Here is a 57,671-nt window from a genome sequence, read left to right on the forward strand (position 1 = left end):
ATCAGTCCTTGATCTTCTAAATCTTGAAAATCTCTTCGCACGGTCATGTCAGTTATGTTAAGTTCACGGACGATGTCTTTTACTTTTAGAAATTTATGTTGCTTCAATAAATCCAGCAAATATTTTTGACGTTCGTCTTTTATCATCTTTCTTGCTCCTCGTCCAAACAGTTCTTTTTTGTCCGAATTAAACATAGTATATTTTTTTATAAAAGTCAATTTTAAAGAGAATATTAGCTGTTGACAGGGCATGCTTCTTCTTTTATAGTATGTTTGAATCACACATAAATAAACAAAAACAAACAATGATGGTAGGAGGAAGAAAATGACCAAAGAAGAAGCAGCAATGATCGGTTTTGAAGTGGTGGCATTTGCAGGTGAAGCAAGATCTAAATTGATGGAGGCACTCAACGAAGCAGAACATGGAAGGTTTGAACGAACGGATCTGTTAGTGGAAGAAGCACATTCGAGTTTAATGAAAGCGCATAAATCCCAAACAGATATGTTGGCGGCAGAAGCAAGAGGAGAAAATATAGAGTTGGGATTTATCATGGTCCATGCGCAGGATCATTTAATGACTACTATGCTGTTGAAGGATACAATCAGGCATTTGATCAATATTTATAAAAAAGCGTAGAGGGGTACCCGTATGAAAACATTAATCCACCGAATCGAAAAAATGAAACCTTTCTTTGAAAAAATATCTAATAATCCTTACTTGAGAGCGATCAGAGATGGCTTCATCAGTCTTATCCCTGTGATTCTTTTTTCGAGTTTCTTCCTATTAGCAGCCTATGTGCCAAATGCTTTTGGTATTCATTGGAATCCGTCAGTTGAACTCATCTTGATGAAGGCATACGATAGCTCGATGGGGATCTTGGGGTTACTGATGGCAGCGACAGTGACTAAGAGTTTGACAGAAAACTTTAACAACAAATTGCCTAAAACAAATCAACAGCACTTCAACGATGATCGCCGCGTTTATCGGTTTTATGATCGTTGGCGTAGATGGGATCGAAGGCGGTTTTTCTTCCGGTTATATGGGAACGAAAGGATTATTGACTGCTTTTATCATTGGATTCATTGTCCCAACTATTTACCGGTTTTGCGTAAAGAAGAATCTCACCATAAAAATGCCTGAGGAAGTCCCGGGAAATATTTCACAGACATTTAAAGATCTTATCCCGATTACCTTAACCACCATCTTTTTCTGGCTATTCGATCTGGGGTTCAGATATCTGGCAGGAGGCGTGTTCTCAGAAAAAATCATTGAATGGTTCCAACCGATTTTCAGTGCGGCAGATGGATATTTAGGATTGGCATTGATTTTTGGTGCCATGGCATTTTTCTGGTTTGTCGGTATCCACGGCCCTTCCATTGTAGAGCCTGCAGTTGCAGCCATCTACATCACAAATGTTGAAATGAATTTTCAACTATATCAAAATGGGGAGCATGCACCAAGGATCCTCTCACAAGGGATACAATATTTTGTCGCAACATTAGGTGGTACTGGCGCCACCTTGATCCTCACTATGATGTTTGCCTTCTTAGCGAAATCGAAGCAGATGAAAACGATTGGCCGAGCTTCTGCTATCCCAGTTTTATTTGGTGTAAATGAGCCGATTTTATTCGGTGCTCCGGTTGTGTTGAACCCGATTTTCTTTATCCCGTTCGTCTTAGCACCGATCCTGAATGTTTGGATTTTTAAATTTTTCGTCGATGTCTTAGAAATGAATGGATTCATCTATAACCTACCTTGGACAACGCCGGGACCGATCGGCTTGATCTTAGGTACTGGATTTGCGGGTTTGTCTGTTTTGCTGGTACTCCTTTTGCTGCTTGTCGATTTCCTGGTTTATTTTCCATTTTTCAAGGCATATGACAATGAACTGGTGGCAAAAGAAAAGATGGGTGAGTCAGCCCCCGAAACAACCTTTGTGAACAGAAACCGTACAACTGACAAGGCAGTAGATGCAGCAAAGAAAGAAGGAGGTCAAAAGAGTGTTTTAGTCCTTTGTGCAAACGGAGCCACAAGCTCTATGCTGGCAAATGCAATAAAAAAGGGAGCGAAAGCTAGAGATATCGATATTGAATCCACAGCAATGGCTTACGGACAGCACAAAGACCTGATCGATGAATTTGATTTGATCGTTTTGGCTCCGCAAATGGCTTCCATGCTAAAAGAGCTGGAAGAAGATGTGAAAAATTATAAAACAAAAGCTGTTTCTACTAGTGGCGTAGAGTACGTGACTTTAGCAAAAGCGCCGGATCAAGCAGTAGATTTTGTTTTTGATAGTCTAAGGAGGTAGAGAATGAACAAATTTCCAGAACATTTTATTTTTGGTGCTGCGACAGCTGCTTTCCAAGCAGAAGGCGCATTATTGGAGGGGGATCGAGGAAAGAATTATTGGGATGATTATTTGCAAGAGCAAGGGATGTTCGATCCAAGTATGGCAAGCGATTTTTATCATAAATACCCAGAAGACCTAGAGTTGTGCCGAGAATTCGGTATCAATGGTCTTCGGATCTCCATTGCTTGGTCAAGGATCTTTCCTACTGGGAGCGGGGTTATCGATTCTGAAGGTGTCAAGTTTTATCACAAATTGATTGACGCGTGCATAGCGAATGGCGTGGAACCCTTTGTTACATTACACCACTTTGATACGCCGTTGTCCTTATTTGACAAAGGGGATTGGCTCTCTCAGGAAATGATCACTGCTTATGTGGCGTTTGCGGAGTTTTGTTTCAACGAGTATGGAGATAAGGTGAATTATTGGATCACGATCAACGAGCCATGGTCTGTGGTCGCGGGTCAGTACATCATTGGTCATTTTCCGCCGAACGAAAAATACGATCTCTTCAAAGCGATTCAATCCATGCATAATATGATGGTCGCACATGCACGAGTGGTCAAAAAGTATAAAGAGACAGATCAAACTGGGGAAATCGGGATCGTGCACATTTTGGAATCCAAGTATGCAATGACAAAAAGTCATGAAGATGAACAAGCTGCATTGAAAGAACATGTTCTAGCAAATCAGTTTTTATTAGACGCCACTTATAAAGGACACTATTCTGATGATACCTTAAACATTCTAACAGATATTCTTGTTGAGAATGAGGGAGAGCTGAATGCCACGCGTGAAGACTTTGAAGAATTAGCTTATGCGGCACAACAGATTGATTTTATCGGTGTCAACTATTACGCGAGTCATTTCATCCAAGCATATTCTGGCGAATCCACTATCTGCCACAATGGTACGGGAGAAAAAGGAAGCAGTGTTTTTGCCTTGAAAGGAGTCGGAGAGCGTGTGAACAACCCAGAGATCCCAACAACAGACTGGGACTGGCCGATTTATCCTCGGGGACTTGAGGACATGCTAGTTTTCATCAAGCAACGCTATCCGAATTATAAGAAACTCTATGTGACAGAAAATGGTTTGGGAGACAAAGATGTTTTATGTAATGGTCAAGTCGAGGATGATTCACGGATTGCGTATATTTTCGTTCATTTGAAAGCGATCCTGAATGCGATTGAACAAGGTGTGAATGTGGAGGGCTATTTTCTGTGGTCATTGATGGACGTGTTTTCATGGACGAATGGTTATACAAAACGCTACGGGTTATTCTATGTCGATTTCAATAATCAAAACAGATACGCGAAAAAAAGTGCTTTTTGGTACAAAAAAATCAGTGATAGGAAGTCGCTTGGAGGGTGAACAAAGACAAGATGAAAAAAATGCGTGTAGTGATTGGTTCAGATACTGAGGGCATGAGATTGAAGGAAGTGATCAAAAGAGAATTGCTTGAAAAAGGATTCGCAATAGTAGATAAAAGTGAAACGCCTTCGGAAGATTTTGTGGATGCGACTCTTTCAGTCGTCAATGATTTAAATGAAAACGAAGGAAGTTTGGGGATCGTAGTAGATGGTTACGGCGTGGGAAGTTTTATCACGGCTACAAAGGTCAAAGGGATGATCGCAGCTGCGGTTTCAGAGGAACGCAGTGCTTATATGACTAGAGAACATAACGATGCCCGTATGATCATTCTTGGCTCAAAAATCGTAGGAGAAGAGTTGGCCTTAAATATCGTGCGAGAATTTTTACAAGCGGACTATGAGGGCGGACGTCATCAAATCCGTGTCGATATGTTGAAAAAAATGGGGTAAGAAAGGGTGAGGAAATGAAAATCGCTATTGGCAGTGATCACATCGTCACAGATACCAAAATAATTATATCAGATTTTTTGAAATCCAAGGGGCATGAAGTGATAGATATGGGGACCTATGATTTTACACGGACACACTATCCGATTTATGGGAAAAAAGTGGGTGAGGCTGTAGTAAACGGCGAAGCGGATTTAGGCGTTTGTTTGTGTGGAACGGGTGTGGGCATCAGCAATGCTGTCAATAAAGTACCTGGTATACGCAGTGCATTGGTGCGTGATATGACAACGGCTATCTATGCGAAAGAACAATTGGATGCGAACGTGATCAGCTTTGGTGCACGAATCAATGGAGAGTTTTTGATCCGTGATATGCTAACTGCTTTCATACATGCAAAGTATCAGGAAACAGGAGAGAACAAGAAACTGCTCGCTAAAATCAAGAATATAGAAAAAGCAGCTGACGATCAATCAGACCCGCATTTTTTTGACGAATTTCTCATAAGATGGAACCGCGGCGAATACCAAGATGGCGAGGTTGACCAATGATTTTGACGATTACAATGAATCCTTCTATCGATATCTCTTATCAGGCGGCAGAATTCCACTTAAATACAGTCAATCGGGTGAGTAGTGTTCGAAAAACTGCAGGCGGGAAAGGATTGAACGTGACACGTGTATTGAAACAATTGGGTGTAGAAGCGATAGCTAGTGGAATCACTGGTGGAGTTTTAGGGACAGAAATCAAGAACATATTAGAACAAAATGGTATTATCCATGACTTCTTATCCATCAAAGGCGAAACAAGAAACTGCATCGCGATTTTACACGATGGTCAGCAGACAGAGATTTTAGAAAGCGGGCCAGTCATATCAGAAAAAGAAGCGGCAGATTTCAAGAAGCATCTTGAAAAATTAGTGCCAAAAGAAGATATGATCATTTTTTCGGGTAGCTTACCTGAAGGATTGCCAATTGATTTTTATAGCCAAATGCTACAGATATGCCAAAAAAAGCCAGTTGTTTTAGATTGCTCCGGTGAAGCGCTAGTAGAGGTACTTAAAGGAGAGACAAAACCATTTTTGATCAAACCTAATATGGAAGAATTCGCTGAGTTATCAGAACAGCCTGTCACTATGGATGTGAAGAAACTGAAAGCAGCTTTGTCAGACCAATTGTTTGCCGGTATTGACTGGATCGTGGTCTCAATGGGCAGTGAAGGGGCATTCGCTAAACATTTGGACCGGTTCTATCATGTGACGATCCCTGAGATCACTATCGCTAATCCCGTGGGTTCCGGTGATGCGATGTTAGCCGGTTTAGTGGCTGCAATCGAAAAGCAGATTCCAGACGATGAAGTGTTAGAACAAGGAAGTACTTTAGGAATGCTGAATGCAAAAGAAGAAACAACGGGCTATGTTGATCTAGCTGATTATCATACACTAGCTGAGCAGATCCAAATAGAAGAAGTTTAGGAGGATTATTGATTTGAACGAAGAAAAACGACGGTGCATCAAGCAATTATGCAATAGAGAAGGGATAATTGGCGCTTTAGCGATCGACCAACGTGGCGCATTGAAAAAAATGATCACCAGATTCAAAGGTAGTGAAGCAGAAGAATCAGAGATTGTAGAATTCAAGAAAATCGTTTCCTCTGAATTAACGGAGTATGCGTCATCCATTCTGCTAGATCCGGACTATGGACTACCCGCAGCTGATGTCAGAGCTGTGAACTCAGGGTTATTGTTAGCTTATGAGAAGACCGGCTATGATGTATCTGCTCCTGGACGTCTTCCAGATTTGTTATCTACTTGGTCAGTCAAGCGATTGAAGGAAGCTGGGGCGGATGCGTGTAAAACGCTGCTTTATTATGATATCGATGAATCTGATGAAATCAATCATCAAAAGCAAGCCTTTATCGAACGGATCGGTCTGGAGTGCCAAGCAGAGAATCTGCCGTTTTTTCTAGAATTACTTGCGTATGATGCAGCTATTTCTGAGCCGTCATCGCAAGAATATGCGCGCAAAAAACCACATAAAGTCATCGGAATGATGAAAGAATTTTCTAAATCGCGTTACGGGGTAGATGTATTAAAAGTGGAAGTTCCAGTCAACATGAAGCATGTCGAAGGCTATGCTATCGGTGAAGCTGTTTATACAAAAACAGAAGCAGCAGCTTTTTTCAAAGAACAAGCGGAAGCTACCCATCTACCTTACGTCTTTTTGAGCGCTGGTGTTTCTCCTGAATTGTTCCAAGATACCTTATATTTTGCAAAACATGCTGGTTCTACGTTCAATGGTGTTCTTTGCGGTCGCGCCACTTGGGGTGAGGGCATAAAAAGCTATATTTTAGGAGGAAAAACGGCGACGATCGAATGGATGAACACGAAAGGGCGTAAAAATATCGAAAATTTGAATGCGGTGCTAGCTGAAACCGCTACACCTATTGATTTTAACAGAAGCTGATTCATTTTATCGGCATCCCTCTAGTAGTAATGTAGCATTATCAAAACCAAAGAAACCACCTATTATATAAAAGGTTTCAACAAAAGCAGCAGAGCCATTTATCATGGATATGCTGCTTTTTTGCTGTGTAGCAAGGCATTGAATGTTTATTTGACCGATCGTTTCACGTCACATGGAGTACTAAATGCAAGCGTTTATACTTTTTTTATCCGATACGCACAAAAAATAATATAATATGCATTTTTTATTTACTTATAATAGCTATTGATTGCAGTTTAGGCAGTCAAGCCACATTTTGATAGATAGGAGTGAAGCTTACAACTTATGTTAGAGGCTATGGCAGTTGTATTTCTAGTTTGATCTACACCAAGCTGCAATAAAAAAGGAATCGAATCGATTATATGATTATTGAAAAAAGAAAGAGGAGTATCGATGATGAAAAAAGAAATCGCATTAATAACAACGATGTTATTCAGTATGGCAGCAAGTACGACTTTTGTATCTGCAGCTGACATATACCCAAAGGAATATAACACTGATGGAACGATTACATTTGAAGCAGGAGATGATGGAGTAACCCCTCCAGTTGATCCGGAGAATCCTGATCCCAACAATCCTGTCGATCCAGTAGATCCACCAGAACCTAGAACAGGAGGGGAATTATCGATCGATTATGGATCAAAATTCAAATTCGGGACTCAAAAAATTTCTACTGCGGATAAAACGTATTATGCAGCTGCTGATGAAATGAAAGATGGGTCTAAAAAACCGACATATGTCCAAGTGACAGACAAAAGAGGGACATTGTCTGGATGGAAATTAAGTGTTTCTCAGCCAGAGCAGTTCAAAACGGCCGGTGGAGACGAACTAATCGGCGCACAGCTGAAATTCACGAAAGGGCAGGCTGTTTCTCTGGTCGATCCTAAATATACGCCTGGAACGGTCAACTCTGAATTAACACTGACACCAGGAGGGAATAATACATTAGCGATCAATGCTAAATCGGGAACTGGTGTGGGGACTTGGGTCTATCGATTTGGCGCGATTGAAAATGAAAACCAAGATGCGGTACAGCTTTCAGTACCCGGTAAATCTGTCAAATTAGCACAGCAATACTCTACTAAATTAGTTTGGACATTAGAAGATACACCCAATAATTAGATTGTTTGAAAGTACTCAAAATATACATGAACTGACTCGGAAGTCTGGACAACGAATGTTAAAGGTCAGACTGAATTCATGTGGGATAGGAAGAGTTTATTTAGGAATTTAATGATCAGGAGGAAAAGATCTATTGAAAAAGAGAATGATCGCGCTCGTTTTAAGCAGTCTGTTAGCGGCTAATATCTTTCCGATTATAGGATATTCTGTAGAATCGAATCAGGTGGGAAATGAAAATAGAATCGTCGAAGAAAGCGAACCTGCTTCGACATCCGAGAGTTTGGCAGAATCCAGCCAGACACAAGGAATCAGTGAGGATCCAAGTGTTTCTAATAGCGAAGAGACCACTGGAAAAATAGAATCCGAGAGGTTAGTCAAGCAGACAGTGGGAGATGTACCGATCTATGCAGTGGGGTTGCCTGATGATCCTAATATTATTTCTATTGATAAAATTTTCCAGCAGCCTATAGGCACTAGCACGTCCATATTAGAAAACGGAAAGCTATTGCAGTTGAATCCAGCAGAGAGATCGCAAAGAGGCGCTATCTGGTCAAACAGGAAAATCAATTTACTCTCGGACTTTACATTCAAATGTTATCTATACTTGGGGGACCAGAAAGACAAAGCGGGAGATGGGATGACTTTTACATTGACCGGTGATTCTAGAATGGCTAGTCAACCTAGTCAAGTCATTGGATCACCAGGGATGGGGATCGGCTCGTATTCCACCCGATCCGGACAGCCTTACATCGCAAATGCGTTATCTATTGAGTTCGATACGTATAAAAATAGCGGTTCTTCTGATCGAATGGATCGAGAAATAAGTGCCGATAATAAAGGCTATGGGCATGTCGCCTTCGTCACGCCTAAACCAAATAACAATAATTATTCTGGAGAACACACTGGTGTAACAGTAGCACCTACATTTCTCTCTGACGGCACATGGCGAACGCTGATGATCCAATGGGATGCAGACCAAAAAAGTCTCACCTATGATTTGGAAGGTGTCGGCAGCTCTTCTCATACCGTGCCTGATCTTATCGGACAGTTCGGTTCGACAGAAGTAAATTGGGGGTTTACTTCTTCAACGGGTACTTTTTTTCAGGAGAATGCTATAGCTATGACGCAACTTCCATCGAATGTGACATCAATAGCTGATGTAAAAGTCAACGATAGTGATTATGGGGCCATCGCTGAAGTTGAAAGAAACGATAAGATAACAATCAGAAATACATTGAAGATCGCTGGGAATTTTATTGAAGATAAAAAACCGCAAACTAGTATAGAGCTTCCGAAAGAATTAACGATTCCTGAGCATATCTGGATCAACGGGAAGCAAGTCGACGCCAAAGATATCCTGATAACCGGAAATCGAGTCATGCTCAATCTGGCAGATTATTTTACTGCTGGAGATACGTTAGTGATCGAATTAGAAACCACTCTGCAGGAAGTGATTCCCGAAAAGGTACTCAAGATGCACTTTGAATATCTTGAGAAGGCAGAATTGGTCGATCAGTCGAACGAAATAAGTCTAACGATTGCAAAGCTGAAGGAAATCGATATCCACGTTTATTATAAAGAGAAAGACAGCCAAAAGGATCTTGCTGAAATGAAAACAGTTACTGGGAAAATAGGAGAGAATTACAAAGAAATCCCTATTGCTATCGAAGGATATGTTTTTGATTCGGATTCAGCGAACACAGAAGGCGTCTTTTCCGAGAACACAGAGGATATCTATTTTTATTACAGAAAGGGCAGGCTTTATCTCTCAACCGCTCCTCAGCATGTCGATTTTGGGAAACATAAAATATCCAGCAAACCATTAAGTGGATTCGGGCAGTTCTCAGGTGGATTGAAAGTGATGGACGAACGAGCTTCAGGAAGCTGGAAATTACAATTGAAGCAAGAGAAAGTTCTGACAAACGGAAGTTTTGAACTTCCGGAAGCTCTTTCGTTTGTTACTTCTGAAAATACAACGGTTATAGGGACATCCGCTGTTACGGTTTTCGAAAGTGATCAAAAGGGTGAAAGCGATCTGTCTGCTCTTTTAGATTCGACAGCCCAACATGGAATCAGGATCGATATCCCTGTAGAAGACCAAAGGATCGGGACTTTCGAGGGGAAACTATCCTGGATTCTTGCAGATGTCCCATAAAATAAATAGAAAGAGAAGATGATGGCAAAAGTATGGAGCAACAAGAAGACAACAAGCATGTTTTATCCATAGGCACATGCTTTTTGGCAGTCTTCTCTTACATAGGATGAAAGGAGCGAGTTTCTTGAGACCCAAACAGCAATTATTTATAACTTTTCTAGTTATTTTAGGAACACTTTTGAGCAATTTGCCCGTGACAGCTAGTGAATTCAATTTTTCGGTGACGCCAATCACTCCTGAAAATCAAATCGATAAGAGAAAAACGTATTTCGATCTTCAACTCGATCCAGATCAGGAAGCAGAATTAAAAGCAGAATTGAGAAATGATACGGAAAAAGAAGTGAAGATCGGTCTTTCAGTAAACAGTGCAACTACCAATTCAAATGTGATGGTGGAATACGGAAAGAACAAGATCGAAAAAGACGAGAGTCTACTCTTCGATCTTACAGATTATGTGGGCTATCCAAAGACAGTGACATTGGAACCTAAAAGTGTCCAAACTGTCGTTTTCCATGTCAAGATGCCCAATGATCGTTTCGATGGCGTAATGGCAGGCGGGATCACATTCCAGGAAATCCAGCCAGAAAAAGAACAGACAGAAAATAAGGACCAAAGCTTATCCATTGAGAATGAATACACCTATGTCGTTGCCTTGTTGATGCGACAGAGCTTGAACGAAGTGGCTCCAAACCTGGTTCTCCATGAAGTCAAACCCGATCAGATCAATGCAAGAAATGTTATTTTAGCGAATGTGCAAAATGATCAGAAAACCTATATCAATCAAGTAGTGATCGAAACAAAAATCACGAAAAAAGGTCAGTCTAAAGTTTTATATCAAGAGGAAAGAGAAGATTTACAGATTGCTCCAAACACAAATTTCTCTTTTCCGACTGCTTTGAACGGCGACCCGCTGACCCCAGGTGAATACCATCTCACAATGACTGTTTTAGGAAATGAAAACAAAAATGGAAAATTCTCAAGAAAAAAAGAAAATACCACTATCAACTATAGTGATCAATGGATATTTGAAAAAGATTTTACAATAGACGGAAAAATAGCCAAGGAATTGAATACGCAGGACGTTACGATCAAAGAAGATAATCGATGGATCTACCACTTAGTAGCTTCGCTTTTCGTATTGCTCATGTTATTACTCATTCTTTGGTTTATTTTGAAAAAGAAAGAAGATAAGAAAAGTTAAGAGAACGATCGGTACGTTTTCTTAACATGTGCATGTGAGACTTGAGCTCTTATCATCATAAAGTTAAATGCACTTGTCATGCTATACTCCTTATAATGGATGTAACAACAAGAAAGGTAAATAGCTTAGTCTCCAAGTGGTTTAGCGAAAAGATGGATTGATGCAGGATATATAAATAAAAGTGTTGGCAGTATGGATCCAGAACAAGAAAATTCATTTTATCTCCAGTAAGTTGGTGAATTAGTGGAAACAGCAATATACGCAGAAAAGAGCTGATGACTAATGAATTATGAGTTTTTTTTAAGCAAGGAAGATTACAGAAGCTATTCGTTACTTAAATATTTAGAGGCAAGCTCAAATTTATCAGAGTCAATATCGAACATCCAAGAGGAACTATCACTATCGACATTTCTCTTGAAGAAAACGATCGATAAGCTAAAACATGATTTACGAATGTTCGATCTAGAAAAAAATTTTCGGCTAACTGTCAGTGAAGTGGATATAAGGTTGGAAATCGACGGCAGATGTTCTAGTAGAGCCTTATTGTCTCGGTATATCACGGATTCTCTCTCGATGAAGATGGTGTTGGCTTTCTTTCAAGAAAAATATGTCTCGATAGAAAACTTTGCTGAACAGCATCACGTGAGTTATTCTGTCGCTTATAAAGTATTGCAGGGGCTAAAAAGGAATCTCAAGAAGTATCAGATTTTTTTTGAGAAGAGAAAGCTGACAGGAAACCCAAAAAATATCCGGCTTTTTTTGTATAATCTTTTCAATTCAACAGAGATAAGTTTTGAAGAAGTGTATGCGCTACCTATAATCATAAAAACAGAAAAGATGTTGAAACAGTTGAATCGGTTTTATGCTCTTTCTGCTTATGAAAAAAAGAAATTGTTCCACTTTTTAGCAATCAACCTCTTGGCTGAACAAGCAGATTCATTAGATATCGCTAGAAACCAGCTGTTATTTTTTTCAGATGTTGGATTCTATCATCTAAAAGGGACATTAGGGATAGAATCAGCTGTTTTTATCTATAAGACACTCTCTTGGCTTTATCTCCATGATAAGCTAGACCAAAGATACTTGAGAAAAAATGAAGATGAAACGATCGAACGCCTGAATGACCGGTTCATCGAACGTTTTGAAAAGCAGTTCAAAACGCTAGGGGAAGAGACGAGCCAGTTGATTCGAAGCGAGTTGACCAAAATACATTTTAAACTTCTGTATTATACCATTAACAAATCCGATGAATTCCCACTAGATGTTTCTTTTTTCAGACAAAACTATCCTGGATTTTATTTCTATCTGATAGAGTATATGAATGAGTTGATGACAGAGTGCAAAGAGCTGCTTCAAGATAAATTTTTTCTTTTTTTCAGCTATCTACTGTTATTGATCAATCACATACCTGTCCAACTGGTTTCTGAACCGGTAAAGATCACCATCGATTTTTCTTATGGTGCCGCCTATAACCAGTTTATCAAGAAAAATTTAAGTTTGTATATCAATCTGAATACTGAAGTGATAGAGGCAGGAAAAACTGATTTTCCAGATGTCATCATTACGAACAGGAACAATTTATACGAAGAAGGGGCGTCTCAAGTCGTTGTTTGGCTTGATCCGCCAAGAGCATTGGACTGGGGGAACCTTACGAAGATCTTGTTGACGATCCAAGAAGAAAAATACAGAGACAGCAAAAACGAAAATCAAGAAATCGATTTTTTTTGAATAATTCATCGGCAAACTCGAATAGCGAATTTATTGTAGAAAGTGTCATTGCTTTCTTGAAAAATAAAAAACTTGGTACAAAATTTCTGTACCAAGTTTTTTTGTTATATGAATTAAGCCATAAAGATGAATTTGTATAAGAATACTGCGACGATCCCGGCACAGATAGGCGCTACAACAGGCACCCATGCGTAACCCCATTGAGAAGAACCTTTATGTTTCAATGGAAGAAGTGCGTGTACAAGACGTGGTGCAAAGTCACGGGCTGGGTTCAGTCCAGGACCTGTAGGACCACCAAGTGAAGCAACTAATGTCCATACAAGGAAACCAAGTGCTAAGTGAGCTGTACCAAGATTATCTTGGAAGAATGGTGCTTTTGTAATACCTAGAGCACCGAAGAACAAGACGAATGAACCAAAGAATTCATTGACGAAACCATTGAATTTCGAACCAACACTGTTGATGGTTGAGAATGTACCTAACACGTGGTTAACGTCTTCTGTCTGGTCGTAGTAAGGTTTGTAACAAGCCACTACGATCAATTGTCCGATCACAGCCCCAACTAATTGTGCAGCAATGTAAGGCAAGACTTCTGCCCAAGGGAATAGACCGTTTGATGCAAGAGCGATCGTGAATGCTGGATTGATGTGGTTTCCGCTGATTCCGCCAAAGATCATTGCCGGGATCATTACCCCGCAGCCATATCCTACAGCGATCAGCATCCAGTCGCTGCCATAACCTTTTGTACCTTTCAAATCTACGTTTGCTACAGCGCCGTTACCTAAAACGATCAATAATGCTGTACCAATCATTTCCGCCGCAAGACGGGTCATAAGTGAATAATCCATATATACCTCCAAAAGTTATAAAAATGCAAAAAAAAGGAAACAACAACATGAAAGCAATGGGATGGTGTTCCTTGTCATTTTCCAGCAGTCGCAATAAGTGCTAGCACCACAGAATAGAAAATCCTGAGATAAAAAGAAATCCGACTGTCTTCCTACCTGACTTGAGATTTTTACACAACCCACCAAGCTTTAATTATAAATATACCAAAAAAAAAACAAGTTTTTTCTCAAATGTTGTCTCTTATAACCTGCACGTTTTGAAACTTTCTGAAAAAGTTTGTTAGTAAAATGAAAACTAGATGTAAGGAGTGTATTTTTAATGAAATTTTTTCAAGAATTTTTTATCATCATCTTTTTTTCCGTCTTGGGAGAAGGCATCCGAGTATTTGCCCATCTACCTATCCCAGGAAGTATCTTAGGGATACTCTTTTTGTTCCTAGCTTTTCAGATGCATCTTGTCGATCCAGAAAAAATCGGCGCTACTGGCGATTTTTTATTGAATAATCTGACGATCTTGTTCGTACCGGCAGGTGTAGGACTATTGGATTATTTTGATGATATTGCATCTATCTGGCCTATTTTGCTAGGTGCAGTTGTCATTTGCTCGATTGTGACCATGGCTGTTGCAGGAAAAACAGCTGAAGGGGTCGAAGCGATACTGCAACATTTCCGGATCAAACGAGAAGAAAAACTATCAGGAGCAGAAATGGAGGACAATCGAATTGAATGAATTTTTCAGTAATCCGTTGTTTGGATTGAGTTTGACGTTAGGGGTCTACGTCTTATCCGATAAATTCTTGCGTAAATACAAATTGCCAATCATCAATCCGTTAGTTTTATCGATCCTAGTGATCATTCTCTTTCTTCATTTTACAGGAATCAGTTATGAAGAGTACAATATCGGCGGGAATTTTTTGACAATGCTGATCACGCCGGCAACCGTAGCGTTAGCTATCCCGTTGTATAAGAACTTTTATTTACTGAAAAAACATTTCTTCCCTGTGATTGCGGCGATCTTGGCTGGAATTGCTGCGAATTGTTTTGTGAGTGTCGGAATCGGTTATTTCTTTGCTTTGAAAAAAGAAATGGTGATCTCCTTACTACCAAAATCTGTCACTACAGCTATTTCAGTCGATCTTTCTCATACGATGGGCGGTGTGAATGCCGTGACTTTAGCGATCGTCGTTTCGACTGGGATTTTCGGTTCACTGATCGCTACGCATATTTTCCGCTTATTTAAAATAAAAAGTCCTGTGGCTCGCGGGGTCGCTTTAGGCAGTACCTCTCATGCGATCGGTACAGCAAAAGCGATTGAGATCGGTGAAATCGAAGGGATCATTTCGGGACTTGCCATTTGTGTGAATGGGATCTTGACGGTCTTTTTGCTGCCATTTCTTTTTCAACCTTTTGCTGGCTTGTTTTAGTGCGAAAAGGCACAAATTGTGCTACAATAACCAAAACGTCCTAGCATAAAGGAGTGAGAGGCTTGTATTTGTCTTCTGAATATCTGAAGCAGTTTGATCGGGATCTGTACTATAAGATCCTTCTGCTGGAAAGCTTTGAGGACCAAACATGCCATACAGCAACACAATTAGCACAAATCGTTCAGTTAGATGCGCGAAGTGTGACGAAATATCTCAATGAATTAGCCAAAAGTTATCAGCGCTTTAGCGGAAAATCACATGCCTTGTTCAGTAAGAATCATCGGACAGGCTACCATTTTTCCAAAGCGCTAGATTCGATCGAGCATGAACGCTTTTTGATCTACCTCGTGCAAAGTACACTGAAGTTCCAGTTACTGCACGACATTTTTTTTGAAGAATTCCATACGATGTACCAGTTTGCACAAAAGCACTACATCAGCGAATCCACCGCCCATCGAAAAATCAATGAGTGGAAGCAGCAGGTGCAGCCTTACGGTATTCGTTTGGAGAGAGGTACATATGTTGCCGAAGGAGAAGAAGAAATCATCCGTCTTTATATCCACATGACCTTTTGGCAGTTGTTTCGCGGGAAGATATGGCCATTTGAAACGATCTCGCAGACGGATGTGAAGCGTATGGCGGAGCAGATCATGCTTTTTTTCAATGTGCGGCTGAATGAAATCAAAAAACGCCGTCTGGAATACATGCTAGGCGCTTTCTTTTTGAGAAAATCCCAAAAACATTACGTCACGCTGAACAAGAAAAAAAGAGAACTGATCGAAAACAATGAACTGTTCAAACGATTCTGTCGAATGATGGAACCGATTTTCCCCAATTATTTCCAAGTGGAAGCCGAACTAGGTGCGTTGTTCCTGATTCTAATGACGCGAGAGGAATATTATCACGATCCTAAGATCAGAGAGTTGATCTTTTCTTTTCATAAAAACATTTTATCACCACCTTTTGATGCGCTGTGTGAGGCGAAAAGAGCTTTAGTAAGTTATCAGAATGAGCAGAACTTGCCGGAAGAACCACTGTCCTTCGAAGCAGAGAACTATTTGTTCAGCAGTCACTTATTTGTCTATCTGTTCCCCGAGGCAAAGGAAACGATCGATGGGAACAGCAGTGATTTCATGAACCATCTAGTGATTGAGAATCAAGCACTCAAGCAGTGGCTGGACTTGTTTTTTACAGAAGAACAGAAAAAAGGCTTGAATCCAGCATTTAAAAACACTGCTTTTTTGATGGGAAGATATTTGACTGTTCTAAAGACAATGGGCGCTTTCACCTCTCAACTGCCGAAGATCACGATTCTGCTGATGACTGACTTCCCGTTATTCGAAGAATGTTTGTTAGAAGAAGGACTGAGGAATTTTTTCCGGAATGATTACCAGCTTGTTTTCCTTCCGACAGATTATCGCGGCAGAGAAGTCGACTTGCTGATCTCTACAAGCAAGGTGCATCGAAAGCCGTGGGCGGATCTTGATTATTTTATCGTGTCAGGAGAGTTGCAGCTGTCGGATTATATCCAATTGTTCCAGAAAATCAGATCGATCCAGCAAGCAAAAAGCAATGCACACTGATGAGGCAAGTTCATTTATAAAAGAGAGGAAGAAGAGAATGACTTTTGAAGAAATATTACCGGAATTGAAAAAAGGAGCAAAAATCATACGTAAAGGCTGGAGCGGATTTGAGCTTTATGTCGTATTGGTCTCGGGAGATGAGTTTGACGGCTGCCCAGTCACACCATACCTGCTGATCAAAACAAGTGATGAAGGATTCTCCAGCTTTGCGCCAACTGTATGTGATATTCTAGCAGATGATTGGGCAATCGTGGAATGAAAAACAGTTACCCGGACTTAGCGAAACAGACCGTTTTTGTGACCGGTGCTGCTTCTGGCATCGGTGCTGCCCAGGCTCAAGCTTTTCTTGAACAAGGCGCTCTTGTGTTTGGGATGGATCAAAAGGCAGGGAAGATGGACGATATGGCTCAAAAATTTTCGCAGTCATTTGCGTACCTAGTTGGAGATATTCGGGAAAAAAGTTTACTGGAACAAGCTGTATCCCAATGCCACTCTCGATTCGGTCCGATTACAGTCTTATTGAATACAGCCGGCATACTCGATGAATACAAACCTCTGATGGAAACAGAAGAAGACCTATGGGACCGTATTTATGAAACGAATGTCAAAAGTATGTATCGGTTAACGAAACTGATTCTCCCTAGCATGCTCCAGAAACAATCAGGCACGATCATCAATATGGCTTCGATTGCCGGGCTAGTGGCTGGTGGCGGAGGGATTGCTTATACTAGCATGAAGCATGCAATCATGGGCTTCACCAAACAGCTAGCGCTGGATTATGCAGATCAAGGGATCCGGGTAAAAGGGATCGCACCAGGCGCAATCCAGACCCCGATGAATGCCGCTGATTTTGCCGGAACAGGTGAAATGGCCACTTGGGTCGCTAATGAAACCCCAGTGAAACGCTGGGCACAACCGGAGGAAGTAGCGGAATTGACGCTGTTTCTGGCAACACCGCAAGCAAGTTATATCCAAGGAGCGATCGTACCGATAGACGGTGGCTGGATTTTAAAATAACCTTGCGTTTTTAAATAGCTTAGGTATGATTGAATTGAGGACTGAGACAAACTGTTGTCTGAGTCCTTTTTTGAAAGCAAAGATTTAGTGAGGCAACGTGTCTGCTTGGCATATAAAAGGAAACGGTACTGTCACAATCTTTTCATAAATAGTGTTCAAACAATTGACCTTCGATATTAGCTCAGAAAAATACAAAATATGAGGAGCTATTTTTTTCTGACCGTCCTTACTGCTTGATGCAGGACAGCTTTTTCACAACCTCGTACACGGTGTTCCAACTGCTGCTTCTCGGCAATAAGCTCACTGAACAAGAAAATATGAGGAGCTATTTTCTGTTCAGTGTTCTTATTGCTCAAAGCAAAACGCAGTTGTCACAACCTCTTTCTTTCACTGCGACACTTCAGCTGGAACGATTTCCCATCCTTTGGTCGCAGTTATCACCAAGATCACTCATCTTGCAAAGGAGAACTTCTAATGGAAAATAAGAAACAGCGTTCGGCTACTCGCTGGACAACAACAGAAATGACACGTATGGCACTTGTGACTGGACTTTATGTGGCAGTGACGTTTGCTTTGTCAGTCATCAGCTTCGGAGCGATCCAGATACGACTTTCGGAGATGTTCAATTATCTGTCGCTTTACAACAAAAGATATATTTTGGCTGTTACTTTGGGAGTGGCGCTAGCGAATTTGGCCTCGCCTCTTGGACTGATCGATGTAGCAGTCGGAAGTATCAGCACTTTTCTCGTTTTATCGGTGAATGCAGCAGTCACAAAGCGGGTCAAAAACATGAAATGGAAGATGGTCATTACGGCTTTGATCTTTTCTTTTTCCATGTTCACTGTAGCGGGACAATTGACGATCTTATATCAAGCGCCTTTTTTCTTTAATTGGGGGATCATTGCCTTAGGAGAATTGGCTTCGATGACTATCGGTGGTGTCTTGGTTTACTGGATCGGTAAAAAAATCGATTTGACGAAATAAGAGGTTGTGACAGAAGTGGGCAGCTTCAAGAAATAAGAAGGAATTTACGAAAATTGCTACTCAAATTTTTGTAAAATTTCGGCTTATTTCGAAGAAGCTACTTCTGGAACACCGTGTGTGAGGTTATGAGCCTGCCGTTTAACTCTGCGGCATAAGGAACAATTTCAAAAAACAGCTTCTCATGTTTGATGAATATTGAGACTTGTGCCCGAGGAGTTGGCAGTCGTACTATGTATATTGAAGATGTTCTTAAATACCTCAATACTGAATATTCTCAAAATATTAAGTTTATCAAAACATTACTTCCCTTTTCCGACTTGAAAAAGGAAATTGACAATAACAGTCCTGTTGTTATTGATCTTGAGAACCATACAAACACCGATGGAAAACACAATCATGCAATCACGATGATTGGATACACAATGACCGCTGATGGGGATACTTCAACATATCCTCCATATTACACCTATTGGAATCCTTGGTGGTCTGAAATATTTATGGTATCTAGTAAATCAGAAAAACTTGTCTTAGATAATTATGTCTTCAAACCCTATAGAACAACCTATAATTTTCATATCAAATTGTTCTATATTGACGAGCCTAATAATCTGACTATGGTATACTATTATAAAATAAAGAATGAGGAATACTTTAATGAGTCGATTAACAAAATTTCGTTTCAAATCTATCCTTATAATGAGTGTATTCATTGGATTAGCTTTGATAGTGAGTATAATCCAAGGGGTAACTTCATTCCTCCATTATCTAAAGGAAAATTCTTCTCCAAAAGCTATAGATCTTCTTTTGAAATTAATCAGCGAGTTCTGGTGGGAAGTCCTTTTTATTGGAATTTTTCTTTTTAGTATAAAAGTATTCTTTGATAAATTGGTTAACATCTATATGAAAAAAAAGAATTATTCTCTTGATATGCTGATTAATGAAGGGAATTTCAAAAAAAAAGATTTCAAATGCAAGGATAATGAGATTATCACAAGCTTTTATAAGCAAAGAAAAGTCCTCCAATTTTTGAAAAACGTGTAAAGAGATGTGAGAAAATTTCTCAATATATTTTTTGTAGGTCATGTATAAAAATAGAGGTTGTTCTTATTTGATGAAAATAAGATTATCAACCGTTATAGAATTAAATAAAAGAAGAGAGTGGGACAATAGTCAGAAAAAAATCTGATTATTGCCCCACTTTTTTTGATTTTAAAGTACACAAAAAGCATTCATCCCTATAAGATTAAAGTGACCAAACCCAATCAGAAAGGAAGCGAGTGCTTTATGTTAAAAATTATACCATCAACCAAACAACATTACCATTAGATATGGAACAATATATTCCTGAAACAGATGTCGCTTTTGCAGTCAACGCTTTTGTCGAAATAAAAGATAAAAGTGGATTTGTACGTGATTTCAAAAATTATGAATGTGAAAATTGTCGAGACTGTCCTGTTCGTAGTCAATGTACAAAAGCAAAAAGTGAGCGAAACCGACAAATTTTAGTGAATAATACATTGTGCTATTTCAAAGCAGAATGTAAAAAGAAGCTTTTAGAGGAAAAAACAGGTTCGATCTATTGGAAACGGAAAATCGATGTCGAACCAGTGTTTGGACATCTAAAGGCTCATTTGGCGTTCCAACGTTTCCACTTACGAGGGAAACAAGGAGCCAAGATTGACATTGGCTTGGCGCTCATGGCGTTAAATTTAAGAAAATTAGGAAAATACATGGAGAGGAAGAGACGTAAAGAAGAAAAAACAAGTCCAATTTTGAAATTAACCATCAAAATCGGACTTGTTTTCTTTTGGAGAAAGGACTATTGTCCCATTCTCTTTCCACGTTTTTTTATCAAACAGCAAGAAGGAACTTATCCAATCGTCGTTTCAGCAAAACGCCCATATATGCTGCGCCCACTGCTTTGATTATTCCCGGAAGTACAAAAGGAAGGAAGCCACTCGAAAAAGCGCTTGCTAAGGTAAGGCCACTACTGAATTGCAGCCAGAACATCCCGAAAATCAAAGTCGCGATGGCCCCAAGCAGATTGGCAAACAGAGCGGAGGAATAACTGGTACCGATTTTTTCGAGGAACCAGCCAGTAAGCCAAGCTTGGAAAGGAAAACCGATCAAGTAGCCGCCCGTTGGTCCAAATAAGACGCCTATTCCGCCAGACATGCCAGCAAATACAGGGAGACCAATCAAACCAAGCAGTAAGTAGAGCAAAACAGAAGTAGTCCCTAGCTTCTTTCCAAGAAAGGTTGCGGCTAGCCCAATGGCAAATGTTTGTCCAGTCAAAGGGATAAGACCTAAAGGAATCGTGAATTGGGAAAGGACAGAGATGATCGCAGCAAATTCTGCTGTCAAGATGAGTTCTTTTAATGTAAATTTCATAGAAGCCTCTTTTCGTTAACTTTTTATTTTTATTTGGTTAACGAAAGTATAAAACAGATTGATTTTCGTGTAAAGGGTTTTTTGGTAAAAAAAAGCCGCTGTCAAAAAGACAACGGACTTTTTCAGCCAAGCTTCTGAAATTATAGGCTTTGGTTGTAGTATTCAACGACAAGAGCTTCGTCGATTTCTGGATATAGTTCGTCACGTTCTGGTAAACGAGTCAATGAACCTTCCATTTTTTCAGTATCAAAGCTTACAAATGCTGGACGTCCAACAGTTGATTCTACAGCTTCTTTTACTGTAACGATGTTTTGTGATTTTTCACGAACTGAGATCACTTGACCAACTTCTACGTGGTATGAAGGGATATCAACGCGTTTGCCATCAACCATGATATGACCATGGTTAACTAATTGGCGTGCTTGACGGCGAGTAGTTGCAAGACCTAAACGGTAAACAACATTGTCTAAACGTTGTTCTAGTAAGATCATGAAGTTAACACCATGTTTACCTTCTTTGATTTTGCTAGCTTTTACGAACAAGTTACGGAATTGACGTTCGTTCATTCCGTACATGTGACGAAGTTTTTGTTTTTCAGTTAATTGCATGCCGTATTCTGATTGTTTGCCACGGCTGTTAGGTCCATGTTGACCTGGTGCGTAAGGGCGACGTGCTAATTCTTTTCCTGTGCCTGATAATGAAATACCTAGACGACGAGAAATTTTCCATGATGGTCCTGTATAACGAGACATTAAGATTTCCTCCAATAAATATAGTTTTTGGAGTAAAATAATCCGTTGAAAAATTCATAATCATATAGTTTGTTCTTCAATCTTCACCTTTGCAGCCGCGGTTACACAATTGAACCCGAAGCGGGGCAACAAACTAGGGATGAGTTATTATTTTTCTGCTGCATTATTTTACACAAACTACAGTATAGTTTACATCGATCGTGAATGTCAAGGTAATAAATCGTAAAAACGCTTTACAAACTGGTATTCTCTCTATAAAATAAGAAGGTATATGCCAAAGCGGAAAATAGACTTAACAAAATCAAAGGAGAAAAGAGATGAATCCGGTATCACCATTATTTGAGAAGATCGATGCGTCAATTGAAAAAAAGATAGACTTGTTTGAGAATAGTTTTGCACGCTACGCCGTCCGGGCGATGCTTGCTTGTTTGTTTCTGACACTTGGGACAGCGGTTGCATTTGCGATCGCGATGAAAGGCGAGGACATCGCACATGGTCTCGGGAAGATCTTATATGCATTCATGTTCAGCTGGTCTTTGGTCATGATTTTATACATGAATGCGGAATTAGGGACTTCGAATATGCTCTATATGACAGTTGGCGTTTTTCGCCGAAGACTGAAAGTCAGTTTAGCCGCAAAGATTTTGTTTTCATGTATTTTGTTCAATCTGTTCGGCGGTCTGCTGTTTGGATTCTTGGTTTCCCGTACGTCACCGTTCCTTGATTTAACGTTGGATAATTTTATGTTAGAATCAATTGCAACCAAACTGACGAAATCGACAGGAACGATCCTGATCGAGGCGATGTTCGCCAACATCGTGGTGAACACAGCAGTACTGATCAGCATGCGGATGAAAGAAGATGCGGGGAAAGTGCTGACGATCGTCTTTATTATTTTTATCTTCGCATTTTTAGGCTATGAGCATGTGATCGCAAATTTCCCAGCATTCACCTTAGCTTATTTTGCTTCGAGCGGGCAGATGGATGTGATGACGATGGAGAGTGTCTTACATAACCTGTTCTTTGCCTTGATCGGGAATTATGTCGGAGGAGGCCTAGTCATAGGATTAGGTTATGCTTGGCTGAATCAATCCCAGTCTTCTTATGTGGATTAGAGAAAGGGAGGAGCCGTTTTGGAATTACTTGTTTTTCCAAAAAATGAAGAAAAAGCACAGTGGATGGAAAACTATATGAAAAACCATTTTCCGTTTGCAGGCGTCCCAAAGCCCGAACGTGCAAAATTGCAGCAGCCTTTTTTGGCACAAAGCAAGGAGATGCCTGTTCCTGAGTTACTGGCGTTGGTTTCTTATTATTATGGTCAGATCGAACGGGAATATCAGTATTTTGCGATCGATCTGGTCCAAAACAACATCGATCGTCTCACTTTCACTGAGTTGGAGATGATGCTTGAACTAGTCGGAACAAAAGAGTGGTGGGACAGCATCGATTCTTGGCGAAAGGTGTACAGCACATGGTGCAAAAAGCATATGGAACAGCGAATGGCTGTATATCAGCTGTTTGCAGGCCAAGAGGATTTTTGGCTGCGACGTATCGCGATCACGCTACAGTTGGGATTCAAAGAAGAGACAGATAAAGATTTACTAGTACAGGCAATCGAGGCTAATCGGCTGACAAATGAGTTTTTTATTCAAAAAGCGATCGGTTGGGCACTTCGAGATTACAGCAAAACGAATGCAGACTGGGTAAAAAAACAATTGGCAGGAGAATTGAGCAAGTTAGCTACCAGAGAAGCAGGCAAATATTTATAGGAAAGCGAGACGACAAAAAATGAAACGCAAACTATTTGCTTTTGATATTGATGGCACGTTGTTAGATACCAATAAACAAGCTTTAGACAGCACGAGAGAAGCATTGGACAAATTGCGAAAAGCAGGACACCTAGTGACGATTGCGACAGGTCGCAGTCGGTTCCATGCACAAGAAGTGATTCGTGATCTAGCTTTTTCGAATTATATCCTTTGTAACGGAGCAGCAGGATTTCTGGACCATGAACAAGTCTATAAAAATCTGCTGGATCAGGAACAACTCGAACAATTCGTTGAAGAAGCACATGAGAAAAAAATCGACACCGCTTTTGTCAGCTTGGATAATATCAAACGTTCTTCTTCAAATGACGTGGAAGTGATGGAAGAAGCGATGCATTCGTTTGGCGCCGTATTGCCTGAACTGGATCAGTTTTTTGCAGAAGAGCAAGAAATCTATCAGGCACTGGCTTTCTTTGATCGTAAATACGATGATGAATTCGCACATTACGAGAAAATACGATTCGTCCGCTGGCACGAAAACAGTGTGGACGTCGTACCGCAAGATGGTTCAAAAGCGGCAACTATTCTTCAATTGGCTGATCAGGTTGGAATTGCTCACGAAGATATCATCAGTTTTGGAGATGGACAAAACGACCGAGAAATGTTACGTATGTCGGGGATCGGAGTCGCAATGGGCAATGCTGCTCCAGAGGTCCAGGCAGAAGCTAAGATGATCACTGACACGAATGACCGAGACGGGATCTGGAAAGCACTACGGGAATTGAGTGTGATCTGACCTATGACAGGGCTAGCCAGCTTCTATGCTGAAAAGCCGAGAGTTCGTCCCAATCATAAAGAATGTGTTCGACTATGTGAAAAAGTAAAGGGAGGTTAGGACTGATGGATGTTCTATCCTCTCTTTTTTACACCTTTTCTTTCTAATCGAAAACAACTATAATATAGAGTGATGTTAAAAGAGAAGAGGAAAATAGTGTGCGGGTATTGTTTATTGGTGATGTAGTAGGGTCAATGGGACGAGAGATGATCACGGAATATGTTCCCAAATTAAAGAAAAAATATCGTCCACAAGTAACGATCGTAAATGGTGAGAATGCAGCTTCCGGACGAGGGATCACAGAGAAGATCTATAAAAAATTTTTACAAGATGGTGTCGATGTCGTCACGATGGGAAACCACACGTGGGACAATCGAGGAATCTTTGAATTTGTCGATCAGGCAAAAAAAATGGTCCGTCCAGCTAATTTTCCCGAAGGTACACCTGGTCAAGGGATGGTTTTTGTCAAAGTGAATCAACTTGAATTGGCAGTGATCAACATGCAGGCACGTTCATTTATGGTCGATCTTGACGATCCTTTCCGGAAGATGAAGGAACTGATCGAAGAAGCAAGAAAAAGAACACCAATCATTTTCGTCGATTTCCATGGCGAGACTACAAGTGAGAAACAGGCAATGGGTTGGTTTCTGGATGGAAAAGCTTCGGCAGTGATCGGGACTCATACGCATGTGCAGACCAATGATGCACGTATTTTGCCAAATGGCACGGCTTATTTGTCAGACGTCGGCATGACAGGCCCTTATGACGGGATTTTAGGGATGCGTAGAGAACCAGTGATCGAAAAATTCCTGACGGCTTTACCCAAACGTTTCGAAGTGGTAGAACAAGGACGCAAAATCTTGAGCGGCTGTATCTTGGAGATCGACGATACAACTGGACAAGCAAAAGATATCCAGCTGATCCAGATCAATGATGACCGACCATTTATGGATTAGAAAGAGAGGCAAAGTGTGCAGCAAGAGCCGGAAATCCAAAAAGAAGTAGATAAATTGGCACAGCTTTTAAGCGAGAATGAAACGATCATCCGCTACAAGAAGCTGGAAGAAAAAGTACATCGAAGTCAGTATTTAGAGCAACTAATGGAAGAAATCAGGCAGGCACAAAAAGACGCAGTGAGATTTGCGCATTATGGGAAAAAAGCAGCAGAACAAGAAGCGATCGTTCGAGCGGATGAATTAAAGCAAACCTTTGATCAGCATCCGCTTGTACAGGCTTATCGGGAACAGCTGATAGAAGCCAATGACTTGCTGCATCACTTAACAGAGATGATCCAATCTGAAATAAACGAATCAATAGAGGAGGAAAATTATGCCTCAGAAAACTAAAAATACTCCCATGATGGAACAATATCTAAGCATCAAGGCCCAATACCAAGATGCTTTTTTGTTCTATCGTCTAGGGGATTTCTATGAATTATTTTATGAAGATGCCATCAAAGCAGCCCAACTGCTGGAACTGACTTTGACAAGCAGGAACCGCAATGCGGATGAACCGATCCCGATGTGCGGAGTCCCGCACCATGCCGCACAAGGCTATATCGACAGTTTGATCGAAAAAGGTTATAAAGTAGCGATCTGTGAACAAGTCGAAGACCCAAAAACGACAAAAGGGATGGTCAAGCGCGAAGTGATCCAGCTAGTGACACCAGGAACAGTCATGGACAGCAAAGGTCTATCTGCCAAAGACAACAATTTTTTGACCGCAGTCGTCAACCAAGATGGAAAATTCGGGTTTGCATACGCAGATTTGAGTACAGGAGAACTGAAAACTGCGCATCTATCTGATGAAGAAGCAGTGCTGAATGAAGCCTCTGCACTTCAAACGAAGGAACTTGTTCTTGGAAATGAGATCCCAGAAGCGTTATCTGAACAATTGAGCGGGCGCTTAGGTCTAGTCTTTTCGAGACAGGACACGATGGAAGAAAATGCTGAATTCAGCTTTCTCACGAGCGATTTGACGGATCCTTTAGAAAAAGAAGCGACAGGGAAGCTGCTGACTTATTTGGCAGTGACCCAAAAACGAAGCTTAGCACACATCCAAAAAGCAGAGGAATACCAGCCTGATCATTTTTTGAAGATGGATTATTATTCTAAATTCAACTTGGAATTGAGCCAATCGATCCGTACCGGAAAAAAACACGGAACGCTTTTATGGCTATTAGATGAAACGAAAACAGCGATGGGCGGACGTCTACTGAAGCAATGGCTAGATCGGCCACTGATCCAATCCAAACAGATCAACGCACGGCAAGAAATGGTCGCTTCTTTACTAGACAGTTACTTCGAACGGATCGATCTGCAAGGCGCTTTGACCAAAGTATATGATTTGGAACGGTTAGCTGGGCGGGTCGCTTTCGGCAATGTGAACGGGCGGGATCTGATCCAGTTGAAGACTTCGCTGGAACAGGTACCTATGATCCGGCAGCTGATCGAAGGCATCGACCAAGGACAATGGCAGGATCTACTGGCAGACATGCAGCCGATGGATCATCTGGTTGAACTGATCGATCAAGCGATCCAAGAAGATCCGCCCCTTCAGATAACAGAAGGAAATGTCATCAAAGACGGCTTCAATGAACAATTGGATGCCTATCGCTCTGCGATGAGAAATGGAAAGAAATGGCTAGCAGAGCTTGAAGCGAAGGAACGCCAAGAAACAGGAATCAAAAACTTGAAAATTGGCTTCAATCGAGTATTCGGCTATTATATAGAAATCACAAAAGCAAATCTCGGCAATGCCCAATTGGAAAAATACGAACGAAAGCAGACATTGGCAAATGCGGAACGCTTCATCACTCCTGAGTTGAAAGAACTGGAAACTCAAATCTTAGAGGCAGAAGAAAAATCTGTCGACTTAGAGTATCAATTGTTTCTAGCCGTACGAGAAGAAGTGAAAAAGGCCATCCAGCCGCTACAGATTTTAGCGAAATCTCTCAGTGCCGTCGATGTACTGCAAAGTTTTGCTACGATCAGCGAACGTTATCAGTATGTCCGGCCTGAATTAGTGAGTGATAAGCATCAGCTGCTGATCAAAGACGGACGGCATCCGGTAGTAGAAAAAGTATTAGGGCATCAAGAATATATCCCGAATAGTGTCGAGATGGACGAAGGAGAAATGATCCTGCTGATTACAGGGCCGAACATGTCCGGTAAAAGTACGTATATGCGCCAACTGGCTTTGACCGTACTCATGGCGCAAATGGGCTGTTTTGTCCCTGCCCAAAAAGCTGTGTTGCCTATTTTCGATCGGATTTTCACCCGGATCGGTGCAAGTGATGATTTGATTGCAGGGCAAAGTACGTTCATGGTCGAAATGATGGAAGCCAACCAAGCGCTACGCTATGCGACACCGAACAGCCTGATCTTGTTTGACGAGCTAGGACGTGGAACAGCCACTTACGACGGGATGGCATTAGCTCAGGCAATCATTGAATATATCCACAAGCATGTGAAAGCCAAGACGCTTTTTTCGACCCATTATCATGAGCTGACCGTATTGGAAGAAGCACTTCCGCAATTGAAGAACGTACATGTCGGCGCAGTGGAAAAAGACGGGGAAGTAGTCTTTCTGCATAAAATGATGGATGGACCGGCAGATAAAAGTTACGGGATCCATGTTGCTAAGATCGCCGGCTTGCCTCCTCGTTTGCTTGAACGGGCATCTGCTATTTTAAGTGCTTTAGAAGCTGGCGACGAGCAGCATCATGTCGTTGCTGCCAAAACTAGCGAACAGCCAGAAGAAATAGATGTGAAGGATAAGAAAAAGGAAAAAAATATAGCAGATTCGACAGCGAACCACGTAGGACATGTAGAATATGCAAAAGAAGAGACGCAGCAGCTTTCTTTATTCGGGGAATTGTCTGAAAATGAAATGCAAGTCGTCGCTTCATTGAAACAACTGAATTTATTGGAAATGACACCGATGGATGCGTTGAACCAATTATACGAATTACAAAAACAACTGTAGGAAGAAGGCGTGGACCTATGGCCAAAATCCAAGAATTATCTGAACGTCTAGCCAATCAGATTGCAGCTGGGGAAGTGGTTGAACGCCCGGCTTCTGTCGTCAAAGAATTAGTTGAAAATGCAATTGACGCAGGAAGTACCCAGATCGACATTTTAGTAGAAGAAGCAGGACTTCGGAAAATCCAAGTGATCGACAATGGGGAAGGTATCCTGGCAGAAGATGTCGAAAATGCATTCAAACGTCATGCGACAAGTAAGATCCATAACAGAGATGATCTTTTCCGTATTCGGACACTAGGATTTCGAGGCGAAGCGTTGCCAAGTATCGCTTCTGTTTCGGAACTGACCATCGAAACAGCGAATCAGGAAGAAGAACAAGGAACGTATCTAGCATTGAAAGGCGGTGAAGTGATCGAACACCGTCCTGCGCCTTTACGGCAAGGGACCAAGATCACCGTCAGCAATCTTTTTTTCAATACACCGGCACGATTGAAATACGTCAAAACGCTTCACACAGAACTCGCGAACATCGGTGATATCGTCAATCGTTTGGCATTGAGCCACCCGATGATCGCTTTTCGTCTGGTGCATGATGGAAACAAAATGTTGGCAACTGCCGGAAACGGCGATCTGAAGCAGACGATTGCTGGGATCTATGGCCTTTCTACAGCAAAGAAGATGCTGAAGATCGAAGCAAAGGACTTGGATTTCGAATTAGTCGGCTACGTGTCTTTGCCTGAAGTGACACGTGCTAGCCGTAATTATTTATCGACGATCATCAATGGCCGTTTCATCAAGAATTTTTCCCTCAACAAAGCCATCGTAGCAGGTTACGGTTCTAAACTGATGGTGGGACGTTTTCCGATCGCTGTTCTGGAAATCAAAATGGACCCTTTGCTAGTCGACGTGAACGTCCATCCGACCAAACAGGAAGTGCGCCTATCGAAAGAAAAAGAATTGACGGAACTGATTGCACAGGCGATCCAAGAAGCTTTGAGCCAAGAAAATCTGATCCCGAGTGCGGCGGACAATCTTCGTTTCAAGAAAAAAGTACCTGATCAGCCAAAAGCAGAACAAATCGAGATCGATCTTTCTTATGCTTTTGAAGAAGAAAAACCGAAAAAACCCCAAAGTTTGAATTTCGATCGGGAAACAGGCACATTTTATGTAGAAGAACCAAAACCGGAAGTTGTTCACAAAATTGTTGATAACTCTGTGGAAAATGTTGAAAACTTCCCACATTTTTCTGAAGAAACAGTGATTTATCCAGAAAATAATGAAAAAATGGTGGATAACTCTGGTGATACTGTTGATAACCCTGTAGAAAACTCTGTGGAAAGATTTGAAAAAGAACAGTTGTCCACTGTTGATAAATTGAAAGCGACTGAGCCTCAAAATGAGTCAGAGACAGCTATAGATGAACAGATCTATGAAGAAGAACTCGCGCTTCATCCAGAATTTGATTTTTCTGCCGGGAATGAACGAACAATGGACCAAGCCATCAAAAAACTGGAGTCAGAAAAAACGACACAGCGGTTCCCACACTTGGAATACTTCGGCCAAATGCACGGAACGTATCTTTTCGCCCAAAGCCGCGATGGATTATATATCATCGATCAGCATGCGGCACAAGAGCGGATCAAATATGAATATTTCCGGGAAAAAATCGGCGAAGTGTCTGATGATCTGCAAGAGCTTCTGGTCCCATTCGTCTTGGACTATCCAAACAGTGATGCCTTGAAATTGAAGGAGCAGAAACACTTGTTAGAAGAAGCAGGGATCTATTTGGAAGAATTTGGACAAAACAGCTTCATCGTGCGAGCTCATCCAACTTGGTATCCCTCTGGTGAAGAAGAAACGATCATTCGGGAAATGATCGATATGCTGTTGACGACTGGGAGTGTGAGTGTCAAGAAATTCCGTGAAGCTACAGCTATCATGATGAGCTGCAAGCGGTCGATCAAGGCGAACCACCATCTGAATGAAGCGCAAGCAAGAGTATTGCTGGAAGACTTGGCGCAATGCGAAAATCCATTCAATTGTCCGCATGGTCGTCCGGTATTGATCCATTTCACGAATTCAGATATGGAAAGAATGTTCAAACGAATCCAAGACCCGCATTGATGAGAGGAAGAGTAAAAGCAAAATGAAAATCATCTTGGCTTCACAGTCTCCTAGACGAAAAGAACTTTTAGCCCACATCGAGCCTGTATTCGATATCCAGCCAGCTGATATCGATGAAACACCTTATGAAGGCGAATCACCAGTTGATTACGTCCAACGTATGGCAGCAGAAAAAGCAGCTGCTGTCTGGGAACATCGAGCAGAGGAAGCACCGCTGATCATCGCTAGTGATACGACAATTGTCTGGAACGGTGAGATCATGGGGAAACCTAAGAACCAGACAGAAGCGGAAGCGATGTTGAAGAAATTAAGCGGACAAACACACAAGGTGTATACCGCTGTTATGCTAAAGAATAGCAATCAGGAAGAAACGATTCTAGCGGAAGCAAAAGTCACGTTCTATCCTCTGACAGAAGCAGAAATCAGCCGCTACTTAGCCACAGGTGATTATGCGGACAAAGCAGGCGCCTATGGCATCCAGAATGCAGCAAGTGTCTTCGTCAAAGAAATCTCTGGTGATTACTACAGCATCGTAGGTTTTCCGGTGGGAGCAGTGAATCAAGCATTGAAAAAAATGAAGGTATGAACAACGAGCATAAAAAAACGGTGAAAGAAGCGAGAAGCTTCGATTCACCGTTTTTATTTTGCTCAGGCTTTTACTTCAGCCTTTCCGATTTTTTCTCCTGGACGGACAAGCCCGACCTTATCAAAGGAAAGATTGGCTACTTTTTCATTGTTAGTCAAAGCGACAACGATGTCCGTCTGTTTACCAGCTTGTTCGACTTCGGTCAGATCCATTTCTGCAATCAGAGTCTCAGGTGTTACCTGATCGCCTTCTTTGACATGGACAGTGAAAGGAGCTCCTTTCAATTCTACAGTATCAAGTCCCATATGAACGAGTACTTCAAGCCCAGTATCAGAGAGAAGACCTATTGCGTGCTTTGTTTCAAAAATGCTCGTGACTTTCCCTTTTACAGGTGAGTAGACTTTCCCATTTGAAGGCTCTACAGCATATCCGTCCCCCATCATTTTTTGTGAAAAAACAGGATCGTTCACTTCAGTTATTTGTTTGATTTCACCAGCTGCTGCGGCAAAAAGTGATTCTGGTATGGTTGCAACTGTAGTGGTACTTGCTGATTCGAATGCTTCCGGTGAGACAGTAGCGCCATTTGCTGTCTGCAGCACGACTGCTTCTTCCGGTTTGACAGGGTCTAACTTGTTCAAGATGCCTTGGCGTCTGAAAATAACGGTTAATCCAAATGGGACAATGATCGCGATGATCATCGCAATGATAAAAGGTACCCATGTTTCTGCCTGGATAGCCAAGATTCCTGGTAGACCACCGACGCCGATCGCATTTGCACGGACATCCATCAAATTGGCGAACATCCCAGCCAGCCCTGAGCCGACCATTGCAGCTACGAAAGGATAAACATATTTCAGATTGATCCCGAACATCGCAGGTTCAGTTACACCTAGATAACAAGAAATCATTGCAGGAATCGAAATCTGTTCTTCTTTTTTGTTCCCGCGATGTAAGAAAATGATTGCCAGAACAGCTGAACCTTGCGCGATATTTGACAAAGCGATCATCGGCCACAAATTCGTAGAGCCGAAATCAGCGATCAGCTGCATATCGATGGCATTCGTCATATGGTGAAGTCCAGTAATAACAAGTGGTGCATACAAGAAGCCAAAGACGGCACTGAATAGCCAGCTGATAGAAGAAGTCAGTCCTGTATTGACGATATTCGAGATCCAGCTGCCGATCGTCCAACCGACTGGCCCCAAAATGACATGCGCTGCCAAAACAGTTGGTAACAAAGAAAACAGCGGGACAAAAATCATCGAAATCGACTGCGGGATATATTTACGGAAGAAGATCTCCAGATAAGCAAGCATGAATCCCGCCAGCATTGCTGGAATCACTTGTGCCTGGTACCCGATCATCTGTACTTGCGCAAATCCGAAATCCCAGAAAGGAATATCTGCTGCTGCTGTGGAGGCTACGCTATAGGCATTCAATAATTGCGGTGAAACCAATGTGATCCCTAAAACAATCCCTAAAATCTGCGTAGTACCCATTTTTTTCGCGATACTCCACGTGATCCCTACAGGAAGGAAGTGGAAAATCGCTTCGCCCGGCAGCCACAAGAATCCGTTGACCCCATTCCAAAATGTCGAATGTTCAACGATGGTCCCCCCAAGGCTTTCAAACTGGATGCCTTCTAGCACATTTCGGAAACCAAGGATCAGCCCGCCGACGATGATCGCCGGAATCAGTGGTGTGAAGATTTCTGCTAGAACAGCAATGGCACGCTGCACAGGATGGAGATTCTGCTTGGCTGCTGCTTTGCTCTGTTCTTTAGAGACCCCCTCGACCCCTGAGACAGAAACAAAATCATTATAAAACGTAGAAACATCATTTCCGATGATGACTTGGAACTGTCCGGCATTTGTGAACATCCCTTTTACACTGGGAATATCTTCAATTGCTTTTTCATTGGCTTTTGTCTGGTCATTCAATACAAAACGCATACGAGTGGCACAGTGGCTGACTGCAGCAATATTTTCTTTACCGCCGATTTCTTTCAACAGCTTTTCGGCATCTGCTTGATACTTTGCCATAGAAATAAACCCCTTTCTTTTTAACTTGTGTATACAAGTTGTTTCTGTTCATACTATACTGGTTTCTGCGGACAAATGCAAGCGTTTTATTTAAATAAAGGAAAATTTGTTACCGCTTCAGGTGTGTGGTATGTCGCTACTTAGCAGAAATTAGGAGCGTTGAAATCCCCTAAAAGCTGTAGTATAGTGAAGAAACAGAAGAGTCCACAAGGAAAGGAGGAGAATCGCTTGAATAAATTCAACGAAATTTTTTTAGACTTGGAACAAAAAATTTTGGCAAAGCAGTATCCGCCGCATACACTGTTGCCTAGTGAAAATCAGCTGATCAAGATTTACGGTGTTTCACGGGAAACAATCAGAAAAGCGCTTAACCTGCTGACTACAGAAGGATATATCCAGAAAAAACAAGGGAAAGGATCAATCGTTCTCGATCGGAATCGATTTGATTTCCCTATCTCTGGATTGACCAGTTACAAAGAACTCCAAGAGACGCAACATATCCCGAGTGAAACAATCGTCCATACGTTGGAAGAGACTGAAGTGAGTCCGGAGCTGAGCAAAGTGACAGGGTGGAAGGTAGGAACTCCGGTCTGGTATCTCCTTCGACAAAGGAAGATCGATGGCGAAGTAGTTATTTTAGACAGAGATTATTTATTGAAGGAGATCGTTCCCGTCTTGACTGTCGAACAAGCAGAAAAATCGATCTACGATTATTTCGAGAACCAACTGGATTTATCCATTGCATACGCCCAAAAAGAGATCACTGTCGAATCAGTCACGAAGCAGATGAAAGAAACGATGGATCTGCACAATGACCCATATGTCGTCGTTGTTCGCGGTCTCGTTCATTTAGAAGATACCCGCTGCTTCGAATATACCGAATCTGTCCATCGGCTCGATAAGTTCAGGTTCGTCGAATTTGCCAGAAGACGAAAAGTATAAATTTGGCATTTTTTTGAGCAGATTGTTTGATTCTGCCTGCTTTGACGTTATGATTAAGGGACAAAGGGGGCATTTTTGATGAAAGAGTCGACAGATCAATCCAAAGAAGTGACAAAAGAAGCACTGAAGGAAGAATTATCGCCAATCGCTTACGCAGTGACCCAAGAAAATGCTACAGAACGGCCATTCAGCGGGAAATACGATGATTTCTACGAAAAAGGGATCTACGTAGATATCGTGAGTGGCGAACCTCTATTCAGTTCCACAGAAAAATATGATGCTGGCTGTGGCTGGCCGTCTTTCAGCAAGCCGATCGTGAAGAGACAGGTACGCGAAAAGGCGGACTTTTCTCATGGCATGCACAGAGTAGAAGTCCGCAGCAAACAAGCAGATTCACATCTGGGGCATGTCTTCAATGATGGACCAGCGGAAAAAGGCGGGTTACGCTATTGCATCAACTCAGCAGCATTGAAATTCATCCCTTATGAGGACATGGAACGATTAGGCTACGGTGAATATCGATCGCTCGTAGAATAAAAAATGTTTCGCAGCGATGCTAAAAGCAGAGCACCAAGTATTGACAGCTTGTGGTGCCTCTGCTTTTTTAGCTGCTGTAAAAAGGCGCCACATGGGAAGACTTTTTTCAAAAGAGGAAATGTGCTACAATAAAGGGAACGTATGTGTGTGAAAGAAAGAGGAAAAGAATATGTATGAGTATCTGACAGGTGTGGTTACCTTTATCAATCCCTATTACATAGTAGTAGAAACGCATGGAATCGGGTATCAGATCGCTTTAGGAAACCCTTATCGCTACAGCAGCAAGCTGAATCAGGAAGTCAAGATCTATCTGCATCAGGTCATTCGAGAAGATGCACATTTACTTTACGGATTTGACTCATTGGAAGAGAAACAGCTCTTTTTGAGATTAGTCAGCGTCTCGGGTATCGGCCCGAAAAGTGCGTTGGCGATCATGGCTAGCGAGGATCATTCGGGATTGATTCAGGCAGTCGAGTCAGGGGATGTGACTTACCTGACCAAGTTCCCGGGCGTAGGAAAGAAAACAGCCCAGCAGATGATTCTCGATCTGAAAGGAAAATTCGGCGAGTTGAGTATCGATACGCCATTCAATCTATTTGACGAAACAGCTGCACAAGATGCAACGGCACTTTCTGAAGCCATGGAAGCTCTATCAGCTTTAGGGTACAGCGAACGTGAGATCAAACGCGTCGAGAAACAGCTAAAAGAAGTCGATAACCAGACAACCGATGAGTATTTGCGTCAGGCACTGAAATTAATGATGAAGAAATAGGAGGAGCACGATATGACAGACGAACATCTTTTATCACCAGAAACTGGCGAAAATGAACTCAGTTTGGAAAAATCGCTCCGTCCGCAGTTTCTTTCCCAATATATCGGGCAGAAGAAAGTAAAACAAGAACTTCAAATCTATATTGAAGCAGCAAGGAATCGTGAAGAACCATTGGATCATGTACTGCTGTATGGACCTCCAGGACTAGGGAAGACTACTATGGCGATGGTGATCGCCAATGAGATGCAAGTCAACATCCGTACGACTAGCGGCCCTGCTGTGGAACGTCCAGGAGACCTAGTAGCGATCTTGAACGAATTGGAAGCAGGAGATGTATTGTTCATCGATGAAATCCATCGTTTGCCTCGTGTAGCAGAAGAGATGCTGTATTCAGCTATGGAAGATTTTTATGTCGATATCATGGTTGGTCAGGGTCCGACTGCGCATCCAGTGCATTTTCCGCTGCCTCCGTTCACCTTAATTGGCGCAACCACGAGAGCTGGGATGCTTTCGGCACCTTTACGCGATCGTTTTGGCATTATCTCTCATATGGAGTATTATGAAGAGGCAGACTTGAGAGAGATCGTCTTGCGTTCGTCGGATATTTTCCAGACAGAGATCATGGAAGAAGGCGCGCTTGAGATCGCCAGACGTTCGAGAGGGACACCGCGAATCGCCAATCGATTACTGAAACGAGTACGTGATTTTGCTCAAGTCCAGGGAGACGGGAAAATCGATCAGTCGATTGCAGATCAGGCACTTACTTTGCTACAAGTAGATCAGGCCGGCCTGGATTATGTCGATCAGAAGCTTCTGCGCACGATGATCGAATTATATGGCGGCGGCCCCGTTGGATTAAGTACTCTTTCTGTCAACATCGGAGAGGAAAGAGAAACAGTAGAAGATATGTATGAACCATTTTTGATCCAAAAAGGATTTTTGAAGCGTACACCAAGAGGACGCATCGCAACAGCTTATGCGTATGAACATTTCGGGTACGATTATCAGATTTAACGACACATGTTCGCAGCTTTCTTGCTTAGAATGGAGGAAAATGAATGGGCGATACACCACATACTAAATTGCTGATCAAGAAAGTACTGATCGGTTTATGTCAGAAACAGTCTTTTCGCAAGATCAGTGTCCAGAAAATCGCACACGAAGCAGGAATCAACCGGCAGACTTTCTATTATCATTTCACAGATAAATATGATTTGCTTCGCTGGATCTATTTTGAAGATTCACTGCATTTTTTAGATCCTAAGTGTCTGTCTTTAGATAATTGGGAAGAACAGGCCTTGAAGATGCTGAAGGCTATTGCTGAGAAAAAAGAATTCTATGAAAATACAGTGATGTCAGACCAGGATATTCTGCAAAAAGAGTTTTCGACCATCATCCAGCAGTCATTCATCAAGATTTTTGATCAAATGGACGAAGAACGGCAATTGTCGCAAACAGACAAGCTTTTTTATGCACGATTCTTTTCTTATGGCTGCAGCGGGGTCTTAGTCAACTGGATCACTCATGGCTATGAAGAGACGCCAATGGAGATCGCCATGCAGCTTTTTCGTTTAGCAAAAGACACGGAACTGTATTCTTACCGATTATATGCGAAGGAAGAAGAACTGGAAGAAGAATAAAAAAACGTTAGATCCTATTATCTGCAAAAAGGAGACGAGAAGAATGACGAAAATCTTATTTGTGTGTTTAGGGAATATCTGTCGCTCGCCAATGGCAGAAGGCTTATTGAAGAAGCGGATAGCTGACGAAGGCTTGGAAGAACGCTTCTTCGTCGATTCAGCAGCTACAAGCTCCTATGAAGTGGGAAGCGCGCCACATCCGGGGACACAAAGAATCCTAGACAGAGAACAGATCGATACAAGTGGGATGATCGCGCGACAGATCACGCCTAAAGACTTTCAGGAATTCGACTGGATCATCGGTATGGACCAAGCCAATGTCGAGGAACTGCAAAGAAGGGCGCCAGCTTCTACGCAGAAAAAAATCCATTTGTTTTTGAGCGTCATTCCTGGAATGGAACAACAACATGTTCCTGATCCTTATTATACGAATGATTTTGAGGAGACCTACCAACTGATCACTACAGGATTAGATGCGTGGTGGCACCTATGGACAGAAAAATAAAATAACAAAATTTCTTTATAGTCAACGCTTACTTATTTCTGTTTGCTACAAAGCATTTTCTTGTTTTTTCAATCAGAATTAGGTAAAATGAAACTAATTAAGTAACACTTTCTTAGCTAAAGGAGGAGTGCATTCGATGGACGAAGAAACAGTATCACCGATGAAGAAGCTTACCAAGTTAGTTACTCACACATCGTATCAGCTTTTGGATTCTTTTGTAAATGACACTGAAGAGAATGCCGAGAATGTACGTTTGCAGGGAAAGTTTGTTCTAGAACTACAAAAGGCTGCGGCACAGCACAGTTTAGTGATCCTGCAGTTTAGGGAGAATCGCTTGAGTAACAAATACGAAACGATCTCCGGATGGGTTGCGACAAAGACGGTTGAAAAAGACCGCGTCCTGATCCGGTTACAAAATGAGGAACACCAGATACGTATGGTGCCCATAGAACAAATCGAGAAAATCACCAGTCTTTCACCAGCAGGAGAACAGGAAAGACTATCGAAATAAATACAAACAGAGAGGTTGTGATCCTGCCGTTTAACTCTGAGGCACAAGGAACAATTTCAAAAAACAGCTTCTCATGTTTGATGAATATTGAGACTTGTGCCCGAGGAGTTGGCAGGAGAACACCGTGAATCAGAGATTGTGAAAAAGCTGCCCTGCATCAAGTAATAAGAACAGCCAAACAAAAATAGCTCTCCACATTTTTCGTTTGGTTGGGCTTATTACCGCAGATGTAAGCTTTTGAACACCGTTTAGTGAAGAGGTCGTGACAACTGCGTTCTGCTTTAAGTAATAAGGACACTGAACAGAAAATAGCTTCTCATATTTTCTTGTGCAGTGAACTTATTGCCGAGAAGCAGCAGATGGAACACCATTTATTCGAAACTAAGGAGTTATGACAAGATTTTTGTCATGCCTCCTTTTTTTGTGCGTACGAAGCCGATCGTTTTTTGAACAAAAAAAGGTCCTGCTAGCCGGGGAGCTAGCAGGATAAGGAGTTAAAAAATGAAAAAGTGTTGTTAGGGTTGTTTGTTGGTATGCTTATATAATAAGCATCAGTTGTGAATATTTTGTGACGAAAGTTTTCGAAAGTTGTTAAGTTTTTTCGTAAAAATTATTTTTTTGTTAGTGTATCCTTACTTCTGAATTACACAACAGGTGCTTCTTTTTTTGTCAAACTCACGATGTATCCTACGACAAACCCGATGATTGCCGGTACGATCCATCCCATCCCCAAGGTAAAGAATGGTAGATAAGCGCGAGCAAAATCCAGCAAACTCTGGATGAACGCTGTTTGTTTGATAAAATCAGGACAAGCATTCAGTCCGTCAAAAACAGAAGCAATCAGCGTAAAGTAAGTCGTCATTCGGTAGACCCAAGCTCTTTGCTGGAAAAGAGGTCCAGCGAGTACCAATAGGATCAGCGTCATAGCTAATGGATAAACAAACATCAAGACAGGCAAAGAAAATTGAATGATATTGGTCAAGCCCACATTTGCGACTAAACAAGCAAGGACACTTGCAACTGAAACAAAGAAAAGGTAGCTGCGTTTGGGAAATAGCTCAGTAAATGTTTCTGAAAAAGCGGTGATGAGTCCGATCCCTGTTTTCAAACAAGCGAGTATGACGATAAAGGCAAGCAAGATACTTCCATAAGTGCCCAGATAATGATCTGCGATTTGGGCTAAGGCGATCCCTCCATTCGCACTCATTGGGAACGTCCCTAAACTCATTGTCCCAAGATAAGCGAGCAACGTATAGATGACACCCATCAAAATGATACTGATCGCTCCGGATTTGATCGTGTCTCGTGCGATCTCTGCCGGTTTCGTCACACCCATACTTCGGATCGTCGTCACGATGATGATCCCAAAAGCTAAAGCAGCTAAAGCATCTAATGTATTATATCCTTGTGTGAACCCAGTGAAGAATGCATGATCCTGGTAATTTGGCTGGATCACTGCCTGATCCACTGGTCCGAGCGGATTCAAAAAGGCAAGAAGCAAAAGTGCCCCTAACAAGATCAGAAAGGCAGGATTCAAAAACTTTCCTACGTAATCAAGGATTTTGGTCGGTCTTCTGGAGAACCACCAGGCAAAGAAAAAGAATAAGATACTAAAAATAGCTAAAAACAATGCCTGTTTGTCGCTTTCGATGAAGGGAGCCAATCCGATTTCAAAAGAAGTGGTCGCCAGACGAGGCAAAGCGAAGAAAGGCCCAATCACTAGATAAAGCAAGACAGTAAAAATCATGGCATATGTTTGATTCACACGTTTGGCTAATTCAAAGACTCCGGAACTCTTTGATACGCCGATCGCGATCACTCCTAGAAAAGGAAGTCCGATCCCAGTAACTAAAAAGCCAAGATTTGCCCAAAAAACCGCTGAACCAGCCTCTTGTCCCATGTGTACAGGGAAAATGAGGTTCCCAGCTCCGAAGAACAGACCGAAAAGCATAGAACCGATAAAAAGATACTCTTTGAACGATAATTTTTTTGTCATATAAAACTCCTTTACATTTTTTTTAAAAGTAACAAACTTTTCCGTAATATGCAATAATTTTCAGAAAATTATCTGCTAAAAACGGTGGTTATTTAATAACGGTAGTGATAAAATGAGAGCGCACGTCTTTCCAAGGAGTGGTTGAATTGACAAAATCAAGATTAGAAGCGCTTACAGATGGGGTAGTCGCAATCGTTTTGACTGTCCTAGTATTGGATATCAAAATCCCTGATCCGGCAGGTTTTCAGTCATTATGGAATATTCGTAATACCCTGTTAGCTTACGCCATCAGTTTTATTTTTGTGGGAGTGATCTGGGTGAACCATCATCGTGTCTTCCAAATGGCAGATAAAATCAATTATCGAGTCGTATGGGCGAATATCTTCTGGCTGTTCTGGCTGACTTTGTGCCCGTCTGTGACTAGTTGGGTAGGGAGAAACCCGGGAGAATTCTGGCCTGAACTGTCTTATGTGCTGGTTTATACGATGTGGAGTTTTTCTTTTGGTATTTTGATGCGGCAGGTGATGAAGGCGAACGAACCGGATTCTCATGTGGTGAGAGTTTTATCGAAAGATCACCGGAGTGCCTTATCGATGTTCATCAATCTATGCTTGATCGTAGGTGTTTTTTTCGTCCCGATGATCGGATTGTTCGGCCGTTTCTTCGTTTCTGGTATTTGGATTCTCTCGTATCGCAAGGCAGAAAGCTATTTTCGACATCTGGTTTTTTATAAGCACACAAAAGATGAATAGAACAGCCCACTTTCCATCCGCATTCAGCGAGTTGGAAAGTAGGCTGTTCTATTTATTTCTTGCCATATTTCAAATGATAGATCAGAAGCAGACAGAAAAACCAGACGGGTGTCAGCAGCAAAGCGATTCTTGTATCTTTTCCTAGGAACAACACTACGCAAACAAAAATCATATAAAGAAACACCAAGAAGTTGCTGAATGGATAAAACGGCATTTTGAACGAATGGGCTTTTTTTCCGATCATGCTTTTCCGATACTTCATGTGTGTATACACGAGGATGCTCCAGATAAACAAGAAGCAAGTCGTCGCGATACTACTTACGAGAGTAAATACTTCGCTAGGCATCACATAATTCAAGATCACGGAGATGAAAATGACGATGGTCGAAAAAGTCAAAGCATTTCCTGGAACGTGATGGGTAGTCAGCTTTCGGAATTTCTTAGGTGCACTGCCTTCTTGAGACAACGAGCGGAGCATTCGCCCAGTACTGTAGATCGCACTGTTACAGGCAGACGCTGCAGCACTCAACACGACAAGATTGACTAAAGAAGCAGCGATAGTGATCCCAATCTCTGAAAAAACTTCAACGAATGGGCTATTATCAGGATTCAAGCTGTTCCATGGGTAAATAGCCATGATCACAAACAATGAACCTAAATAAAATAGTATGATCCGGATCGGGATATTGTTGATTGCTTCAGGAAGCACTTTTTCAGGATTTTCCGTTTCACCTGCAACGAGACCGACTAGTTCGATCCCTGCAAAAGCAAAAGTCACCATTTGGAAGGAAAGAATAAATCCTTTTGCTCCCGTAGGAAACAGCCCGCCATGGGACCACAGATTTGAGACAGCAGCAGTACTCGTCCCTGTCTGGTAATGAGTAAGGATCATGTAAGCTCCCACTAAAATGAAGGCGATGATCGCAACGACCTTGATCAAAGCAAACCAAAATTCCAATTCACCGAAAAGAGAAACAGCTACCATGTTCAATGCAAGCAGTAATGCCAACGCAATCAGCTCCGGCAGCCACTGGGGGACGCCAGGCGCCCAATAGCGCACATACATCCCGATTGCAGTCAAATCAGCCATGGCTATCGCTACCCAGCAAAACCAGTACGTCCAGCCAGTGACGAACGCGGCTCGCTTTCCAAGATACTCTGCCACAAAATCTAGAAACGAATGGTTATTCGTATTCGATAATAAAAGCTCTCCTAGGGCGCGCATAATGAAAAAACAAATACAGCCAGTGATAAGATAGGCAAATAATATCGAAGGCCCTGCGAGCTGGATCGATTTCCCCGATCCTAAAAACAGCCCTGTTCCGATCGCACCTCCAATCGAGATCAGCTGAACATGTCTGTTCTTCAGTCCTCGTTGTAATTCTTGCTCTTCATTCATTTAATAATCATCCTAACTAAAAAAGTTTAATTATATTTATCTTAAGAGAGTTTTCAGGAAAATACAATGATATTCCAAAATTTTCAGAAAATAACCCAGACACACTAAAGGATACAACTATTTAAATTTTTTCTAAAAACGAAAACAGGAAATCCATACAAAAAGTCTGTTACATAACTGAAAAGCATCCCTGTTTGAAGAGATACGTGATTTAAATAACGTTTATGTTTGATTTTTAATCGATTTTTTGCTTTTTACCAAAAAGATTTTTTCAAGTATAATCTGTTAATTAAATAACTTTAGAAAGAGGTATGGAATGAAGCAGATATATAAACGATCCGTTCTGACAACGATTTTATCGGTGGTTGTTCTTTTGATCATCATGACTGATGTAATTATCTATGCGGCAGAAACAGAAGATTTCTCTTTTGTGATCACTTCTGATCCGCAATATCCGTGGACAGACAAGACAGACGCTGGAGAAAGTGAGCCAGGCAATGTGAAAAAAAGACGCTCTAAAGAATTGATACGACAGCAATATGAAAGTATCAATGATTATCATGAAGCAGTCAAGAACAATCAGCTAATGATCATAAACGGAGATATGACAGCCTATGGACATTTGTCCGAGTGGTTCGTTATCGAAAGAAAACTGAAACGATTGAAGATGCCTTATGCTTATGGGCTAGGAAACCATGATATCGAGAACAACTGGTATGACACCTTCAGAAACAATGCGTGGCGGCGCTCCTTCGCAAAAGCACTGCATCACATCGATGAGGTCCCGAATCTTCTTGCAAAAGATGTCCAGGTAACAAAGCACTTTCCATGGCGACGGACGTATACTGGGAGCTTGAGCTATTCTTTTCAATTAGGGGATTTCCGCGTGATCCAGGCACAAAACCATCCGATGATGAATTACACTTCGCATGGGCGGCTTACTTATTCCTTAATTGATGGGATCGACTGGATTCTCCAGCAGTTGGAAGAGGCAAAGCAAAAGAATGAGCCAGTCCTTTTGAATGTACATAAACCATTAAGTATTTGGTGGGGCGATGGCGAAAAACGAGCGATGTTTTCTGATAAATTGGAAGAATACCATGAGGAGGGGATATTGAAAGCTGTTTTCCATGGGCACTATCATACGGATTTAGGAGAATCAGAAGATTGGGAGCTTTTTGATCAGCTGCCTGTTTATTATTCAGGAAGTGCTTCACAGCGAAGCTATCTGATCAATGAAGTAAGAGAGGGACAGTTATCGATCTATAAAGTACAAGAAAATGATTGGCGAAACAAAGAACTCATCAGTGTGATCGATTGAACACCGTTTATTCGAAAAAAAGAGCTGTGACAAGATTTTTGTCACAACTCTTTTGGATAGAAATATATGAGATATCAGCTATTTAGAATACGTGATAAGAATTCTTTGGTCCGTTCTTCTTTTGGATGAACGAAGATTTCTTCTGGAGAGCCTTCTTCTGCAATGATTCCTTTGTCCATGAAAATCACTCGATCGGAAACATCTTTGGCGAATTCCATCTCATGGGTCACGATGACCATTGTCAATCCTGTATGAGCCAAATCTTTGATCGTATTCAGCACTTCGCCGACCATTTCAGGGTCAAGAGCGGAAGTAGGTTCATCAAAAAGCAGGACGTCAGGATTCATTGACAATGCGCGAGCAATTGCGACCCGCTGCTTTTGACCACCGGATAATTGAGCAGGTTTTGCTTCGATATAACGATCCATCCCTACTTTTTCTAAATTCTCGATCGCTATTCTTCGGGCAGTCTCTTTATCTCGTTTCAATACCGTTGTTTGGCCTGATATACAGTTTTCCAGTACATCCATATTGTTGAACAAATTGAAGGACTGGAAGACCATGCCAAGGTTCGTACGATATTTAGGCAAATTATATTTAGGTTTCAAGACGTTTTCGCCATTATAGATGATCTCACCGTCTGTTGGTTTTTCCAACAAATTGATACAGCGCAAGAAGGTGGATTTTCCTGAACCTGAAGAGCCGATGATCGTCACGACTTCACCTTTGTTCACGGTGACGCTGATATCTTTTAATACTTCGTTTTCGCCGAAGTTTTTTCTTAAATGGTTGATTTCGATGATTTTTTCACTCATGATTCTTCCTCCTTATTCCTGCAAGTTTGAGTTATCGATCTCTTCAAGTTTCGTATAAGCAGAAGGTCCATCGATTTTCTTTTCTAACGCACGCAGGATTCTCGTGATCGTGAATGTCATGATCAAGTAGATGATCCCAACGATCGTGAATGTCTGGAAGAATTGGAAATTGGCACCGGAAGCTGAATTCCCCTGGAAGAACAAGTCAGCTACACCGATGACACTCAATACAGCAGTATCTTTGATGTTGATCACGAATTCGTTCCCTGTTGCTGGCAAGATATTTCGTAAAACTTGTGGAATCACGACTTTACGCATCGTTTGACCATGCGTCATCCCGATTGCTTGTGCAGCTTCGAATTGTCCTTCATCGACAGCAAAGATGCCTCCACGAACGATCTCTGTCATGTATGCCCCAGTGTTGAGGGAAACGATAAACAAAGCTGCGATCGTACGATTCAATGAAATGCCAAAAGCTAAAGCTAATCCATAGAAGATGACCATTGCTTGTACCATCATCGGTGTGCCGCGGAAGATCTCGACATAGATCGATAAGATCGCATTTCCGATTTTCTGGAGCCAACGAGTCACAGTGTTACTAGATTCAGGAACTGAACGAGAGACGCCGATCAGCAACCCCAGCGTCGTCCCGACGACTGTACCGATCAAAGCGATGAATAATGTGAGACCTGCACCACGCAAGAACATATTCCCGTACTGTTTCCAGATCGTCGTGAAATCAGAGATGATCCCTGATTTTTCTCCGCTATCTGTTGCTGCGGGCTGATCTTTGACTGCTTGATCCATGATCTTTGTTCGTTCTTCCTGAGAGATACCGCCAAGGATCGTGTTCACTTTTTGGATATCTGGGTCGCCTTTACGCATCCCGACAGAGATCTGTACATCTTCAGGATTAGTTTGGAACCCATTTGCACCGTTGAATTCCAGCATTTTAAGTTTTTTATCGACACTTGTTGCAGTGACTCCTTCAGGTCGTTCGCTGACATAGCCATCGATCATTCCAGAAGACAATGCCGTACGCATCGCTGAGAAGTTATCCATTGCTTGCTGTTTTTGTACATCAGGAATCTGATCGATCACGGTGTAATGGAAAGTATTCAGCTGAGCAGTGATTTTGGCACCAGACAAATCAGCTAATTTTTTCGCATTTGCATATTTCCCGTCTTTTTGAACCACGACCACTAATTGTGATTCATAATAAGGGTCTGTAAAGTCGATTTCTTTTTTTCGTTCAGCGGTAGGGCTCATCCCTGCGATGATCGCATCGATCTTGCCTGACTGGAGCGCAGGGGCGAGACCATCCCATTTTGTTTGGACAATGACTAATTTCTTTCCTAAGTCATCCGCTATTTTTTTTGCGATTTGAACATCATAGCCGCCAGCGTAACTATTTTGACCTTGGATCGGCAAAGCACCGTTTTCGTCTGTTTGCTGTGACCAGTTGAAGGGCGCATAACCCGCCTCCATTCCTACGCGAAATTCATCGCTCGGGGTTTTTTCATCTGCATTTGCCGAATATCCAACGCTGATCAGTGAAAGGATAAAGGCGAAGAGTACGGTAACTGAAACCATATTTTTTTTCATTTTTTTCTCCCTTTCTTCTTATATGATACACGAGCGGTCTAGATGAAATGCGTCAAAGCTTTATCAATAAAAATAAAAAGCGACCGATTTATGGATATAAAAAGGCCGCTAAAATTTCACAAGGTGATAAACCTCTCACAAAACATAGCGCAACTTAGCATCACTGCTAAGACAGTCCGCAAGCTCTTAACTTGCGTCCCAACATACACTTCAAGCAAAAAAGTGCACATTTCGGCGATCCTCCCTACACCTGCTTCACTGTGTTTGCTTCACTCCACAGGATTAATGATTCTCGCGACCTCTACCTCATTGATTGAGGCATCTCGTATTCAGTTATTTATACAAAAAATAGTGTACGATAGTCTAGAGGCTTTGTCAATCTATAACTGCTGTTTTTTGAAAAAAATGCTGATAAGCATAGAAGTGCTTACTTTTAATCAGATCCCTTTCAAAACGTGGATCAATTTCTTTAAATTCAACAATAGTATAATTATACATAAAAATGAATGGAACGCAATAAAAAAAGAGCTGGTTCAGAAATAGATATCTCTGAAACCAGTTCCAATAGTTCTATACTCAGGCAACGGCTTTTTTTGGCTCGCGCCCTAAGACGGCTTGCGCAATGATCGTCACGCCGTAGATTGCTAATATTAAATAGATCAGGCTTGAGTATTGTGTGATCCCCCAGCCCCATGTTCGATAAATTGCTAAAGTAATGGCTAAAACTATCGCAGCAAGCACATTGAAAAATGCGAATGCCCAAAGATTTCCATTTTCTTTGCGTACAAAATAGAAGACGGAAAAATAAATGCTTAATGCTAACCAGGCGATACAAGCCAAAATAACGCCCCAGTAAATAAAGAATGGTAACATATCGATTCACCTCGCTTCAGCAGTATTGTAACACGTTTACATTTATTTGTCAGGGAGATTGTGAGAAAATGTTCAAGAAATAAAAAGGTCATGAAAAAGCTGGTCTGCATCAAGTAATAAGAACAGACAAACAAAAATAGCTTCTCATGTTTTTGATTTGGCTGGACTTATTACCGCAGATGCAAGCTTTTGAATGCCGTGTATCGAGAGGTCATGAAAAACTGTCCTGCATCAAGCAGAGCAATCAAACAGATAAAAACAGCTGGTCCTGTTTGTCTGCTGAAGGGAATAGTTGTTGAATAATCAATTGTCTATTTTACCGAGAATAATCTTCTCTTTTGGATTATAATAAAGAAGAGGTGACAGGACATGAAAAAATTGACGGTCGAAGAAGCAGCAGAAAAGATCCTTGCAAAAAAACACGTGACTTTTTTAACTGGCGCAGGTGTCTCTACGCCTTCTGGAGTGCCGGATTACCGTTCATTGAAAGGTGTGTATCAGGGCATCGAGCAGCCAGAATATCTATTGAGTCATCAAGCAATGTAGAAGGAGCCAGAAAAATTTTATAGCTTTGTCAAAAAATTGTATCATCCAGAAGCAGAACCGAACGTGATCCATCATGAGATAGCAGAACTGGCAAAGAAAAAAGACGTCTGGGTCGTCTCACAAAATATCGACGGCCTGCATGCAAAAGCAGGAAGCACCCAGTTAGTTGATTTCCATGGGAGCCTCTATCATTGTCATTGCCGAAAATGTGGAGAACCTGTTTCTTGGAGAGCTTATCTAAAAAGCGATAGCCATGAAACATGCGGGGGACAGATCCGTCCCGACATCGTTTTATACGGAGAAGGATTCCAGGACGAAACACTTGAGCAGGCGACTGACGCAGTACGCAAAGCTGAGCTTATCGTGATTGCTGGTACGAGCTTCCAAGTCCATCCGTTTTGTGATCTGGTTCAATTTCGTGCAGCAGACGCCTCGATTCTAGTGATTAACCAAACGCCGATCCATCTAGCCCAGGATTATGAATTTATCCAAGAAGACGGAGCAGTCGTCTTCAACAAAATACAAGAATTAGGAGCAGAACATGACTGAAATCAAAAGTGAAAAAGAAAAAATGATCGCAGGAGAGCTTTATTTTGCCAACGACCCAGAGCTTGTAGCAGACCGGAAATTTGCCCGGGGACAAAGCCAGATCATCAATCAGGCCGAAACGGCAGAATTACGAGCACAATTGCTCAAAGAGACATTCGGACGCACAGGGAAAAAAATCTATATGGAACCCACCATCAATTTTGATTATGGCTATAATATATTTATCGGAGAGAATTTTTATGCGAATTTCAATTGTACGTTTTTAGACGTGAGTACGATCGAAATCGGAGATAACTGCATGTTCGCACCAAACGTCCAGCTTTACACAGCCACTCATCCGCTACATCCAGTGAAACGAAACAGCGGGTTGGAATACGCGAAACCGATCAAGATCGGGAACAATGTCTGGCTTGGCGGTGGTGTGATCATTACACCAGGCGTCACGTTGGGGGACAATGTTGTCGTAGGTGCAGGGGCAGTCGTCACGAAATCGTTTCCAGATAACGTAGTGATCGCAGGGAATCCGGCACGGATCATCAAAACTGTGGAAGAAGAACAGCCTAGACCTTCTCTTGATTCGCTACGGCAAACGATCGATGCCATCGATCAAGAGTTAGTCAGATTGCTTGAAAAAAGGATGGATACCGTAACGAGAGTCGGCGCATTGAAAAAAGAAACAGGGAAAGCTGTTCTTGATGAAAGACGCGAACAGCAAGTCTTGGCAAAAGTAGCAGGATTACTGAAAAAACCAGAGTATAAAGAAACAATCACCAATACCTATGCAGATCTTATGAAACATTCTCGTGCATATCAAGACAAGATGAAAAAGGAGGAGCAGGAGTGATCGAAGGAGACAAACGGCGCCAGCAAATCATGCAGACCTTAGCAGGTGAACAGCGGCCTATCAGTGCCAGCCGATTCGCCAAGAATTTTGGTGTGAGTCGTCAGATCATTGTGGGAGACATCGCACTGCTACGTGCCGCTGGAAAGAACATCATTGCAACAGCAAGAGGATATATCCTTGAAACAGAAGAAACCAATACTGGACATGTCAGTAAAATCGCTGTGCAGCATGGGAAGGATCAGACGGAAGAAGAGCTTCGTCTGATCGTAGAAAATGGTGGAGAGATCATCGATGTGATCGTGGAGCACCCGCTCTATGGAGAACTGACAGGAACGCTACACATCAAAACGGCACAAGACATCGATTCGTTCATGAGACGTTACGAAAAAAGCAATGCCTCTTTATTGTCCGAATTGACCGATGGGATCCACCTGCATACGATCCGCTATCCAGAAAAACACATGCTGAAAACCATCAGACAAAAGCTGGCTGAAGCAGGGATCTTGTACGAAGGATAACATGCTCTACACAAAAACAACTGAATAGAACAACCTTAAAGAACTGGCGAAATCCTAACGCCAGTTTTTTTATTTTTGAGAAAAAATTGTTCTACTTATCAGAATAAATCACTGTATACTTTTTAATAAAAGGAGATGTTCAAAATGGATTCAGAGAAACAGAAAGGACAAAAAATCAGTTTATTTGTAAAAGAAAATGCAACAGATTGGGATAAAAATCTTGATGAAATTATTTTTAAATTGAAAAATCCTACGAAAAAAGACCATGAGATTTCATACATTAATGATTATATCTCTGCTACAGTCGATGCACTCTTCGCAAATCAAAAGGAATTTTCTAACAAAGACCATAGGCAACACTTTTTTGAGAATTTCACAAATTATATCCCATCAGATAAAAAGAACTGGAATTTGTGGGACGATTTCCAAAAAGTCAGTAGAAGTTTTGAGGAACTCAAATTAGAAAACATATGTAACAATCTAGGCGTCCATTTTGACAAAGAATTGACGAATGATGATAAACTAAAAATCATTGGTTACTTGAATGATTTGAAAGGAGAAATAACCGTAGAAATAGCAAAGATCAATCCAATGACGGAATTGAACTTTGATTATGATCCGATGCGAATATATGCAGAAGACCAACTAGAGGATGTATCTCATGCTCCATCAGATTATTACGATAGTGAGGTCAGTTATGATTGTTATATTGATAGAAAGGATTTTGATAAATATGCCGATAAACTAGAGGCTAAGGGGGGAATTTACTATGTAATTCTGGATATTGAAAAGCAAATTCCAAGTGGAAAAGAAGATCATTTTTACAGTAAAACATCGGACCATCCAGCAATTAGATATGCATATTACAATAAGGAAAGTTTGAAAGGACAGATTTTTCTGTTTGATCGCAATTTAAAAATTGCTGATAAACTACCATGGGAAAGAGAAGAACTTGCTGAAGAATGGAAAAAATGTAAAATAATCCCTCTTACACCTGTCACTCAAGAAGAAAACACGCTTCCTAAAGAGAAATTGAGCGAAACACGGATACACCAGCCAATACATTCACAACAAAATCAGCAAACAAATAAACCAAAAAGGCAAAAACACGCTTTGCCAGACATCTTGGAAATAGATGTAAAAGAATATAAGCTAATGAGAACTGCTCAATGGGTAGCAGCTTCGACATCAGGATTAGTACCAGAGAATCTAAAACAGTCCACATCTGAAGCAAAACAACAAAGTCGTACAAAAGAGAATATCGACATGAAAGACCCTTCAGTCATCCGCGCCACTCATGATACTAAAAAACTAAAAGAATTGGTTGTACCAGCGGTCTGCGCAGCAACTAAACAGAAGAAAGCGGAGAAAAAAAAGAACTGGTTAAAAAATTTGATAGTTTGCTATAGATGAGCCGCGATGAAATAAAACAGATAGAAAAAGCCAACGCCAGTTTTTTTATTTTTGAGAAAAAGCTGTTCTATTTGTCTGGATACATTCTGTTAAACTTTTCGGATAAGCAGTTGAATCGCAAAATGATACACATAGGAAAGGAAAAGTTGACAAATGAATCCAAAAGAGCGAACGATGGAAGAACTAAAGATCCAATTGTTTTACCCTAGAGCTAGAGAGTATGGCGAATGCTTGGACGATTATTTGAAAATAATGGCAAGATCGCTCGCACAACGAGATAGTAATGAGCTTGATTCAAGAACATTCCAGGAAGAATTTTTTAACACTCTACCTCAGTTTATTGACTACAGGGAAAAAAATCGGAATTTATGGGGAGCGTTTCAAGAGGCCAGCCATTTTTTTGTGGGGGCTTTTACCCATGATTTTTTTGGTAATCGAACATTTAGCAGGGCTTTTTCTAATTCAGAAGGTGAAGAAAGATATCAGTTAATCTATGATCTTTTAAGAAAACACGGAGCAAAAGCAGCAGTAGAAATAATGAAAGCTAGGCCCGAACTTCAGATGAACCTTTTTTACGATCCGCAGTATGAACGGGCGCTTGAGCTAACGTCTGGAAGTGACAAGACAGTCGAACTGTCTCCGGGCATTTTAACGGATCATCTTGAATCTTGGGATGAGAAAGTAGAAGTGATCGAGGCAGACATTGCCTTAGGAAAAGATCAGACCGAAACAGGCGAAGTGATAAGAGAGGTCTATGCCGCCAAAGAAGCGTTGGAGAACAGAGTGCACTACTTTGGAGCAATGAATAAAACAGCTGTCCCTGCACCGTGGGAAAAAAACGAAAAGCTTTCCGAAATTTGGAGAGGAACGGTTCCTTTTCGGCAAGAGGATCGTCTTATCGATGAGAGCGAACAGATTCATAAAGGCATCCAGGGGAAAATCCTATTAACTTACGGAAAAGAGTTTTCAGGTCAGGAAAACGGATTTGTTTTAGAACGTTGTGAGAACTACGTCGAAGCGATCGCCATAATGATCGAGAAACAAAAAGAAACGAAAGACTTGTCTAAAGATGTTTTAGAAAACTTTCTTAAATATATCGAACCTGATCAAAGACAGGGGAATCTATGGGGAGAATTTCAAAAAGTCAGCCGTAAGTTCGAGGAGTTTCATTTAGAAAATATCCTGAAATGGGAGGAGTCTAGTAGACAGATACATCCAGTTTATGATGTAAAGCAGAGTTTGAATCAATGGGTCGGGAAAATGGCAGTAGAATTAGCAAAAGAAAATCCGCAGATTGCCTTGGGTATCTACTATGATCCTCAATTGGAATGTGTGAAGTATCAGAACTTGGATCGTCCGTTGAATGCTCTTGAGATCCTCACGACGAAGCTTACGCGCGATCAAGATTTATATCAAATGGAAAAGGCACTGGCAAAGAAGGAATATGTATCTGGCACCTCTCATTGTCTAAATTATTTATATCGTAATGAAGAACAGCTTTCTGACAGGATTTATTTTTATGATAGGAAAAGTAGACTGAATGATGAGGCGCCTTGGAGCAAAAAGAACGAGCTAGGTACCATATGGAAAGAAATGAACGCCCAAGCTTGGGACGGGGTGGATATGAATGCTGCGTTGACACTTGCTGGTAAACTACGTGAAAAGCAAAAAATCAGTTTCTTTTTCAACAGAGATGAGATAAGAAAAGGGAAAAATAATAAAAAAAACATCATGCCATGGCTCAGAGGCTATTTTTCAGCTATAGCCGATACATTGATCGAACATCAGTCCAAACTTTCTGATCCAGGTTTTAGACAATACTTTTTTGAACACGCTACAGAGTATATTTTGCCAGAAAAAAAACACTGGGTATTGTGGGACGACTGGCAAAAAGTCAGTAGAGGATTTGAGGAACTCAAACTAGAAACGATCTGTAAAGAACTAAATGTCAACTTTGATCATAAGCTTGATAACAGCTTCAAGAAAAATCTCGTGGAATATTTAGGCGACATGGAGCACGCCATAGCGATAGAAATAGCAAAAATAAATCCAATGGTCGAATTGAATGTTTATTATGATCCCACGTTTTTCCATGCGCTAGAAGTAAAGCAAGAATCGTTTGGCGCGACTGAATTAATCGAAATAGTAGAAGGTTGGGAAGAGGGGATAGCCTTAAAAGAAAAAGAGATCGCAGATGGAACGGAAGGAAGTTATTCCAGTCAAGCGCTCCAAGAGGTGTATCCTCATCATAAAAAATTAACGGGAAGGATCTGTTTATTTGATGAAAAGAATAATATCTCTAATGAGTTGCCATGGGAAAGAAACGAGAAGTTAGCTCGAATATGGGAAGAAAAATGTAAAAAGAAGACACTTACGCCAGTTGCCGGACAAGATGTCCAGCATCCGTCGAATAAACGAAAAAATATAGAAGAAGGCCAACGAACAATTGAACAAATCAAATATAGAGTCATGCATCGCATGAAGACAAATGAAAAAATCTCATTGGACAGTCATCCATTGTTCCAGTCCAAGAAAAAACAGCATGTTGAGAAAGAAGCGGCAGAAGCCTTTACTAACAAGTGAGCTAGACAATTGAATGAGCCAGCATTCGAACTGGCGGGAGTCCAACGCCAGTTTTTTTATTTTCAAGAAAAAGTTGTTCCTTCGGTCTGTACAAACTACTCTATACTTTTCGATAGGTCAGGAAAAGGAGAGAGTAAAAATGAACCAAGAAAAACAGAAAGAACAAAGAAGCCGTACGCGAGTGGATAAGTCGTCAGAACAAACAAATCTTTTTTCGAAAGAAGGAGCTGAGACCATCGAAGCTAAAAGTGACAAAAATATGTATATGGTTTATGGGAAAGAAAAGGACATAAGAAGTTTTCTCGATAAGAATCCAGCCTGGAAAAAAGAACTTAGTGAAGGAGAGAAAAGAAATGTTCCTTTTACACCCTATACCTATGGTTATGATCTTAAGGTTGAAAATGAACGTTATAAAGATTCAGACGTTCTTATCAGAGAATTTCTATTTACAGGTTACTGGGTGGTTATAGAACCTGACAACAAAAAATTTATCTTATGGGATGACATCCATCCGATTATGACATCTCGCGAGGCATTTAAACCAGATAATCTTGCGAAAGGAGCAGATATAGATGCCTGCTTTGAAATGATCCTGTTAGAAGTCGCAAAAGAACGTTCGGATTTAAAGATCGTTATGTGTGACGATCATAGCATAGCAGATAAAGATGCAAAAATTGTTGACGGGCGTCGGACAGACTCGCTTGCTGCGGCTATCCGTTACATTTATCATACGCCAGAGCTTAGAGATAAAGTCTTTTTTTATGATGGTGACAAACAATTGGAAGTGCCATGGGAGAAAAATCCTAAGTTGTGGAAGTCCTGTTCCAGAGACTTTGGGATGGATCTAAGTCTAGTTGCTCCATTGACTCAGTCGAAAAGTTTACCTCAAGACAAGTCAGCTCAGCTACCTGACTTAGCTTCTCGTCATAACCAAAAATCTTTGACAGATTTCATAAATGGTGCCAAGACTAAGCAAGAAGACACACAGCAGCATAAAGAGTTGAAAGCACAGCGATCATTGGGAGGTGTAAGTTCAAAGATGAAACGCAGTGGAACAAAAAAAGATTCTCCATCAAAAGCAGGGCAACAAAGGATAGAACAACTCAAAAAGGATTCAGTGGGACATAGAGAAAGCCTATTATTAGATAGAAAACCAAATAATAAATTATCTCTACCGAGGTCAACGCAGCATTATGAAGTTTAACTTTAGTTATCGAAGAGACATAAAAAAAGATGGAGCTGTGACAAAAGTCTTGTCGTAGCTCCTTTTTTCGAATAAACGGTGTTCCAGTACCAACTTTTCGGAGATAAGCCTAATTTATGCCAAAATGTGAGAAGCCATTTTCACAAAATTTTTCTTATTGCGTTAAATCACGAAGAACATCAGTGATTCGATGATGCAACGTACCTACTTGGCCCTCAAAGCTGAACGGCACTGTCACAACCTCTCTATAAACAGTGTTCCCCTGCCAACTCCTCGGGCACAAGTCACAATATTCATCAAACATGAGAAGCTGTTTTTTGAAATTGTTCCTTATCGCTCAAGGTTGAACATCTCTTTCGCAACCTCTCCACTAAACGGTGTTCAAAAGCTTGCATCTGCGGTAATAAGCCCAACCAAACGAAAAATATGAAGAGCTATTTTTTTTGGTTGTTCTTATTACTTGATGCAGATCAGCTTTTTCACGACCTCTGATTCACGGTGTTCAAATTGCTGCTTTTCTGTTCAGTGTCCTGATTCCTTAAAGCAGAACGCAGTTGTCACAACCTCATCTCCTGATCGTATAAAAGCAACAAATCATCCACGCTCTTTATTCGATCACCAGCACGCCTTCTTTTAACGCAAATGGGTTTTTATCATTGATGTGGTCATAGAACATCACACCGTTGATATGATCGATCTCATGCTGAACGACGATCGATTCATAGTTTTTCAAACGGATCTTGTGCTTTTCACCGTTCATATCATAATAAGAGACAGTGATTTTTGCGTGACGCACCACATATCCTGGAACTTCACGATCGACAGACAGACAGCCTTCTCCTTCGCCCAAGCAGGCATCTTGGACAGAATGGCTCAAGATCTTCGGATTGTACATGACAGTACTCAATGTTGGCTCCTCAACTTCCGGATCAGCACTTGGCACATGTACAGCGATGATTCGTTTCGAGATGTCTAGTTGTGGCGCCGCTAAACCGACACCGCCTCGCAGATGCAGTTCTTCTGCTTTGATTGGGTCTTGACTGTTTTTCAGGAATTCAAGCATTTCTTTTCCCAGATTGATGTCTTCTTCGCTTAATGGAAGAGACACTTCTTTTGCTACTTCGCGTAATGTCGGATTACCTTCACGAATGATATCATCCATTGTGATCATGGAATATGTACCCCTTTCTTATGAGACTTTGTTTCAAGTCTATTTTCGCATTATAGTGTAACACAAAATCGAAAAAGTAGTAGTAGGATTGTTTGAAAACTAGATTTTCTTAATGATTATCCACTTGATTTCCAGTGGATTTTCAGGTAAAGTATACCTGTGTGCTCAAGGCATACAGCCTGTCACTTGGTTAAGCGAATCACCAACGTTTTACTCAGTCACAGGGGAATAATCGAAAGAGGTGGAAAAAATGGCAATTTCAAAAGAACGCAAAAATGAAATCATCAACGAATATGCTCGCCATGAAGGGGATACTGGTTCTCCAGAAGTACAAATCGCTGTATTAACTGAAGAAATCAACCACTTGAATGAACATGCACGCGTGCATAAAAAAGATCATCATTCATACCGCGGCCTAATGAAAAAAGTTGGTCACCGTCGTAACTTGTTAGCTTACTTACGTAAAACTGACGTACAACGTTACCGCGAATTGATCAAACGTCTAGGCTTGCGTCGTTAATTTTAGTAAAAAAGAGTGGGATTCACATGAATCTCACTTTTTTTACTCGTATATCAATCAACCAAATTTCCGTGATCAAGCTCGATGGACTCCTACTAACCAAATGAAAGCCGCTAACAGCGGAAAGTCAGCAGTTTTCATTTGTTTAGTAGCGTCTTGCTTTCACGTGAAGGAAAAGGAGAAGTTATGTCAGAAAAACAAGTATTCAAAACGACATGGGGCGGCCGTCCCTTACAAATCGAAGTCGGTCAATTAGCAAAACAAGCCAATGGAGCAGTACTGGTCCGTTATGGCGATACAGTGGTATTAAGTGCGGCTGTTGCCTCTAAGGAAGCAAAAGACACAGACTTTTTCCCATTGACGATCAATTATGAAGAAAAAATGTACGCAGCAGGAAAAATCCCTGGTGGATTCATCAAACGTGAAGGCCGTCCAAGTACAGAAGCAACATTGACAGCGCGCCTGATCGACCGTCCGATCCGTCCGATGTTCGCAGAAGGATTCCGTAATGAAGTCCAAGTAACGAATATCGTGATGAGCGTAGACACAGACTGTTCACCAGCAATGGCTGCAATGCTAGGCTCTTCACTTGCATTATCGATCTCAGATATCCCATTTGACGGGCCAATCGCAGGCGTAGAAGTCGGTCGTGTTGACGGCGAGTATGTCTTGAATCCTACAGTAGAACAAGCAGAACAAACAGATATCGAATTAACTGTTGCTGGGACGAAGCAAGCGATCAACATGGTTGAAAGCGGCGCGAAGGAAGTCTCAGAAGAAGACATGCTGGGCGCATTGCTCTTTGGGTTCGACGCAATCAAAGAACTAGTTGCATTCCAAGAAGAGATCGTTCAAGCAGTCGGCAAAGAAAAAATGGAAGTCTCTTTATTGCAAGTCGATGCAGAACTGAAAAAAGAGATCTTTGATGCTTCTTACGCTACCATGAAAGCAGCAGTCATGACCGAAGAAAAACTTGCTCGTGAAGACAATATCGAACAAGTGAAAATCGATATCCGTGAAGCATACGCTGAAAAATTTGCTGGTCACGAAGACGAAGATCATTTACTGAAAGAAGTAAAACAAATCACCGAAGATTTGGAAAAAGATGTGGTCCGCGAATTGATCACGATCGATAAAATCCGTCCAGATGGGCGTAAATTGGACGAGATCCGACCATTGTCTTCAGAAGTCGGCTTATTGCCAAGAGTTCACGGATCAGGACTATTCACTCGTGGACAGACTCAAGCATTATCTGCTTGTACATTAGCACCTTTAGGAGAACATCAAATTATCGATGGTCTGGGTGTAGAAGTAAGCAAACGATTCATCCACCATTACAATTTCCCTCAATTCTCTGTTGGTTCAACAGGACGCGCCGGATCTCCAGGACGTCGGGAAATCGGACACGGTGCATTAGGTGAGCGTGCCTTGGCACAAGTGATTCCT

General features: G+C 41.4%; 52 protein-coding genes, 3 pseudogenes and 1 riboswitch (2 of these 56 only partly in view). Of the genes and pseudogenes, 44 read left to right on the top strand and 11 right to left on the bottom strand.

All coding sequences use genetic code 11. The features are described 5' to 3' along the window. Nucleotides 1-146, bottom strand: partial view of a DeoR/GlpR family DNA-binding transcription regulator gene (locus tag G7Y42_RS03560; RefSeq protein WP_165004044.1) — the start only. Its footprint begins 625 nt before the window's first position; only the first 146 of its 771 coding nucleotides appear in the window; it begins with the start codon at nt 144-146; the stop codon falls past the left edge of the window. 178 nt (nt 147-324) lie between these two features. Between G7Y42_RS03560 and G7Y42_RS03565 the strand changes: the two genes are divergently transcribed. The 11 genes and pseudogenes from G7Y42_RS03565 (at nt 325) to G7Y42_RS03615 (ending at nt 12,871) form a co-directional block, all read left to right on the top strand. Then, nucleotides 325-636 (top strand): PTS lactose/cellobiose transporter subunit IIA, encoded by a 312-nt coding sequence (locus G7Y42_RS03565; RefSeq protein ID WP_165004047.1) that lies wholly within the window; start codon nt 325-327, stop codon nt 634-636. Nucleotides 637-648: 12 nt separating this feature from the next. After that, nucleotides 649-2,308: pseudogene (locus G7Y42_RS03570) on the top strand (PTS transporter subunit EIIC). Between the two features lie 3 nt (nt 2,309-2,311). Then, the gene (gene lacG, locus G7Y42_RS03575; RefSeq protein ID WP_165004049.1) at nt 2,312-3,718 is read left to right on the top strand and encodes a 6-phospho-beta-galactosidase; all 1,407 of its coding nucleotides are present in this window, start codon (nt 2,312-2,314) and stop codon (nt 3,716-3,718) included. A 20-nt stretch (nt 3,719-3,738) separates the two neighbouring features. Then, on the top strand, nt 3,739-4,167 hold the full coding sequence (lacA, locus tag G7Y42_RS03580) for a galactose-6-phosphate isomerase subunit LacA (RefSeq protein WP_165004490.1): 429 nt from the start codon (nt 3,739-3,741) through the stop codon (nt 4,165-4,167). A 14-nt stretch (nt 4,168-4,181) separates the two neighbouring features. After that, nucleotides 4,182-4,712: a galactose-6-phosphate isomerase subunit LacB gene (lacB, locus tag G7Y42_RS03585; protein WP_165004051.1), complete on the top strand. Its 531-nt coding sequence runs from the start codon at nt 4,182-4,184 to the stop codon at nt 4,710-4,712. Further along, a complete protein-coding gene (gene lacC, locus G7Y42_RS03590; RefSeq protein ID WP_165004053.1) occupies nt 4,709-5,635 on the top strand; it encodes a tagatose-6-phosphate kinase in 927 nt (308 codons plus the stop codon). Before lacB ends, lacC begins: the two co-directional genes overlap by 4 nt. Nucleotides 5,636-5,648: 13 nt before the next feature. Continuing rightward, a complete protein-coding gene (lacD, locus tag G7Y42_RS03595; RefSeq protein WP_165004056.1) occupies nt 5,649-6,626 on the top strand; it encodes a tagatose-bisphosphate aldolase in 978 nt (325 codons plus the stop codon). A gap of 435 nt (nt 6,627-7,061) precedes the next feature. Further along, nucleotides 7,062-7,787, top strand: a complete 726-nt coding sequence (locus tag G7Y42_RS03600) for a WxL domain-containing protein (RefSeq protein ID WP_241161907.1) — start codon at nt 7,062-7,064, stop codon at nt 7,785-7,787. 133 nt (nt 7,788-7,920) lie between these two features. Further along, nucleotides 7,921-9,942: a MucBP domain-containing protein gene (locus G7Y42_RS03605; protein ID WP_241161901.1), complete on the top strand. Its 2,022-nt coding sequence runs from the start codon at nt 7,921-7,923 to the stop codon at nt 9,940-9,942. Between the two features lie 106 nt (nt 9,943-10,048). Further along, the gene (locus G7Y42_RS03610) at nt 10,049-11,143 is read left to right on the top strand and encodes a DUF916 and DUF3324 domain-containing protein (protein WP_206215434.1); all 1,095 of its coding nucleotides are present in this window, start codon (nt 10,049-10,051) and stop codon (nt 11,141-11,143) included. 453 nt (nt 11,144-11,596) lie between these two features. Continuing rightward, nucleotides 11,597-12,871, top strand: a complete 1,275-nt coding sequence (locus tag G7Y42_RS03615) for a helix-turn-helix domain-containing protein (protein WP_346773680.1) — start codon at nt 11,597-11,599, stop codon at nt 12,869-12,871. Nucleotides 12,872-12,984: 113 nt separating this feature from the next. On the opposite strand, the gene G7Y42_RS03620 is transcribed toward G7Y42_RS03615, so the two are convergent. Continuing rightward, on the bottom strand, nt 12,985-13,719 hold the full coding sequence (locus G7Y42_RS03620; RefSeq protein WP_165004066.1) for an MIP/aquaporin family protein: 735 nt from the start codon (nt 13,717-13,719) through the stop codon (nt 12,985-12,987). 319 nt (nt 13,720-14,038) lie between these two features. Between G7Y42_RS03620 and G7Y42_RS03625 the strand changes: the two genes are divergently transcribed. The 8 genes and pseudogenes from G7Y42_RS03625 to G7Y42_RS03660 all read left to right on the top strand — a co-directional run. Beyond that, entirely contained in the window at nt 14,039-14,449 is a 411-nt protein-coding gene (locus G7Y42_RS03625) for a CidA/LrgA family protein (protein ID WP_165004069.1), read from the top strand. Beyond that, entirely contained in the window at nt 14,442-15,143 is a 702-nt protein-coding gene (locus G7Y42_RS03630; RefSeq protein ID WP_165004072.1) for an LrgB family protein, read from the top strand. Before G7Y42_RS03625 ends, G7Y42_RS03630 begins: the two co-directional genes overlap by 8 nt. A 53-nt stretch (nt 15,144-15,196) precedes the next feature. Then, the gene (locus tag G7Y42_RS03635; RefSeq protein WP_241161902.1) at nt 15,197-16,726 is read left to right on the top strand and encodes a helix-turn-helix domain-containing protein; all 1,530 of its coding nucleotides are present in this window, start codon (nt 15,197-15,199) and stop codon (nt 16,724-16,726) included. Nucleotides 16,727-16,763: 37 nt separating this feature from the next. Then, a complete protein-coding gene (locus G7Y42_RS03640) occupies nt 16,764-16,985 on the top strand; it encodes a DUF2829 domain-containing protein (RefSeq protein ID WP_165004078.1) in 222 nt (73 codons plus the stop codon). Continuing rightward, nucleotides 16,982-17,743, top strand: a complete 762-nt coding sequence (locus G7Y42_RS03645; protein WP_165004081.1) for a 3-oxoacyl-ACP reductase — start codon at nt 16,982-16,984, stop codon at nt 17,741-17,743. Before G7Y42_RS03640 ends, G7Y42_RS03645 begins: the two co-directional genes overlap by 4 nt. 474 nt (nt 17,744-18,217) lie before the next feature. Continuing rightward, nucleotides 18,218-18,727 carry a QueT transporter family protein gene (locus G7Y42_RS03650; protein WP_165004084.1) on the top strand — a complete coding sequence of 170 codons (510 nt, stop codon included), beginning with the start codon at nt 18,218-18,220 and terminating at the stop codon, nt 18,725-18,727. A 230-nt stretch (nt 18,728-18,957) separates the two neighbouring features. Next, entirely contained in the window at nt 18,958-19,590 is a 633-nt protein-coding gene (locus G7Y42_RS03655; protein ID WP_165004088.1) for a hypothetical protein, read from the top strand. A 525-nt stretch (nt 19,591-20,115) separates the two neighbouring features. Next, nucleotides 20,116-20,652: pseudogene (locus G7Y42_RS03660) on the top strand (transposase); the annotation flags it as partial. Here the strand turns inward: G7Y42_RS03660 and G7Y42_RS03665 are convergent. Continuing rightward, the gene (locus tag G7Y42_RS03665; protein WP_165004092.1) at nt 20,579-21,118 is read right to left on the bottom strand and encodes a biotin transporter BioY; all 540 of its coding nucleotides are present in this window, start codon (nt 21,116-21,118) and stop codon (nt 20,579-20,581) included. The pseudogene G7Y42_RS03660 and the gene G7Y42_RS03665 overlap by 74 nt on opposite strands. A gap of 140 nt (nt 21,119-21,258) precedes the next feature. Next, entirely contained in the window at nt 21,259-21,870 is a 612-nt protein-coding gene (gene rpsD, locus G7Y42_RS03670; RefSeq protein WP_165004094.1) for a 30S ribosomal protein S4, read from the bottom strand. Between the two features lie 317 nt (nt 21,871-22,187). On the opposite strand from rpsD, the gene G7Y42_RS03675 reads away from it, so the two are divergent. The 8 genes from G7Y42_RS03675 to G7Y42_RS03710 all read left to right on the top strand — a co-directional run bounded on the left by G7Y42_RS03675 (nt 22,188) and on the right by G7Y42_RS03710 (nt 31,167). Beyond that, nucleotides 22,188-22,985 (top strand): formate/nitrite transporter family protein, encoded by a 798-nt coding sequence (locus tag G7Y42_RS03675; protein ID WP_165004097.1) that lies wholly within the window; start codon nt 22,188-22,190, stop codon nt 22,983-22,985. A gap of 18 nt (nt 22,986-23,003) precedes the next feature. Further along, the gene (locus G7Y42_RS03680) at nt 23,004-23,639 is read left to right on the top strand and encodes a DNA alkylation repair protein (protein ID WP_165004100.1); all 636 of its coding nucleotides are present in this window, start codon (nt 23,004-23,006) and stop codon (nt 23,637-23,639) included. 19 nt (nt 23,640-23,658) lie between these two features. After that, nucleotides 23,659-24,432 (top strand): HAD family hydrolase, encoded by a 774-nt coding sequence (locus G7Y42_RS03685; protein WP_165004103.1) that lies wholly within the window; start codon nt 23,659-23,661, stop codon nt 24,430-24,432. A gap of 197 nt (nt 24,433-24,629) precedes the next feature. Beyond that, nucleotides 24,630-25,427, top strand: a complete 798-nt coding sequence (locus G7Y42_RS03690) for a TIGR00282 family metallophosphoesterase (RefSeq protein ID WP_165004106.1) — start codon at nt 24,630-24,632, stop codon at nt 25,425-25,427. Nucleotides 25,428-25,442: 15 nt separating this feature from the next. Beyond that, nucleotides 25,443-25,817, top strand: coding sequence for a YlbF family regulator (locus G7Y42_RS03695; RefSeq protein ID WP_165004109.1), 375 nt, complete (start codon nt 25,443-25,445; stop codon nt 25,815-25,817). Next, entirely contained in the window at nt 25,801-28,458 is a 2,658-nt protein-coding gene (gene mutS / locus G7Y42_RS03700; protein WP_165004113.1) for a DNA mismatch repair protein MutS, read from the top strand. Before G7Y42_RS03695 ends, mutS begins: the two co-directional genes overlap by 17 nt. Nucleotides 28,459-28,475: 17 nt before the next feature. Continuing rightward, on the top strand, nt 28,476-30,581 hold the full coding sequence (gene mutL, locus G7Y42_RS03705; RefSeq protein WP_165004116.1) for a DNA mismatch repair endonuclease MutL: 2,106 nt from the start codon (nt 28,476-28,478) through the stop codon (nt 30,579-30,581). Between the two features lie 22 nt (nt 30,582-30,603). Continuing rightward, the gene (locus G7Y42_RS03710; RefSeq protein WP_165004119.1) at nt 30,604-31,167 is read left to right on the top strand and encodes a Maf family protein; all 564 of its coding nucleotides are present in this window, start codon (nt 30,604-30,606) and stop codon (nt 31,165-31,167) included. A 62-nt stretch (nt 31,168-31,229) separates the two neighbouring features. Here the strand turns inward: G7Y42_RS03710 and treP are convergent, their stop codons facing one another. Continuing rightward, a complete protein-coding gene (gene treP / locus G7Y42_RS03715) occupies nt 31,230-33,209 on the bottom strand; it encodes a PTS system trehalose-specific EIIBC component (RefSeq protein ID WP_165004121.1) in 1,980 nt (659 codons plus the stop codon). 228 nt (nt 33,210-33,437) lie between these two features. Between treP and treR the strand changes: the two genes are divergently transcribed. From treR to G7Y42_RS03750, 7 genes are all read left to right on the top strand, one after another. Next, nucleotides 33,438-34,151 carry a trehalose operon repressor gene (treR, locus tag G7Y42_RS03720; RefSeq protein ID WP_165004125.1) on the top strand — a complete coding sequence of 238 codons (714 nt, stop codon included), beginning with the start codon at nt 33,438-33,440 and terminating at the stop codon, nt 34,149-34,151. Nucleotides 34,152-34,229: 78 nt separating this feature from the next. Then, nucleotides 34,230-34,688, top strand: coding sequence for a peptide-methionine (R)-S-oxide reductase MsrB (msrB, locus tag G7Y42_RS03725; protein ID WP_165004128.1), 459 nt, complete (start codon nt 34,230-34,232; stop codon nt 34,686-34,688). Nucleotides 34,689-34,857: 169 nt separating this feature from the next. After that, a complete protein-coding gene (gene ruvA / locus G7Y42_RS03730) occupies nt 34,858-35,460 on the top strand; it encodes a Holliday junction branch migration protein RuvA (protein WP_165004131.1) in 603 nt (200 codons plus the stop codon). Between the two features lie 12 nt (nt 35,461-35,472). Next, a complete protein-coding gene (ruvB, locus tag G7Y42_RS03735) occupies nt 35,473-36,474 on the top strand; it encodes a Holliday junction branch migration DNA helicase RuvB (protein WP_165004134.1) in 1,002 nt (333 codons plus the stop codon). 44 nt (nt 36,475-36,518) lie between these two features. Continuing rightward, a complete protein-coding gene (locus tag G7Y42_RS03740) occupies nt 36,519-37,100 on the top strand; it encodes a TetR/AcrR family transcriptional regulator (RefSeq protein ID WP_165004136.1) in 582 nt (193 codons plus the stop codon). Nucleotides 37,101-37,143: 43 nt separating this feature from the next. Continuing rightward, entirely contained in the window at nt 37,144-37,605 is a 462-nt protein-coding gene (locus G7Y42_RS03745; RefSeq protein WP_165004139.1) for a low molecular weight protein-tyrosine-phosphatase, read from the top strand. Between the two features lie 136 nt (nt 37,606-37,741). Further along, on the top strand, nt 37,742-38,116 hold the full coding sequence (locus tag G7Y42_RS03750) for a hypothetical protein (RefSeq protein ID WP_165004141.1): 375 nt from the start codon (nt 37,742-37,744) through the stop codon (nt 38,114-38,116). A gap of 643 nt (nt 38,117-38,759) precedes the next feature. On the opposite strand, the gene brnQ is transcribed toward G7Y42_RS03750, so the two are convergent. Continuing rightward, a complete protein-coding gene (brnQ, locus tag G7Y42_RS03755; RefSeq protein ID WP_165004144.1) occupies nt 38,760-40,112 on the bottom strand; it encodes a branched-chain amino acid transport system II carrier protein in 1,353 nt (450 codons plus the stop codon). Nucleotides 40,113-40,258: 146 nt separating this feature from the next. Between brnQ and G7Y42_RS03760 the strand changes: the two genes are divergently transcribed. Further along, the gene (locus tag G7Y42_RS03760; protein ID WP_165004147.1) at nt 40,259-40,864 is read left to right on the top strand and encodes a TMEM175 family protein; all 606 of its coding nucleotides are present in this window, start codon (nt 40,259-40,261) and stop codon (nt 40,862-40,864) included. Nucleotides 40,865-40,916: 52 nt separating this feature from the next. Here the strand turns inward: G7Y42_RS03760 and G7Y42_RS03765 are convergent, their stop codons facing one another. Then, nucleotides 40,917-42,263: an amino acid permease gene (locus G7Y42_RS03765; protein ID WP_165004150.1), complete on the bottom strand. Its 1,347-nt coding sequence runs from the start codon at nt 42,261-42,263 to the stop codon at nt 40,917-40,919. A gap of 316 nt (nt 42,264-42,579) precedes the next feature. Here G7Y42_RS03765 and G7Y42_RS03770 point away from each other — a divergent pair, with 316 nt between their 5' ends. Continuing rightward, entirely contained in the window at nt 42,580-43,584 is a 1,005-nt protein-coding gene (locus G7Y42_RS03770) for a metallophosphoesterase (protein ID WP_165004153.1), read from the top strand. Nucleotides 43,585-43,658: 74 nt separating this feature from the next. On the opposite strand, the gene G7Y42_RS03775 is transcribed toward G7Y42_RS03770, so the two are convergent. From G7Y42_RS03775 to G7Y42_RS03785, 3 genes are all read right to left on the bottom strand, one after another. Then, the gene (locus G7Y42_RS03775) at nt 43,659-44,399 is read right to left on the bottom strand and encodes an amino acid ABC transporter ATP-binding protein (RefSeq protein WP_165004155.1); all 741 of its coding nucleotides are present in this window, start codon (nt 44,397-44,399) and stop codon (nt 43,659-43,661) included. A gap of 12 nt (nt 44,400-44,411) precedes the next feature. After that, nucleotides 44,412-46,004, bottom strand: a complete 1,593-nt coding sequence (locus G7Y42_RS03780; protein ID WP_165004158.1) for an ABC transporter permease subunit — start codon at nt 46,002-46,004, stop codon at nt 44,412-44,414. Between the two features lie 137 nt (nt 46,005-46,141). Continuing rightward, nucleotides 46,142-46,316: riboswitch (Lysine riboswitch) on the bottom strand. A gap of 264 nt (nt 46,317-46,580) precedes the next feature. After that, on the bottom strand, nt 46,581-46,877 hold the full coding sequence (locus G7Y42_RS03785; protein WP_165004160.1) for a hypothetical protein: 297 nt from the start codon (nt 46,875-46,877) through the stop codon (nt 46,581-46,583). A 369-nt stretch (nt 46,878-47,246) separates the two neighbouring features. On the opposite strand from G7Y42_RS03785, the pseudogene G7Y42_RS03790 reads away from it, so the two are divergent. The 6 genes and pseudogenes from G7Y42_RS03790 (at nt 47,247) to G7Y42_RS03815 (ending at nt 54,534) form a co-directional block, all read left to right on the top strand. Next, nucleotides 47,247-47,972: pseudogene (locus tag G7Y42_RS03790) on the top strand (NAD-dependent protein deacylase). Continuing rightward, entirely contained in the window at nt 47,965-48,816 is an 852-nt protein-coding gene (locus tag G7Y42_RS03795) for a chorismate mutase (protein ID WP_165004163.1), read from the top strand. The pseudogene G7Y42_RS03790 and the gene G7Y42_RS03795 overlap by 8 nt, the downstream one beginning before the upstream one ends. Further along, complete coding sequence (locus G7Y42_RS03800; protein WP_165004166.1) at nt 48,813-49,334, top strand: transcription repressor NadR; 522 nt, start codon at nt 48,813-48,815, stop codon at nt 49,332-49,334. The genes G7Y42_RS03795 and G7Y42_RS03800 overlap by 4 nt, the downstream gene beginning before the upstream one ends. A 144-nt stretch (nt 49,335-49,478) precedes the next feature. Continuing rightward, a complete protein-coding gene (locus G7Y42_RS14905; RefSeq protein ID WP_206215435.1) occupies nt 49,479-50,747 on the top strand; it encodes a hypothetical protein in 1,269 nt (422 codons plus the stop codon). A 153-nt stretch (nt 50,748-50,900) separates the two neighbouring features. Further along, nucleotides 50,901-53,330 carry a hypothetical protein gene (locus tag G7Y42_RS03810; RefSeq protein WP_165004169.1) on the top strand — a complete coding sequence of 810 codons (2,430 nt, stop codon included), beginning with the start codon at nt 50,901-50,903 and terminating at the stop codon, nt 53,328-53,330. A 139-nt stretch (nt 53,331-53,469) separates the two neighbouring features. Next, entirely contained in the window at nt 53,470-54,534 is a 1,065-nt protein-coding gene (locus tag G7Y42_RS03815) for a hypothetical protein (protein WP_165004172.1), read from the top strand. Nucleotides 54,535-55,141: 607 nt separating this feature from the next. Here the strand turns inward: G7Y42_RS03815 and def are convergent. After that, nucleotides 55,142-55,705: a peptide deformylase gene (def, locus tag G7Y42_RS03820; RefSeq protein ID WP_165004175.1), complete on the bottom strand. Its 564-nt coding sequence runs from the start codon at nt 55,703-55,705 to the stop codon at nt 55,142-55,144. A 250-nt stretch (nt 55,706-55,955) separates the two neighbouring features. Between def and rpsO the strand changes: the two genes are divergently transcribed. Next, on the top strand, nt 55,956-56,225 hold the full coding sequence (gene rpsO, locus G7Y42_RS03825; RefSeq protein ID WP_002289282.1) for a 30S ribosomal protein S15: 270 nt from the start codon (nt 55,956-55,958) through the stop codon (nt 56,223-56,225). Nucleotides 56,226-56,411: 186 nt separating this feature from the next. After that, nucleotides 56,412-57,671 carry the 5' portion of a polyribonucleotide nucleotidyltransferase gene (gene pnp / locus G7Y42_RS03830; protein WP_165004177.1) on the top strand. It continues 867 nt past the right edge of the window, so the window shows 1,260 of its 2,127 coding nt (coding positions 1-1,260); its start codon is at nt 56,412-56,414; its stop codon lies off the right edge, out of view.

The organism is Enterococcus sp. ZJ1622 (assembly GCF_011038845.1).
Taxonomy (GTDB): Bacteria; Bacillota; Bacilli; order Lactobacillales; family Enterococcaceae; genus Enterococcus_B.

What these genes read in the sequence shown, in the direction of transcription:
- G7Y42_RS03665 (WP_165004092.1), bottom strand. Translation starts at nt 21,118, where the DNA reads ATGAAATTTACATTAAAAGAACTCATCTTGACAGCAGAATTTGCTGCG.
- G7Y42_RS03620 (WP_165004066.1), bottom strand. Translation starts at nt 13,719, where the DNA reads ATGGATTATTCACTTATGACCCGTCTTGCGGCGGAAATGATTGGTACA.
- G7Y42_RS03640 (WP_165004078.1), top strand. Translation starts at nt 16,764, where the DNA reads ATGACTTTTGAAGAAATATTACCGGAATTGAAAAAAGGAGCAAAAATC.
- G7Y42_RS14905 (WP_206215435.1), top strand. Translation starts at nt 49,479, where the DNA reads ATGGATTCAGAGAAACAGAAAGGACAAAAAATCAGTTTATTTGTAAAA.
- lacA (WP_165004490.1), top strand. Translation starts at nt 3,739, where the DNA reads ATGCGTGTAGTGATTGGTTCAGATACTGAGGGCATGAGATTGAAGGAA.
- G7Y42_RS03675 (WP_165004097.1), top strand. Translation starts at nt 22,188, where the DNA reads ATGAATCCGGTATCACCATTATTTGAGAAGATCGATGCGTCAATTGAA.
- mutL (WP_165004116.1), top strand. Translation starts at nt 28,476, where the DNA reads ATGGCCAAAATCCAAGAATTATCTGAACGTCTAGCCAATCAGATTGCA.
- treP (WP_165004121.1), bottom strand. Translation starts at nt 33,209, where the DNA reads ATGGCAAAGTATCAAGCAGATGCCGAAAAGCTGTTGAAAGAAATCGGC.
- G7Y42_RS03750 (WP_165004141.1), top strand. Translation starts at nt 37,742, where the DNA reads ATGGACGAAGAAACAGTATCACCGATGAAGAAGCTTACCAAGTTAGTT.
- msrB (WP_165004128.1), top strand. Translation starts at nt 34,230, where the DNA reads ATGAAAGAGTCGACAGATCAATCCAAAGAAGTGACAAAAGAAGCACTG.
- G7Y42_RS03740 (WP_165004136.1), top strand. Translation starts at nt 36,519, where the DNA reads ATGGGCGATACACCACATACTAAATTGCTGATCAAGAAAGTACTGATC.
- G7Y42_RS03780 (WP_165004158.1), bottom strand. Translation starts at nt 46,004, where the DNA reads ATGAAAAAAAATATGGTTTCAGTTACCGTACTCTTCGCCTTTATCCTT.
- G7Y42_RS03610 (WP_206215434.1), top strand. Translation starts at nt 10,049, where the DNA reads ATGAAAGGAGCGAGTTTCTTGAGACCCAAACAGCAATTATTTATAACT.
- G7Y42_RS03815 (WP_165004172.1), top strand. Translation starts at nt 53,470, where the DNA reads ATGAACCAAGAAAAACAGAAAGAACAAAGAAGCCGTACGCGAGTGGAT.
- G7Y42_RS03745 (WP_165004139.1), top strand. Translation starts at nt 37,144, where the DNA reads ATGACGAAAATCTTATTTGTGTGTTTAGGGAATATCTGTCGCTCGCCA.
- G7Y42_RS03615 (WP_346773680.1), top strand. Translation starts at nt 11,597, where the DNA reads ATGTTCGATCTAGAAAAAAATTTTCGGCTAACTGTCAGTGAAGTGGAT.
- def (WP_165004175.1), bottom strand. Translation starts at nt 55,705, where the DNA reads ATGATCACAATGGATGATATCATTCGTGAAGGTAATCCGACATTACGC.
- lacC (WP_165004053.1), top strand. Translation starts at nt 4,709, where the DNA reads ATGATTTTGACGATTACAATGAATCCTTCTATCGATATCTCTTATCAG.
- G7Y42_RS03795 (WP_165004163.1), top strand. Translation starts at nt 47,965, where the DNA reads ATGACTGAAATCAAAAGTGAAAAAGAAAAAATGATCGCAGGAGAGCTT.
- G7Y42_RS03770 (WP_165004153.1), top strand. Translation starts at nt 42,580, where the DNA reads ATGAAGCAGATATATAAACGATCCGTTCTGACAACGATTTTATCGGTG.
- lacG (WP_165004049.1), top strand. Translation starts at nt 2,312, where the DNA reads ATGAACAAATTTCCAGAACATTTTATTTTTGGTGCTGCGACAGCTGCT.
- rpsO (WP_002289282.1), top strand. Translation starts at nt 55,956, where the DNA reads ATGGCAATTTCAAAAGAACGCAAAAATGAAATCATCAACGAATATGCT.
- G7Y42_RS03710 (WP_165004119.1), top strand. Translation starts at nt 30,604, where the DNA reads ATGAAAATCATCTTGGCTTCACAGTCTCCTAGACGAAAAGAACTTTTA.
- G7Y42_RS03625 (WP_165004069.1), top strand. Translation starts at nt 14,039, where the DNA reads ATGAAATTTTTTCAAGAATTTTTTATCATCATCTTTTTTTCCGTCTTG.
- brnQ (WP_165004144.1), bottom strand. Translation starts at nt 40,112, where the DNA reads ATGACAAAAAAATTATCGTTCAAAGAGTATCTTTTTATCGGTTCTATG.
- ruvB (WP_165004134.1), top strand. Translation starts at nt 35,473, where the DNA reads ATGACAGACGAACATCTTTTATCACCAGAAACTGGCGAAAATGAACTC.
- G7Y42_RS03810 (WP_165004169.1), top strand. Translation starts at nt 50,901, where the DNA reads ATGAATCCAAAAGAGCGAACGATGGAAGAACTAAAGATCCAATTGTTT.
- G7Y42_RS03785 (WP_165004160.1), bottom strand. Translation starts at nt 46,877, where the DNA reads ATGTTACCATTCTTTATTTACTGGGGCGTTATTTTGGCTTGTATCGCC.
- G7Y42_RS03765 (WP_165004150.1), bottom strand. Translation starts at nt 42,263, where the DNA reads ATGAATGAAGAGCAAGAATTACAACGAGGACTGAAGAACAGACATGTT.
- G7Y42_RS03650 (WP_165004084.1), top strand. Translation starts at nt 18,218, where the DNA reads ATGGAAAATAAGAAACAGCGTTCGGCTACTCGCTGGACAACAACAGAA.
- ruvA (WP_165004131.1), top strand. Translation starts at nt 34,858, where the DNA reads ATGTATGAGTATCTGACAGGTGTGGTTACCTTTATCAATCCCTATTAC.
- G7Y42_RS03645 (WP_165004081.1), top strand. Translation starts at nt 16,982, where the DNA reads ATGAAAAACAGTTACCCGGACTTAGCGAAACAGACCGTTTTTGTGACC.
- G7Y42_RS03775 (WP_165004155.1), bottom strand. Translation starts at nt 44,399, where the DNA reads ATGAGTGAAAAAATCATCGAAATCAACCATTTAAGAAAAAACTTCGGC.
- rpsD (WP_165004094.1), bottom strand. Translation starts at nt 21,870, where the DNA reads ATGTCTCGTTATACAGGACCATCATGGAAAATTTCTCGTCGTCTAGGT.
- G7Y42_RS03565 (WP_165004047.1), top strand. Translation starts at nt 325, where the DNA reads ATGACCAAAGAAGAAGCAGCAATGATCGGTTTTGAAGTGGTGGCATTT.
- mutS (WP_165004113.1), top strand. Translation starts at nt 25,801, where the DNA reads ATGCCTCAGAAAACTAAAAATACTCCCATGATGGAACAATATCTAAGC.
- G7Y42_RS03655 (WP_165004088.1), top strand. Translation starts at nt 18,958, where the DNA reads ATGTATATTGAAGATGTTCTTAAATACCTCAATACTGAATATTCTCAA.
- lacB (WP_165004051.1), top strand. Translation starts at nt 4,182, where the DNA reads ATGAAAATCGCTATTGGCAGTGATCACATCGTCACAGATACCAAAATA.
- G7Y42_RS03600 (WP_241161907.1), top strand. Translation starts at nt 7,062, where the DNA reads ATGAAAAAAGAAATCGCATTAATAACAACGATGTTATTCAGTATGGCA.
- G7Y42_RS03685 (WP_165004103.1), top strand. Translation starts at nt 23,659, where the DNA reads ATGAAACGCAAACTATTTGCTTTTGATATTGATGGCACGTTGTTAGAT.